Annotated in this window: 59 protein-coding genes and 1 tRNA gene (2 of these 60 only partly in view); 30 read left to right on the plus strand and 30 right to left on the minus strand. The window is 70.1% G+C overall.

The features are described from left to right. Positions 1-119 carry the 5' portion of a hypothetical protein gene (locus P0Y31_RS14970; protein WP_275870757.1) on the minus strand. 100 nt of this gene lie to the left of the window's left edge, so 119 of the gene's 219 nt are visible here — the first part of the coding sequence; it begins with the start codon at positions 117-119; its stop codon lies beyond the left edge, outside the window. A 96-nt stretch (positions 120-215) separates the two neighbouring features. On the opposite strand from P0Y31_RS14970, the gene P0Y31_RS14975 reads away from it, so the two are divergent. Further along, positions 216-695, plus strand: a complete 480-nt coding sequence (locus P0Y31_RS14975) for a hypothetical protein (protein WP_275870759.1) — start codon at positions 216-218, stop codon at positions 693-695. A 30-nt stretch (positions 696-725) separates the two neighbouring features. On the opposite strand, the gene P0Y31_RS14980 is transcribed toward P0Y31_RS14975, so the two are convergent. Further along, positions 726-1,862, minus strand: coding sequence for a HAMP domain-containing sensor histidine kinase (locus tag P0Y31_RS14980; protein ID WP_275870761.1), 1,137 nt, complete (start codon positions 1,860-1,862; stop codon positions 726-728). Then, positions 1,859-2,536: a response regulator transcription factor gene (locus tag P0Y31_RS14985; protein ID WP_345803641.1), complete on the minus strand. Its 678-nt coding sequence runs from the start codon at positions 2,534-2,536 to the stop codon at positions 1,859-1,861. The genes P0Y31_RS14980 and P0Y31_RS14985 overlap by 4 nt, the downstream gene beginning before the upstream one ends. Positions 2,537-2,771: 235 nt before the next feature. On the opposite strand from P0Y31_RS14985, the gene P0Y31_RS14990 reads away from it, so the two are divergent. The 5 genes from P0Y31_RS14990 to P0Y31_RS15010 all read left to right on the plus strand — a co-directional run bounded on the left by P0Y31_RS14990 (position 2,772) and on the right by P0Y31_RS15010 (position 8,801). Then, positions 2,772-3,032 (plus strand): SHOCT domain-containing protein, encoded by a 261-nt coding sequence (locus P0Y31_RS14990; protein ID WP_275870764.1) that lies wholly within the window; start codon positions 2,772-2,774, stop codon positions 3,030-3,032. A gap of 31 nt (positions 3,033-3,063) precedes the next feature. Next, a complete protein-coding gene (locus P0Y31_RS14995; RefSeq protein ID WP_275870766.1) occupies positions 3,064-4,614 on the plus strand; it encodes a multicopper oxidase family protein in 1,551 nt (516 codons plus the stop codon). Positions 4,615-4,698: 84 nt separating this feature from the next. Next, complete coding sequence (locus P0Y31_RS15000; RefSeq protein ID WP_275870768.1) at positions 4,699-7,104, plus strand: heavy metal translocating P-type ATPase; 2,406 nt, start codon at positions 4,699-4,701, stop codon at positions 7,102-7,104. 156 nt (positions 7,105-7,260) lie between these two features. Next, on the plus strand, positions 7,261-7,863 hold the full coding sequence (locus P0Y31_RS15005) for a DUF305 domain-containing protein (RefSeq protein ID WP_275870770.1): 603 nt from the start codon (positions 7,261-7,263) through the stop codon (positions 7,861-7,863). Then, the gene (locus P0Y31_RS15010) at positions 7,860-8,801 is read left to right on the plus strand and encodes a F510_1955 family glycosylhydrolase (protein ID WP_275870772.1); all 942 of its coding nucleotides are present in this window, start codon (positions 7,860-7,862) and stop codon (positions 8,799-8,801) included. Before P0Y31_RS15005 ends, P0Y31_RS15010 begins: the two co-directional genes overlap by 4 nt. Positions 8,802-8,942: 141 nt before the next feature. Here the strand turns inward: P0Y31_RS15010 and P0Y31_RS15015 are convergent, their stop codons facing one another. Then, positions 8,943-9,221, minus strand: coding sequence for a hypothetical protein (locus tag P0Y31_RS15015; RefSeq protein WP_275870774.1), 279 nt, complete (start codon positions 9,219-9,221; stop codon positions 8,943-8,945). 158 nt (positions 9,222-9,379) lie between these two features. On the opposite strand from P0Y31_RS15015, the gene P0Y31_RS15020 reads away from it, so the two are divergent. The 3 genes from P0Y31_RS15020 (at position 9,380) to P0Y31_RS15030 (ending at position 11,914) form a co-directional block, all read left to right on the plus strand. Further along, positions 9,380-9,856: a hypothetical protein gene (locus P0Y31_RS15020; protein ID WP_275870776.1), complete on the plus strand. Its 477-nt coding sequence runs from the start codon at positions 9,380-9,382 to the stop codon at positions 9,854-9,856. After that, positions 9,853-10,539 carry a hypothetical protein gene (locus tag P0Y31_RS15025; RefSeq protein ID WP_275870778.1) on the plus strand — a complete coding sequence of 229 codons (687 nt, stop codon included), beginning with the start codon at positions 9,853-9,855 and terminating at the stop codon, positions 10,537-10,539. Before P0Y31_RS15020 ends, P0Y31_RS15025 begins: the two co-directional genes overlap by 4 nt. 172 nt (positions 10,540-10,711) lie before the next feature. Beyond that, on the plus strand, positions 10,712-11,914 hold the full coding sequence (locus tag P0Y31_RS15030) for a YibE/F family protein (protein ID WP_275870780.1): 1,203 nt from the start codon (positions 10,712-10,714) through the stop codon (positions 11,912-11,914). Positions 11,915-11,928: 14 nt separating this feature from the next. Here P0Y31_RS15030 and P0Y31_RS15035 read toward each other — a convergent pair whose 3' ends face one another. Then, a complete protein-coding gene (locus P0Y31_RS15035; protein WP_275870782.1) occupies positions 11,929-12,192 on the minus strand; it encodes a hypothetical protein in 264 nt (87 codons plus the stop codon). A gap of 151 nt (positions 12,193-12,343) precedes the next feature. On the opposite strand from P0Y31_RS15035, the gene P0Y31_RS15040 reads away from it, so the two are divergent. Continuing rightward, positions 12,344-13,270 carry a cation diffusion facilitator family transporter gene (locus tag P0Y31_RS15040; protein ID WP_275870784.1) on the plus strand — a complete coding sequence of 309 codons (927 nt, stop codon included), beginning with the start codon at positions 12,344-12,346 and terminating at the stop codon, positions 13,268-13,270. Between the two features lie 34 nt (positions 13,271-13,304). Here the strand turns inward: P0Y31_RS15040 and P0Y31_RS15045 are convergent, their stop codons facing one another. From P0Y31_RS15045 to P0Y31_RS15070, 6 genes are all read right to left on the minus strand, one after another. Further along, entirely contained in the window at positions 13,305-13,970 is a 666-nt protein-coding gene (locus P0Y31_RS15045; protein WP_275870786.1) for a metalloregulator ArsR/SmtB family transcription factor, read from the minus strand. Next, positions 13,963-15,270, minus strand: a complete 1,308-nt coding sequence (locus tag P0Y31_RS15050; RefSeq protein ID WP_275870788.1) for an MFS transporter — start codon at positions 15,268-15,270, stop codon at positions 13,963-13,965. The genes P0Y31_RS15045 and P0Y31_RS15050 overlap by 8 nt, the downstream gene beginning before the upstream one ends. A 44-nt stretch (positions 15,271-15,314) precedes the next feature. Continuing rightward, positions 15,315-15,485 carry a hypothetical protein gene (locus P0Y31_RS15055; protein WP_275870790.1) on the minus strand — a complete coding sequence of 57 codons (171 nt, stop codon included), beginning with the start codon at positions 15,483-15,485 and terminating at the stop codon, positions 15,315-15,317. 12 nt (positions 15,486-15,497) lie between these two features. Beyond that, positions 15,498-17,771 carry a heavy metal translocating P-type ATPase gene (locus P0Y31_RS15060; RefSeq protein ID WP_275870792.1) on the minus strand — a complete coding sequence of 758 codons (2,274 nt, stop codon included), beginning with the start codon at positions 17,769-17,771 and terminating at the stop codon, positions 15,498-15,500. 41 nt (positions 17,772-17,812) lie between these two features. Further along, positions 17,813-18,028, minus strand: coding sequence for a heavy-metal-associated domain-containing protein (locus tag P0Y31_RS15065; protein WP_275870794.1), 216 nt, complete (start codon positions 18,026-18,028; stop codon positions 17,813-17,815). A gap of 127 nt (positions 18,029-18,155) precedes the next feature. Further along, the gene (locus P0Y31_RS15070; protein ID WP_275870796.1) at positions 18,156-18,464 is read right to left on the minus strand and encodes a metal-sensitive transcriptional regulator; all 309 of its coding nucleotides are present in this window, start codon (positions 18,462-18,464) and stop codon (positions 18,156-18,158) included. A gap of 337 nt (positions 18,465-18,801) precedes the next feature. Here P0Y31_RS15070 and P0Y31_RS15075 point away from each other — a divergent pair, with 337 nt between their 5' ends. Beyond that, entirely contained in the window at positions 18,802-19,542 is a 741-nt protein-coding gene (locus P0Y31_RS15075; RefSeq protein ID WP_275870798.1) for a hypothetical protein, read from the plus strand. A gap of 77 nt (positions 19,543-19,619) precedes the next feature. Here the strand turns inward: P0Y31_RS15075 and P0Y31_RS15080 are convergent, their stop codons facing one another. Then, on the minus strand, positions 19,620-20,324 hold the full coding sequence (locus tag P0Y31_RS15080; RefSeq protein ID WP_275870800.1) for a hypothetical protein: 705 nt from the start codon (positions 20,322-20,324) through the stop codon (positions 19,620-19,622). Positions 20,325-20,744: 420 nt separating this feature from the next. Next, positions 20,745-22,307, minus strand: coding sequence for a phospholipid carrier-dependent glycosyltransferase (locus P0Y31_RS15085; RefSeq protein WP_275870802.1), 1,563 nt, complete (start codon positions 22,305-22,307; stop codon positions 20,745-20,747). A gap of 44 nt (positions 22,308-22,351) precedes the next feature. Here P0Y31_RS15085 and rsmI point away from each other — a divergent pair, with 44 nt between their 5' ends. Further along, entirely contained in the window at positions 22,352-23,191 is an 840-nt protein-coding gene (rsmI, locus tag P0Y31_RS15090; protein WP_275870804.1) for a 16S rRNA (cytidine(1402)-2'-O)-methyltransferase, read from the plus strand. Between the two features lie 54 nt (positions 23,192-23,245). On the opposite strand, the gene P0Y31_RS15095 is transcribed toward rsmI, so the two are convergent. The 3 genes from P0Y31_RS15095 to P0Y31_RS15105 form a co-directional block, all read right to left on the minus strand. Further along, positions 23,246-24,046: a CPBP family intramembrane glutamic endopeptidase gene (locus P0Y31_RS15095; RefSeq protein WP_275870806.1), complete on the minus strand. Its 801-nt coding sequence runs from the start codon at positions 24,044-24,046 to the stop codon at positions 23,246-23,248. Between the two features lie 67 nt (positions 24,047-24,113). Next, complete coding sequence (locus P0Y31_RS15100; protein WP_275870808.1) at positions 24,114-24,707, minus strand: DUF4126 domain-containing protein; 594 nt, start codon at positions 24,705-24,707, stop codon at positions 24,114-24,116. 36 nt (positions 24,708-24,743) lie between these two features. Further along, positions 24,744-25,913 carry an RtcB family protein gene (locus P0Y31_RS15105; protein WP_275870810.1) on the minus strand — a complete coding sequence of 390 codons (1,170 nt, stop codon included), beginning with the start codon at positions 25,911-25,913 and terminating at the stop codon, positions 24,744-24,746. Between the two features lie 56 nt (positions 25,914-25,969). On the opposite strand from P0Y31_RS15105, the gene metG reads away from it, so the two are divergent. The 6 genes from metG to P0Y31_RS15135 all read left to right on the plus strand — a co-directional run bounded on the left by metG (position 25,970) and on the right by P0Y31_RS15135 (position 33,808). After that, positions 25,970-27,790 carry a methionine--tRNA ligase gene (metG, locus tag P0Y31_RS15110; RefSeq protein WP_275870811.1) on the plus strand — a complete coding sequence of 607 codons (1,821 nt, stop codon included), beginning with the start codon at positions 25,970-25,972 and terminating at the stop codon, positions 27,788-27,790. Beyond that, positions 27,777-28,640: a TatD family hydrolase gene (locus tag P0Y31_RS15115; protein ID WP_275871291.1), complete on the plus strand. Its 864-nt coding sequence runs from the start codon at positions 27,777-27,779 to the stop codon at positions 28,638-28,640. Before metG ends, P0Y31_RS15115 begins: the two co-directional genes overlap by 14 nt. Positions 28,641-28,988: 348 nt before the next feature. Next, positions 28,989-30,083 carry a resuscitation-promoting factor gene (locus tag P0Y31_RS15120; protein ID WP_275870813.1) on the plus strand — a complete coding sequence of 365 codons (1,095 nt, stop codon included), beginning with the start codon at positions 28,989-28,991 and terminating at the stop codon, positions 30,081-30,083. 106 nt (positions 30,084-30,189) lie between these two features. Continuing rightward, entirely contained in the window at positions 30,190-31,050 is an 861-nt protein-coding gene (gene rsmA / locus P0Y31_RS15125) for a 16S rRNA (adenine(1518)-N(6)/adenine(1519)-N(6))-dimethyltransferase RsmA (protein ID WP_275870815.1), read from the plus strand. Between the two features lie 10 nt (positions 31,051-31,060). Continuing rightward, positions 31,061-31,993: a 4-(cytidine 5'-diphospho)-2-C-methyl-D-erythritol kinase gene (locus P0Y31_RS15130; protein WP_275870817.1), complete on the plus strand. Its 933-nt coding sequence runs from the start codon at positions 31,061-31,063 to the stop codon at positions 31,991-31,993. A 3-nt stretch (positions 31,994-31,996) separates the two neighbouring features. Next, positions 31,997-33,808: an ABC-F family ATP-binding cassette domain-containing protein gene (locus P0Y31_RS15135; RefSeq protein ID WP_275870819.1), complete on the plus strand. Its 1,812-nt coding sequence runs from the start codon at positions 31,997-31,999 to the stop codon at positions 33,806-33,808. 15 nt (positions 33,809-33,823) lie between these two features. On the opposite strand, the gene P0Y31_RS15140 is transcribed toward P0Y31_RS15135, so the two are convergent. Continuing rightward, positions 33,824-34,255: a pyridoxamine 5'-phosphate oxidase family protein gene (locus tag P0Y31_RS15140; RefSeq protein ID WP_275870821.1), complete on the minus strand. Its 432-nt coding sequence runs from the start codon at positions 34,253-34,255 to the stop codon at positions 33,824-33,826. 91 nt (positions 34,256-34,346) lie between these two features. Next, complete coding sequence (locus P0Y31_RS15145) at positions 34,347-34,844, minus strand: MarR family transcriptional regulator (RefSeq protein ID WP_275870823.1); 498 nt, start codon at positions 34,842-34,844, stop codon at positions 34,347-34,349. Between the two features lie 61 nt (positions 34,845-34,905). Here P0Y31_RS15145 and P0Y31_RS15150 point away from each other — a divergent pair, with 61 nt between their 5' ends. Beyond that, on the plus strand, positions 34,906-35,715 hold the full coding sequence (locus tag P0Y31_RS15150) for a methyltransferase domain-containing protein (protein WP_275870826.1): 810 nt from the start codon (positions 34,906-34,908) through the stop codon (positions 35,713-35,715). Between the two features lie 206 nt (positions 35,716-35,921). Then, complete coding sequence (locus P0Y31_RS15155; protein WP_275870829.1) at positions 35,922-36,515, plus strand: hypothetical protein; 594 nt, start codon at positions 35,922-35,924, stop codon at positions 36,513-36,515. Between the two features lie 76 nt (positions 36,516-36,591). Here P0Y31_RS15155 and P0Y31_RS15160 read toward each other — a convergent pair whose 3' ends face one another. Next, a complete protein-coding gene (locus P0Y31_RS15160) occupies positions 36,592-37,194 on the minus strand; it encodes a TetR/AcrR family transcriptional regulator (protein WP_275871293.1) in 603 nt (200 codons plus the stop codon). A gap of 171 nt (positions 37,195-37,365) precedes the next feature. Here P0Y31_RS15160 and P0Y31_RS15165 point away from each other — a divergent pair. Continuing rightward, positions 37,366-37,447 (plus strand) — tRNA-Gln (locus P0Y31_RS15165). Between the two features lie 10 nt (positions 37,448-37,457). Here the strand turns inward: P0Y31_RS15165 and P0Y31_RS15170 are convergent. The 5 genes from P0Y31_RS15170 to P0Y31_RS15190 form a co-directional block, all read right to left on the minus strand. Continuing rightward, positions 37,458-38,711 carry a site-specific integrase gene (locus tag P0Y31_RS15170; RefSeq protein WP_275870831.1) on the minus strand — a complete coding sequence of 418 codons (1,254 nt, stop codon included), beginning with the start codon at positions 38,709-38,711 and terminating at the stop codon, positions 37,458-37,460. Then, complete coding sequence (locus P0Y31_RS15175) at positions 38,711-38,890, minus strand: helix-turn-helix domain-containing protein (protein ID WP_275870835.1); 180 nt, start codon at positions 38,888-38,890, stop codon at positions 38,711-38,713. The genes P0Y31_RS15170 and P0Y31_RS15175 overlap by 1 nt, the downstream gene beginning before the upstream one ends. A 14-nt stretch (positions 38,891-38,904) precedes the next feature. Further along, on the minus strand, positions 38,905-40,467 hold the full coding sequence (locus P0Y31_RS15180; protein ID WP_275870838.1) for a replication initiator: 1,563 nt from the start codon (positions 40,465-40,467) through the stop codon (positions 38,905-38,907). A gap of 240 nt (positions 40,468-40,707) precedes the next feature. Next, on the minus strand, positions 40,708-41,055 hold the full coding sequence (locus tag P0Y31_RS15185; RefSeq protein ID WP_275870841.1) for a DUF6221 family protein: 348 nt from the start codon (positions 41,053-41,055) through the stop codon (positions 40,708-40,710). 78 nt (positions 41,056-41,133) lie between these two features. Beyond that, a complete protein-coding gene (locus tag P0Y31_RS15190) occupies positions 41,134-41,601 on the minus strand; it encodes a GNAT family N-acetyltransferase (RefSeq protein WP_275870843.1) in 468 nt (155 codons plus the stop codon). A 110-nt stretch (positions 41,602-41,711) separates the two neighbouring features. On the opposite strand from P0Y31_RS15190, the gene P0Y31_RS15195 reads away from it, so the two are divergent. Together P0Y31_RS15195 and P0Y31_RS15200 are read left to right on the plus strand one after the other, a co-directional pair. Then, positions 41,712-42,062 carry a hypothetical protein gene (locus tag P0Y31_RS15195; RefSeq protein ID WP_275870846.1) on the plus strand — a complete coding sequence of 117 codons (351 nt, stop codon included), beginning with the start codon at positions 41,712-41,714 and terminating at the stop codon, positions 42,060-42,062. A 150-nt stretch (positions 42,063-42,212) separates the two neighbouring features. Further along, entirely contained in the window at positions 42,213-43,061 is an 849-nt protein-coding gene (locus tag P0Y31_RS15200) for a hypothetical protein (RefSeq protein WP_275870849.1), read from the plus strand. 59 nt (positions 43,062-43,120) lie between these two features. Here the strand turns inward: P0Y31_RS15200 and chrA are convergent, their stop codons facing one another. The 3 genes from chrA to P0Y31_RS15215 form a co-directional block, all read right to left on the minus strand. Continuing rightward, positions 43,121-44,503: a chromate efflux transporter gene (chrA, locus tag P0Y31_RS15205; protein ID WP_275870852.1), complete on the minus strand. Its 1,383-nt coding sequence runs from the start codon at positions 44,501-44,503 to the stop codon at positions 43,121-43,123. Positions 44,504-44,653: 150 nt separating this feature from the next. Next, positions 44,654-45,055: a hypothetical protein gene (locus tag P0Y31_RS15210; RefSeq protein WP_275870855.1), complete on the minus strand. Its 402-nt coding sequence runs from the start codon at positions 45,053-45,055 to the stop codon at positions 44,654-44,656. 1,076 nt (positions 45,056-46,131) lie between these two features. Next, on the minus strand, positions 46,132-46,422 hold the full coding sequence (locus P0Y31_RS15215; protein WP_275871306.1) for a hypothetical protein: 291 nt from the start codon (positions 46,420-46,422) through the stop codon (positions 46,132-46,134). On the opposite strand from P0Y31_RS15215, the gene P0Y31_RS15220 reads away from it, so the two are divergent. Continuing rightward, positions 46,310-47,272: an IS30 family transposase gene (locus P0Y31_RS15220; RefSeq protein ID WP_275870857.1), complete on the plus strand. Its 963-nt coding sequence runs from the start codon at positions 46,310-46,312 to the stop codon at positions 47,270-47,272. The genes P0Y31_RS15215 and P0Y31_RS15220 overlap by 113 nt on opposite strands. Before the next feature lie 486 nt (positions 47,273-47,758). Next, entirely contained in the window at positions 47,759-48,313 is a 555-nt protein-coding gene (locus P0Y31_RS15225; RefSeq protein ID WP_275870861.1) for a hypothetical protein, read from the plus strand. 305 nt (positions 48,314-48,618) lie between these two features. On the opposite strand, the gene P0Y31_RS15230 is transcribed toward P0Y31_RS15225, so the two are convergent. Continuing rightward, positions 48,619-48,933 (minus strand): hypothetical protein, encoded by a 315-nt coding sequence (locus tag P0Y31_RS15230; RefSeq protein WP_275870863.1) that lies wholly within the window; start codon positions 48,931-48,933, stop codon positions 48,619-48,621. 584 nt (positions 48,934-49,517) lie between these two features. Then, positions 49,518-49,760, minus strand: a complete 243-nt coding sequence (locus tag P0Y31_RS15235) for a hypothetical protein (protein ID WP_275870865.1) — start codon at positions 49,758-49,760, stop codon at positions 49,518-49,520. A 205-nt stretch (positions 49,761-49,965) separates the two neighbouring features. On the opposite strand from P0Y31_RS15235, the gene P0Y31_RS15240 reads away from it, so the two are divergent. Then, on the plus strand, positions 49,966-50,685 hold the full coding sequence (locus P0Y31_RS15240) for a class I SAM-dependent methyltransferase (RefSeq protein WP_275870868.1): 720 nt from the start codon (positions 49,966-49,968) through the stop codon (positions 50,683-50,685). 328 nt (positions 50,686-51,013) lie between these two features. Here P0Y31_RS15240 and P0Y31_RS15245 read toward each other — a convergent pair whose 3' ends face one another. Beyond that, positions 51,014-51,586, minus strand: a complete 573-nt coding sequence (locus P0Y31_RS15245) for a DinB family protein (protein ID WP_275870871.1) — start codon at positions 51,584-51,586, stop codon at positions 51,014-51,016. A gap of 263 nt (positions 51,587-51,849) precedes the next feature. On the opposite strand from P0Y31_RS15245, the gene P0Y31_RS15250 reads away from it, so the two are divergent. From P0Y31_RS15250 to P0Y31_RS15265, 4 genes are all read left to right on the plus strand, one after another. Continuing rightward, positions 51,850-52,296 (plus strand): hypothetical protein, encoded by a 447-nt coding sequence (locus P0Y31_RS15250; RefSeq protein WP_275870873.1) that lies wholly within the window; start codon positions 51,850-51,852, stop codon positions 52,294-52,296. Positions 52,297-52,599: 303 nt separating this feature from the next. Next, positions 52,600-53,031 carry a hypothetical protein gene (locus P0Y31_RS15255; RefSeq protein WP_275870876.1) on the plus strand — a complete coding sequence of 144 codons (432 nt, stop codon included), beginning with the start codon at positions 52,600-52,602 and terminating at the stop codon, positions 53,029-53,031. Between the two features lie 409 nt (positions 53,032-53,440). Beyond that, positions 53,441-53,920, plus strand: a complete 480-nt coding sequence (locus P0Y31_RS15260; protein WP_275870879.1) for an SRPBCC family protein — start codon at positions 53,441-53,443, stop codon at positions 53,918-53,920. A 138-nt stretch (positions 53,921-54,058) separates the two neighbouring features. Then, on the plus strand, positions 54,059-54,307 hold the 5' portion of the coding sequence (locus P0Y31_RS15265; protein WP_275870881.1) for a hypothetical protein. It continues 186 nt past the right edge of the window; 249 of the gene's 435 nt are visible here — the first part of the coding sequence; its start codon is at positions 54,059-54,061; its stop codon lies beyond the right edge, outside the window.

The following is a 54,307-nucleotide window of genomic DNA, read 5'->3' on the forward strand; positions in this document are numbered from 1 at the left end:
TCGGAAACCGCTCCTGTGGACGCCACCTCGATGCGCTCACGGGAGGCCTGCACCACGTCCCGCGGCGTACGCTTTGCCGCCCTCGGCGGCGAGACGTTCAGGCAGGTCAGCGATCGCACCGGGGTGCCCCTCGAGCTCTTGACGAGCGTCCGGAAGCGACCGGCTCTGCGCCACCGGCGCCGGATGACCGCCTTCGTGAGGACGAGATGGCGGTCGTGCCGTTCCTCCAGCTGCAGGTCGATGCCGGCTTCAGGTCCACCGCCATCGAGCAGCTGCTCCGCGTCTATGGCGACAGCACGCACCGCATCGCCCAGGCCGAGGCCGGGTGGTGGAACTCCGAGGTGATCGAGCCGGCCCTGGCAGCAGGGAAGGGCTGGGAGGATCTCTCCAACGTCGAGCTGGCCGATCGCAGCACCCCGCTCGCGGAGCACGCCGTCCTCGCCCTTTACCACGCGCAGCAGGCGCGGGCCTGGACCGCCAACCTCATTGAGGGCTTCGAGGCCCTGATGGCCAAGGCCGGCATCCGCAGCAGGCTCGAGAGACCTCCTGCGATCTGCTTCCTCGATCTCACCGGGTACACGCGGCTGACCCAGGAGCGGGGCGACGAGGCGCCGCGGACCTGGCCGCGACAGTCGCCCGGCTGGTGCAACGGGGGTCGGTGCGGTACGGCGGCAAGCCCAATCAAGTGCGCCTGAAGCGGTGTGGGCGACCCCGCGCCGTGAACGTCATTGCTCGACGGCGACAGGCAGCCGCACGGTGAAGGCGGCTCCCCGGCCCGGCCCCGGACTGGCGGCAGAGATACCACCGCCGTGTGCCTCGACGAGGGCTCGACTGATGGTGAGACCGATGCCGCTCCCGCCGCGGGACCGAGCCCGGGCTGGGTCGGCGCGGTAGAAGCGCTCGAACACGTGAGGCAAGTGCTCCGGGTCGATGCCCTCACCGGTGTCGAGCACCTCCAGCTCGACCCACCGCCTGTCCGCTTGGTGCACGGTGAGCGTGACGGTACCGTCGGGTGGGGTGTGACGCAGGGCGTTGTCCAGAAGGTTGCCCAGCACTTGTGCCATCCGCTGCGGGTCGACCAGGACCTGACCTCCGGTGGTGTCGCGACCGACGACGAGGGCGACTCCCTTGGCGTCGTAGGAGTCTCTTGCGGCAGCGGCGGCTGCCTCCAGGAGCGCCTGGGGCCGCGTCCGCACCGGGCGGGACTCGAGCCGTCCCTCCTCCGCGTGCGAGACGGCGCTGACGTCCTCAGCCAGGCGGTGCAGTCGCTGGGTGCCATCCCGCAGCACCGCCAGCGTGGCGGCGTCGAGCTCGCGTACACCATCTTCCACGGCTTCCAGGTGCGCCTCGATGCTCGCCAGCGGGGTGCGCATCTCGTGGGCCAGGTCTGCCAGGATCCGGCGCCGGGTGGTCTCCACGTCGCCGAGCCGTGCGGCGAGCTCGTTGATGGTCGTGGCCAGCACGTCGAACTCGGACCCGAGCCCGGGACGGGGGACTCGTGCGCCGTACTGGCCGGCGGCGATGTCAGCTGCCGAGGCGGCGACTGCTGCGGTGGAACGCTGCACCCGCCGGGTGAAGTATGCCGTGACGCCGAAGGCCATCAGGACCGACGTCACGAGGGCGACGCCGAGGGCGATGAGGAGCGAGTCGGTGAAGGCGCGCTCGACGTGGAGGGTCTCCGAGGCCGTGTGCGACACACCGGCCCGCTCGAGATGGGTGTGGAAGATGCCGGGGGCGACCACGGACGCGACGACCCACGACGTGACTGCACTGCCGAGGAGGACCAGCGTCTGCGCGCCGAGCAGCCTCGCCGCCAGGCTGCCGCGCTTTCTGGTCGGTGTCGGCAGGTGCTGGGTTGTCACTCGCCGGTCCCCATCCGGTAGCCCACGCCGCGTACCGTCCTGATGAACCGGGGCTCGGTGGCGTCGTCGCCGAGCTTGCGGCGCAGGTGCCCGATGTGAACGTCGACGAGATGTTCGTCGCCCACCCACGTCTCACCCCAGACGGCGTCGACGAGCTGGCGCCGGGAGAAGGCCATTCTCGGCCGATCGGAGAGGGCCGCGAGCACGTCGAACTCGGTGCGCGTCAGTGCGACCGGCTCCTGCCCCAACCAGACGTCCCGTCCGACCGGGTCGATGGCCAGCGCGCCAAATCGACGGAGGCCGGCAGTCTCCGGCGCCCCGCCGCCCAGAGGCCGGGGGCGGCGCAACATCGCCCGCAGGCGTGCCACGAGCTCGCGGGGGCTGAAGGGCTTGGTCATGTAGTCGTCGGCGCCGACCGAGAGACCGACCAGCGTGTCGACCTCGTCGGTGCGGGCGGTGAGCATCACGACGTAGGCCTCGGAGAAGGTGCGAAGCCGGCGGCAGACCTCGATCCCGTCCAGGCGGGGCAGCCCGAGGTCGAGCACCACGATGTCCGGGTCCACCTCGCGTGCCTGCTGCACCGCGTCCACCCCGTCGTGGCTCAGCGCGACCTCGAACCCCTCCCGCTCGAGGTAGGTGCCGACCAGGGAGGCCAGGTGGACATCGTCTTCCACCACCAGCGCCCTCAGACCGTTGCGAGGCGCGGCGCCGGAGCGATCTGACCTCGGTGTCGGGTCGTCGGAGCGGGAAGTCGCGGCCACGACCCACATGGTGTCAGGCGCCCGCGCAGACCACGAGCATCCCAGGCCGCGGCCAGCGGCATCTACAGCGAACCTTCATGGAACCTCCACGGCCGTGCCGGTGGTCACGGTGCAGCGTTGAAGACAACGACCAAGAGAGGTGAGAAAGATGATGTGGAACAACGGTATGGGCTGGGGCGGATGGCTCCTGATGTCGGTGACGACGGTGGCCTTCTGGGCGGTCGTGGTCTTCGGGATCGTCGCCCTCTTCCGCGGCACCCGGGACGGCGGGTCCCGCGATGGCGGGTCCCGGTCGGGTCAGCGGGACGAGGACAGCGCCCAGCGCATCCTCGAGGAGCGTTTCGCGCGAGGAGAGATCGACGCCGACGAGTACCGCCAGCGCAGCCAGGTCCTGCACTCCGTCCATTGAGGCGCCCACGCGCCGACACCGAGGAGGCCTCGTGTCTTCGATCAGCCACCAGTCCTCGATCAGCCGTCGCTCGCTCCTGCTCGGCTCCGCTGCCGGGGCGCTGGCCCTGGCGGGGCTCTCAGGGTGCAGCACTCCCAGGAATGCGGTCGCCGCCACGTCGGAGAGCGTGCGACGGGCGGAGGCAGCGCGTCGCATCGCAGGCCAGCGCACGGTCAGCGCGGTGCTCTCCCCGAAGGAGACCACGGTCGACCTCGGCGGAGTCGTGGTGGGCACCTGGGCCTACGGCGAGTCCGTGCCCGGCCCGCTCATCCGCGCCACGGCCGGTGACCTGCTGCGGGTGAGCGTGGACAACCGCCTACCGGCGGACACCAGCATCCACTGGCACGGTGTCGCGCTGCGCAACGACATGGACGGCGTGCCTGGCATGACGCAGAGGCCCATCGGTGCCGGTGCGCGGTTCCTGTACGAGTTCACTGCTCCCGACCCGGGCACGTACTTCTACCACCCCCACAGCGGTGTCCAGCTCGACCGGGGCCTGCACGGCGTGCTCGTCGTCGACGACCCCGCGGAGCCGGGCGACTACGACCTCGAGTGGGTCGTCGTGCTCGACGACTGGGTCGACGGAACCGGTCGCACCCCCGACGACGTCCTCGCGGGCCTCCAGGCCGGCGGGGCCTCGAACGGGATGGGGCACGGAGGCATGGGTGGGATGGGAGGGATGGGCCACGGGTCCATGGGCATGGGGGGCATGGGGGGCATGGGGGGCATGGGGGAGTCCCTGACCTCCCCCCTGCTGGGCGGAGCCGGCGACGTGGTGTACCCGCACTACCTCGTGAACGGCAGGGTCCCCACCTCGCCGGCCAGCCTGTCGGGCAAGGCGGGCCAACGGGTGCGTCTGCGCATCGTCAACGCCGGCAGCGACACCGCCTTCCGGGTCGCCCTGGGTGGGCACCGGCTGACCGTGACCCACACGGACGGCTTCCCGGTGCAGCCTTTCGAGGGCGACGCGCTGCTGGTGGGGATGGGCGAGCGCTACGACGTCCGCTTCATCCTGCAAGACGGCGTCTTCCCGCTGGTCGCTGCTGCCGAGGGCAAGCAGGGGCAGGGTCTCGCCGTGGTGCGCACTTCAGCCGGCACGCCACCGCCGGCTTCGGCCCGACCTGCGGAGCTCGACGGGCGGGTCGTCACGGTCACCGACCTCCAGGTCGCCCCGGAGGCGCGGCTTGCCGACCGACGGGTCGAGCGCACGCACGACCTGCTGCTGAGCGGGTCGATGGCGTCCTACCGGTGGACGCTCAATGGCAAGACCTTTCCAGATGCCGACCCCCTCGACGTCAGCCAGGGCGAACGACTGCGGCTGCGGTTCCGCAACATGTCGATGATGTTCCACCCGATGCACGTCCACGGCCACACCTTCGCCCTCAACGGGACGGGTGTCCGCAAGGACACCGTCATCGTCCGGCCCATGCAGGCCATCACCGTCGACCTCGACGCTGACAACCCGGGCCAGTGGGCGACCCACTGCCACAACATCTACCACGCGGAGGCGGGCATGATGACGACGCTCTCCTACCAGGCCTGACGCCAGGTCGCCGACCGCTCGGAATACCGGGTGGGGGTATGCTGTTGACGTGGTCATGCACCCCGACGAGGAAATGAGGGCGTCATGAGCCAGACCACCGTCCTGCACGTGGGCGGCCTGCACTGGGCGAGCAGCGAGCGGGCGATCGAGAAGACCCTGCTCCGCCGCCCGGGTGTGGAAGCCGTGGAAGCGAACGCGGCCAACCAGACGGCGTCGGTCACGTTCGACGCCGACGTCACGTCGGTCACCGATCTCGCCTCGTGGGTGCGTGACTGCGGTTACCACTGCGCGGGTCGGTCGGTGCCGAACCACGTCTGCGAGCCGATGGAGGAGCCGGCCACGCACCAGGGTCACACAGCGCTCGAAGCCGCCCCGCGGCATACCCATGGAGCTCCTGTATCGGGGCACGGAGAGCACACGGCGCACGAGGTGATGGGCCACGGCGGTCACGCGGGGATGTCGATGGACGACATGGTCCGCGACATGCGCAACCGGTTCGTCGTCGCCGCCGTCATGACGCTGGGGATCACGCTCTGGTCGCCCATGGGTCGGGACATGCTCGGGTTCACCGTGCCGGCGCCGTTCGGCCTGCGCGACGACGTCTTCGGGCTGCTGCTCAGCCTGCCCGTGGTGTTCTACTCCGCCTGGATCTTCTTCGACGGAGCGTTCCGTGCTCTGCGCAACCGCACGCTCGACATGATGGTGCTCGTCGCCGTGGCGGTCGCAGCGGGCTGGTTGTACAGCGTGGGCGTGACCCTCACGGGAGGCGGTGAGGTCTTCTACGAGGCCGCGGCCATGCTGACCACCTTCGTGCTCCTGGGCCACTGGTTCGAGATGCGGGCCCGGGGTGGCGCGAACGACGCCATCCGGGCACTGATGGACCTCGCCCCACCCATGGCCACTGTGCTCCGCGAGGGCCAGCCGGTGGAGGTGCCCACCGCCGAGGTGCGGGCCGGCGACCTGCTGCTGGTCAGGCCCGGCGGCAAGGTGCCGGTCGACGGCGTCGTCGAGGAGGGCGTCTCGGAGATCGACGAGTCGATGGTCACCGGGGAGAGCCTTCCCGTCGCCAAGTCGCCGGGGTCGGAGGTCATCGGCGCGTCGATCAACACCACCGGCACCCTGCGCGTCCGCGCGACGAAGGTCGGCTCGGACACCGCCCTGGCCCAGATCGTCGCCCTCGTCCAGGAGGCGCAGAACTCGAAGGCGCCCGGGCAACGGCTCGCCGACCGGGCCGCCTTCTGGCTCGTGCTGGTCGCCCTGGTCGGAGGCCTTGGAACGTTCCTCGTGTGGCTCTGGTCGGGGGCCAGCGTGGAGACCGCGCTGCTGTTCGCCATCACGGTCGTCGTGATCACCTGCCCCGACGCGCTGGGCCTGGCCACGCCGACGGCGATCATGGTCGGCACCGGTCTCGGCGCGAAGCGGGGCGTCCTGGTCAAGAACGCTGCTGCGCTCGAGGCGTCGGCTCGCATCGACACCGTCGTGATGGACAAGACGGGGACGCTGACCAAGGGCGAGCCCGAGGTGACCGACGTCATCGTCGACGGGATCGACGAGGCGCAGCTGCTGTCACTGGTCGCCTCCGTCGAGCACGAGTCCGAGCACCCGCTCGCCGGTGCGATCGTCCGGTATGCCGCGGAGCGGGGTGTCGCGGTCACCGCGCCGTCGCGCTTCCGCAACGTCCCAGGGCATGGGGCAGTCGGTGAGGTGGGCGGCCGGACGGTCGTGGTCGGCAACCGCAAGCTCATGGCGCAGGAGGGCGTCGAGATGGGCACCCTGTTGGCCCGTCGCGACGAGCTTGCCGACTCGGGCCGCACCGCCGTGCTGGTAGCCGTGGACGGTCGCGGTGTCGGGGTCATCGGCCTGGCCGATGCCGCGCGAGAGACCTCCGCGCAGGCCGTGGAGGCGCTGCACGAGCTCGGCGTCGAGGTGGTCATGCTCAGTGGGGACAACGAGGCCACCGCACGCCGCATCGCGGGCCAGCTGGGCATCGACACCGTCATCGCCGAGGTCCTTCCCGGCGAGAAGGCCGCCAAGGTCGCCGAGCTGCAGCAGGCCGGCAGGCGGGTCGCCATGGTCGGTGACGGCGTCAACGACGCCCCTGCCCTTGCGCAGGCAGACCTCGGCATCGCCATCGGCGCGGGGACGGATGTCGCCATCGAGACCGCTGACGTGGTGCTGATGCGCTCGGACCCCCTCGATGTCCCCACGGCGCTGAGGATCGGGCGCGGCACGCTGCGGAAGATGCGCCAGAACCTCGGCTGGGCGGTGGGTTACAACGCCGTCGCCCTGCCGATCGCCGCTGGTGTCTTCGAGCCGTCACTAGGCCTGGTGCTGCGGCCGGAGATGGCGGCGCTGGCGATGTCGGGCTCGAGCGTCATCGTGGCTGTCAACGCTCTCCTCCTGAAGCGGCTCAGCCTCCCCGAACCGCCGGCTCCGGCGAGCCAGGGGGCGGAGCAACGCGCACCGGTGCCGGCCGGCCACCTGGGTTAGCCGTTCACCGAAGTCACTGACCGAGCGCCGGCGACCCAACCGCACCGCCATCTTCATCGAATCTTCAGCAAACACCTACGAATCGGCCCAGGCGTCACGTCCAGAGTGGGGCCCACCGCGCCGATCCTCCACGCCCTCCAAAGGAGTGAACCACCTGTGTTCAACACCAAGCGATCCCTCACCTTGGCCGGTGCCGGCCTCGTCACCGTCCTCGCCCTCGGCGCCTGCGGCTCCGACGCGGACGACTCGCAGTCCATGGGTGGGATGAACGGTCACGGAAGTTCCAGCGCGACCTCGGCGCAGTCGAGCTCTGGTGGCCGGGCGGGCGACGTGATGTTCGCGCAGATGATGATCCCCCACCACCAGCAGGCCGTCGAGATGGCCGACCTCGCGTTGGCGAACCCCTCGACGTCCCCGGAGGTCGAGGGCCTGGCCCAGCAGATCAAGGCCGCCCAGGACCCGGAGATCGAGACGATGAACGGCTGGCTGAGCGCGTGGGGGGCCCCGACCTCGGCTCCGATGGACCACGGGGCCAGCGGCATGATGTCCGAGAAGGACATGGCATCGCTGGAGTCGGCACAGGGCGCCGAGTTCAACCGCCTGTGGCTGGAGATGATGATCGAGCACCACCAGGGCGCCATCACCATGGCCGAGGACGTCCTGGCCTCGACCGAGGATCCCGAGGTCAAGGCCTTGGCGCAGGCGGTCGTGGAGGGGCAGGAGAAGGAGATCACCACCATGCAGGGCCTGCTCAGGTGAGCGCCGTCAGGCCACGTCGCCCGGTCGCTCTGGCCCTGACCGCGCTGGCCGCCGGTGCGGCCTCGTTGGGGCTCTCGGCGTGCGCGAGCCAGGGGACAGCGGCGACCGGCGCCACTGCGGTGCCGTCCCCGCGCGTGACCGCGCCCCTGGCCCCGAGCTCCGCCCCAGCCACCACCACCGCAAAGCCCCCAGCCACACCGACGGCGCGGGCACTGTCGTCGGCCCACGTCCACGCCGTGGCCCGCGAGCCCGTCACCGGAGACGTCCTCGTCGCGACGCACGAGGGGCTCTACGTCTACGGGAAGGGCGAGCCACGCAAGGTCGGCCCCACCATCGACCTCATGGGGTTCACGGTGGCAGGGCCCGGCCACTACTACGCCTCTGGCCACCCCGGACCCGGCGTGGACCTGCCGCAGCCAGCGGGTCTGCTCGAGAGCCGTGACGGCGGTCGGTCCTGGACGGTGCTCTCCCGCGGGGGTTCATCGGACTTCCACGCCCTCGCCGCGACCCCGGAACGCGTCCTCGGGTTCGACGGGACCGTGCGCACCACCACGGACGGCCGTACCTGGGAGACCGGCGACCTCGCCTCACCGCCGAGGAGCCTCGCCATCTCACCCGATGCTCGACGAGTCCTTGCCACCACCGCCGACGGGCTTATGGGCTCCGACGACGGCGGCCGGCGTTGGGCGCCGGTGAAGGGTGCTCCGCTCCTGTTGTTCGTCGACTGGGCCGACGGCCAGACGGTTGCGGGACTGTCCCCGGAAGGTCGGCTCCACCTGAGCACGGACACCGGCAGGACGTGGCAGACCACGAAGGCGGGAGCCTCCGACATCCAGGCGCTCGACGCGACGGGCAGCGGGAAGACCCTCGAGGTCGTCGCCGCCACCGGTCAGCGGCTGGTCACGTCGAGAGCTGGAGGTTCGTTCGGTACCGGCTGAGATCCGGCGGGTGACCCTCCCGACGTCAGCCTGGCGCGGCACTTCCCTTCGAATGAGACGAATACGCCGCGTTGAATCGGCACAAGCGCAGTGGCGCCCGGGGAACCCCGGGCGCCACTGCGACACCTGGACTGGCTCGGGTCAGAGCCCCAGGCCGGTCAGCAGGCGGTTGAGCAGGGCGGAGATGCCGGTCAGTGCACCGTTCCCGTCGAGCAGGCCCGCGACAGCGCACACGAGGTTGCCGAGCAGGTTGCCTGCCCCCTGCGCCGTCGTGATGTCCAGAACCACTGGCGCGAGGTCGATCTGGAGCCCGAGAAGGTTCAGGTCCAGAGGGCCCAGGTCGAGGTTGAGGATGTCGCAGGTGCCGTTGGCGTCGAGGCTCTGGATCGGCGCGGTGAAGGTGGTGCCGCCATCCGCCATCCCGACCCCTGATCGACAACGCAAACTGACGTACCCGCAGGTACCGCAAACGCTCGGGGTCCGTGCGGCCCCGGGGCCCTCCCGCATCGAGCGCGGTGACAGGTCTGTTGTCACCGGGGGGTTGACACATCGCGGCTCGCGCCGTCACCGTGGAGCACATGGAGCGTCAACCCGGGGGTGACACTTCGCCCGCCTCGACAGCCGCGGAGCCCGCCGGGCACCTGCCGGGGTGGGACGCGCTTCCTGCCTACCGCGACCCAGCCGACCCCGGCACGGCGGGCGTGCTCGCCCGGCTGCAGGGTGCCGGGCTGACCCCGAAGGACGTCCTGACCGCGCTGCGCGACGCCGGCGACGCCCTCCACGAACAGGCGACCTCTGACGAAGCCGAGTGGGCCCAGCAGGTCGGCGGCCCGCTCACCGTCGCACTGCTCGCGGCGGAGGTGGGCGCCCTTGCGGCCCACCTGGGCACGCGGGCCGCCGCCGTCAGGTCGCGGGCCGTGAGGGAGCTGCTCGACGAGTACAGCGCGGTGGCCGTCGCCGAGGCCCTGGGAGTGTCCCGGCAGAAGGTCTACGACATCGCCCGCGAGGTCGACCGCCCACCGTTCATCCGGACCAGCCCCTGGAGGCAGCCATGATGCAGGAGACCGTTCCGCTTCCGGACCCGGCCGTTCAGCCCCTGGTCCACCCCGATGACGTCCCGCAGGCACGAGACCTGTGGCGGCGGGCCTGGCTGTTCTCCCTGGCCGGCAGCGGCTGCGCCCTGTTCCTCCTGGGGTCCGTCATGTGGGCCGCCACCGGAACGTGGCTGGCGCCCACCCTCGCCGTGCTGACCACCGGCGCCGTTGCCTGGTTCAGCCAGCACCGCCTTGCCCAGGCCGCTTGGGACCACATCCCGCAGCGCCGGCAAGACCGCGACCGGCCTGAGGCGCCACGCCGCCGTGCCCTGTCGCACCTCGTGGATGCCCTTGCCCTGGGCTGTGGCGCGATGACCTTGGTCCTGTGGGCGGCGCAGGCCCAGCAACCTCGCGGCGTGCAGGACTACCTCGTCGGGGCTGGCACCGCGCTCGTCGTGCTGGTCGCTGGCAGCAGCGTGCGGCTGGTTCGGACGCGGCACGGCCGCCACCAGGCCTGGGTGCCTTCACTGCTGGTCCTCGTGGTGGCCGCCCTGAGCCTCCTCGCTGCAGCTGCCTGGCTCACCAGGGGCGGCACGCCAGACACGGTGGCGCTGCTCTGTGGGGCACTGACGCCGCTGGTGGTGGCAGGTGCACCGTGGGCGAGGCCGCGACGCGCCAGAGCCGCCTCGATCCACTCGTCCTGACCAGCCCGGCCACCCGGAGCTGTCAGGGGCTGCGGGTGCGAGAGCGCTGCCTGCACCACCACCCACCGATGAGGGTCTCGAGGGGTGCCGAAGGCCCGGGCCGCTTTGCGGGTGCCCTCGGCGGCAGGGGAGGATGACTCACCCGGAAACCCCGCCGAGAGGACTCATCGACGTGGCAGGACGGCACGCCCACAGACATCGCGGTGACGGCCCGACCCCTCCGAAGGTCCTGGCCGGCGTCGGTGCGCTGCTCATCCTCGTCGCGCTCGCCATGGTGTGGCTCTGGCCGGACGGCTCGGTGGAGGCGCCCGGCGGCAGTGCCCAGCAGGTCGAGGGCGTGGTGGCCAGCATCGCGCAACAGCCCTGCCCGCAGCGACCGACCGGGAGTCCCGGAGGGGCACCAGCCCCGCAGGGTCCCTGCGGCACGACCCAGGTGCGCCTGACCACCGGCGACGGCGAGGGCAGCACGGTCACGGTGCCCCTCCCGACCGGCACCGGCGCGCCGAGCGTCGCGGTGGGCGACGAGGTCGCGCTGTCCTACTCGGCGGGCAACCCGCCGGGCACCCAGTACGCCATCGTCGACCACCTGCGGGGCACCCAGCTGTGGGTGCTCGCCGGTGCGTTCGTGCTGGCCGTGGTGGCGTTCGGGCGGTGGCGCGGGGTCTCCGCGCTGCTGGGGCTGGCCTTCACGTTCGCCGTCATCCTGGGGTTCGTGATCCCGGCCATCCTCGACGGCAAGCCGCCGCTGGCCGTCGCGATCGTCGGGTGCGCCGCCATCGTGCTGGTCGTGCTGTACCTCACCCACGGCATCGGTCGAACCACCACCGTCGCCGTGGCGGGCACCATCGTCAGCCTGCTCATCACCGGGGTCCTGTCCGTGGTTGCCGTGCAGACGATGCAGCTCGCCGGAGCTGCCGATGACAGCTCGTTCGCTGTCGGCCAGCTGCACGGCGTCAACCTGCGTGGCCTGCTGTTGGCGGGCATCCTCATCGGCTCCCTCGGCGTCCTCGACGACGTGACGGTCACCCAGGCCGCCACCGTCCAGGAACTGGCCGAGGCCAACCCTGACTACAGCACGGGAACCCTCTACCGAGCCGCCATCCGCGTCGGACGAGCACACATCGCCTCGGTCATCAACACCATCGTGCTCGCCTACGCCGGAGCCTCGCTGCCACTGCTCGTCCTCGTGGTGGCGCTTGACGACCCGATCGGGCAGGTGCTGTCCGACCAGCTCGTGGCCACCGAGCTGGTGCGAAGCATGGTGGGGACGATCGGCCTCATCTCCGCCGTGCCGGTCACGACGGCTGCCGCAGCGTTCGTCACTCGCCGAACCAGCCGGGGGGCCGGGGAGGCGAGAGTGCGGGTCCGGACCTAGCCTCCGACGAGTCGTCAGTCGCCTCCGTTGACGGCCTTGATGATCGTGAACGGAATGCCGAAGACCATGGCCGCCGTGAACTGCTCCACCCGGTCGCGCGTCGTGACCGTCGGCTGACACTCGGGTGAGAGCCGACGGTGGTGCAGGATCTCGCCGTGCGGCTCCTGGGGGGCCGGGCACGCCCACAGCTGCTGCGGCTGCGCACCGGCCGCGAACCAGGCTCCGAGCAGGAGGTACAGCACCAAGGCGGTCGCCAAGACCTTCAGCGTGGTCGTCACGCCCCCCTACAACGCCGGAGGTGTCGCGGGGTTACACCGCGCAACCGGTCGCGGTTCGCACGGCTCACGTGGGCCCCCACCCCTACGGGTCGGTGCTCGGACTCGCCCGCACCTTGCTGCTCCTGGTTGCCCAGCGACGTAGCGTCTGATCATGCGATCCGATGACACCGTGTCGTCTCTCGGCCACGGCCACGGCCACGGCCACGCCGGGGCGACGCACCGCTGGCGCCTGCGCCTCGCGTTCGGACTGGTGGCCGGCTTCTTCGTCGTGGAGCTCGTCGCAGGCCTGCTCTCGGGGTCGCTGGCCCTGCTCAGTGATGCCGGCCACATGGCCGCTGACGTCGTCGCGCTGGGCGCAGCCCTGGTGGCGACCCGCATCGCCACGCGTGAGGACACGACGGGCCGGCGCACCTTCGGCTCCTACCGCGCCGAGGTCTTCGCCTCGGGCCTGGCCGTCCTCCTCATGCTCGGCGTCTCGGTCTACATCGCGCTCGAAGCCGTCGGGCGGATCGGTGCGAGCTCGGAGGTCGCGGCGGGGCCGATGCTGCTCGTGGGCGCCCTCGGCCTGGTCGTCAACATCGTGGCGCTTCTGCTGCTGCGCGGTGGCGCGCAGGAGAGCCTCAACGTCAAGGGCGCCTACCTCGAGGTGGTGGCCGACGCGCTCGGCTCGGTGGGTGTGATCGTGGCCGGCACGCTCGTCGCGGCCACCGGCGAGGTGTGGTGGGACACCGGCATTGCCCTGGCCATCGCGGTCTTCGTCGCGGTGCGCGCGGTGATGCTCGGCCGTGAGGTGCTCGCGGTGCTCGGTCAGCACGCGCCCAGTGGGATGCACCCCGACGAGGTGGCTGCCGAGCTGGAGCGCATCCCCGGCGTGGTCGACGTCCACGACCTGCACGTGTGGACCCTGACCTCGGGCATGAACGTCGCCACCGCGCACCTGATGACCGACCGGGATGCCGACGCGCACGCCGTGCTCGACCAGGCCAGCCAGACGATGAAGGCGAGGTTCGGCGTCGAGCACGCCACCTTGCAGGTCGAGCCCGACACCCACACCGGGTGCAAGGAGGTGGCCTGGTGACCGTCGGGACGGGGCAGCTGCTGGCGGGCGTGCCTCAGGCGGCGCCTCCCTGCACCGGTATGCCGGCCAGGCGCCACTCGAGGATGCCCTCGTCTGCCCGCTTCGCGTGCAGGCCGTGGGCGGCGAGGAGTCGCACCGCGTCGTGGGCCAGGACGCAGTAGCGGCCGCGGCAGTAGGCGACGATCTCGGCGTCACGCGGCAGCTCCGCGATCCTGTCGGCGAGCTCCTCCAAGGGGATGCTCACGGCACCGGGCAGGTGGGCCGACTCGAACTCGGTGGCCGGGCGCACGTCCAGGATCACGGTGTCGCCGTCGCCGAGCCGTCGCCACAGCTCCGCGGTGTCGACGGCCTCGGTGTCGTCGGGGCCGAGGTAGGCGCGGCGGGCGAGCTCGGTGTGCGGACGGCGCTGCTGGGCGACCTGGCGCAGGTGGGCCCACAGGCCGGCCACGTCGTCACCGGCGAGGGAGTAGTAGATGCGCTTGCCCCGGCGGCGGGTGGCGACCAGGCCCGCCTCGCGCAGCGACTGCAGGTGCGCTGAGCAGGTGCTCATGCCGAGCTCCGCCGCGGCGGCCAGCTCCTCGACGCTGCGGGGCCCCTGGGCGAGCAGGTCCAGCAGCTCGAGCCGCTTGGGGTTGCCCAGGACCTTCCCGACCGCGGCGAACTCCGCGTACAGCGCGTCCTTGGCCTGTCGCTCACCCATGGAGGGCCACCTTCCTGTCGGCCGCGGGCCCACCGGTTGGCGCCGGGCGGTGGTGCGTCTCGTACATGCGCACCGCGACGACCAGCCCCGAGACGGCGGTCAGGGCCGCCACGGCCCACACGGCGGCACGGACCCCGAGCAGGTCGGCGACGATGCCTGCCAGGAGCGCGCCGACCGCGAACCCGCCGTCGCGCCAGAGCCGGTAGATCCCGACCGCGCGGGCCCGCCAGGCTGGGTGGGCGACGTCACCGATCGAGGCCAGCAGGGTGGGGTAGACCAGGGCGGTGCCCGCGCCGAGCAGGGCGGCGGCGACGGCCCAGGCGGCGAACGCGTCGGCCAGGGCGACCAGGCCGAGCGCGACCGTCTGGAGCCACATGCCGGAGGCGATGAGCCACTTGCGGCCCCACCGGTCGGACAGGGCGCCGGTGGCCAGCTGCCCGGCGCCCCACACGGCCGGGTAGAGGGCGGCGAGGATGCCGATCCTGGCCACGGAGAGGCCGGCGCCGGCGAAGAGGATCGGGAAGAGTCCCCACGCGAGGCCGTCGTTGAGGTTGTTGACCAGGCCGGCCTGGCTCGCCGAGGACAGGGCCGGCTCGCGGAAGCTGGTCTGGGTGAAGACCTGCCGGTCGGTGAGCTCACCGTGGAGGTGGTCGTGCCTGCCGTCGGCACGCGCGACGTGGTTGGCCGCCTCGAGCCGGGCGTGCTCGCGGGTCTCCCGCACCGCGAGCGTCGACAGGCCCAGGCCAAGGGCCGCGAAGGCGACCCCCAGCAGGAACGGTGCCGGCCGCAGGCCGTAGGTCTGCGCGAGGTATCCGGTGGCCAGCGCGGTGACCGCCACCGCGGCATACCCGGCGGCCTCGTTGAGGCCCATCGCGAGGCCGCGCCGAGCCGGGCCGACCAGGTCGATCTTCATCACCACGGTGGTCGACCAGGTCAGCCCCTGGCTGATGCCCAGGAGCACGTTGGCGAAGATGACCCAGCCCCAGGTCGGCGCCCAGATCAGCAGCAGCGGCACCGGCACGGCCACGAGCCAGCCGGCCACCAGGACGGGCTTGCGCCCCCAGCGGTCGGACCAGGCGCCCGCGACGTAGTTGGTGCCGGCCTTGGCCAGGCCGAACACGAGGATGAACGTCAGGCCGGCCGTGTGGGCGCGCAGGCCGAACTCCTGCTCGCCGAGCAGGGGGAGCACGGTGCGCTCCTGGCCGAGCATCCCGCCGACGAGCGCGTTGACCGCGACCAGGAGGCTGAACTGGGCCGCGTTCTGACGAAGGCCCAGCTGCAGGGAGCTCGCCGTCTTCATTCCATCATTCTACATATGTTTGGAATGAAGACGGCCAGCGCCGGTCACGGCTTGCGGCGGCGGGAGGGCCGGGTGGCCCACCACGCGATGGCCCCCAGCACCACCACCACCAGGAGGGCTGCGACCCACCCGCTCAGGCTGCCGACGCCGGTGTCGACGGCGGCCCGGGGAAGAGCGGTGGCCGGGGAGATGGAGAGGTGTGCGGTCGTCGGCACGGCTCCTCCTTGTCAGCGGGTCGGGGTGAAGCGGCGCAGTCGCAGGCTGTTGCTCACGACGAACACCGAGCTGAACGCCATCGCGGCCCCCGCGATCAACGGGTTGAGCAGGCCGAGCGCCGCCAGCGGCAGGGCCGCCACGTTGTAGGCGAACGCCCAGAACAAGTTGCCCTTGATGGTCCCCAGCGTGGCACGGGCCAGCCTGATCGCGTCAGGCGCCGCCCGCAGGTCGCCGCTGACCAGGGTCAGGTCGGAGGCCTCGATCGCGACGTCGGTGCCGGTGCCCATGGCCAGGCCGAGGTCGGCCTGCGCCAGCGCTGCGGCGTCGTTCACGCCGTCGCCCACCATGGCCACCACGGCGCCTTCGTCCTGCAGGCGCTTGACCACGTCGACCTTGTCGGCCGGCAGCACCTCGGCGACGACGTCGTCGGGGGAGATGCCGACCTGTTCGGCCACGGCCCTGGCCGCCCGGGCGTTGTCGCCCGTCAGCAGCACCGGCCGCAGACCCAGCTCGCGCAGCTCGGCGACGGCCTGCGCCGACGACTCCTTGACGGTGTCGGAGACGACGACGACCGCCCGGACGGCTCCGTCCCAGGCCACCCACACGGGCGTGCGGCCCTGCGCCTCGGCCGACTCTGCGAGCCGGATGAGGGTGTCGGGCGCGGCCAGCGACCACTGCTCGGCCAGCCACGACCGGCGTCCGGCCATCGCCGCGCGGCCGTCGACCACGCCGGAGACGCCGTTGCCGCCGTGGCCCTCGAAGCCCTCGACCGGGGCCAGCGTGTGTCCGGCCTCCCGGGCGTACCCGGCGACCGCGCGCCCGATGGGGTGTTCGGAGGCGTCCTCCAGGGCGCCGGCGACCGCCAGCACCTCCTCGGCAGACTCGCCCTCGGCGGCGTGCACGTCGGTCACGCTCATCTGCCCGGTGGTGACGGTGCCGGTCTTGTCGAGCACGACCGTGTCGACCCGGCGGGTGGACTCGAGGATCTGCGGGCCCTTGATGAGGATGCCGAGCTGCGCGCCCCGACCCGTGCCGACGAGCAGCGCGGTGGGCGTGGCCAGCCCGAGGGCGCAGGGGCAGGCGATGATCAGCACCGCGACGGCGGCGGTGAACGACGCCGTGGCCGAGTGCCCCGTCAGCAGCCAAGCCGCCAGCGTCGCCAGGGACAGGCCGATGACGATGGGGACGAAGACGGCGGAGACCCGGTCGGCGAGGCGCTGCACCTCGGCCTTGCCGTTCTGCGCCTCCTCGACCAGCCGCGCCATCTGGGCCAGCTGGGTGTCGGACCCGACCCGGGTGGCCTCCACGACCAGCCGTCCGCCGGCGTTCACGGTGGCGCCGACGACCGCGTCGCCGGGGCCGACCTCGACCGGCACCGACTCGCCGGTCAGCATCGAGGCGTCGACCGCCGAGGTGCCGCTGACGACCACGCCGTCCGTGGCGATCTTCTCTCCGGGGCGCACCACGAACTGATCGCCGGTGGAGAGCCGGCCCACCGGCATGCGGACCTCGGTGCCGTCACGCAGCACGGCGACGTCCTTGGCGCCCATGTCGAGCAGGGCCCGCAGGGCGGCGCCGGAGGTGCGCTTGGCGCGGGCCTCGAAGTAGCGGCCCGCGACGATGAACGTCGTGACGGCCGCGGCCACCTCGAGGTAGATGTGGGCGTCGCCGCCGGCGCGGCTGGGCAGCAGGTCGAACGGCATCCGCATGCCGGTGGTGCCGGCGTGCGTGAAGAACAGTGCCCAGAGCGACCAGAGGTATGCCGCGCCGACGCCGACCGAGATCAGCGTGTCCATCGTGGCGGCGCCGTGGCGCAGGTTGGTCCAGGCGGCGCGGTGGAAGGGCAGGGCGCCCCAGACGACGACGGGCGAGGCGAGGGTCAGCGACAGCCACTGCCAGTTGTCGAACTGCAGGGCCGGCACCATCGACATGAGCAGCACCGGGACCGTCAGGACGGCAGAGACGACCAGCCGCTGGCGCCAGGCCGCAGCCTCCTCGTCCTTGGCGCGCTGGCCGGCGTCCTCGGTGGGCTGGTCCTGCGAAGGTGGGGCGGGAAGGGCGGCGGTGTAGCCGGTGGCCTCGACGGTGGCGACGAGGTCCTCGGGGGCGACGTCTGCGGAGAAGTGCACCCGGGCCTTCTCGGTGGCGTAGTTCACGCTGGCCGAGACGCCCGGCATCCTGTTGAGCTTCTTCTCGATGCGGGCGGCGCACGAGGCGCAGGTCATGCCCCCGATCACGAGCTCGACATCGCGGCTCTGCTGCGCGTCGTCCACGTGGGTGGTCATGGGTGCCGTCCTTCCCGCCCCTGTCGGGGCGCGCTGCTGGTTCAGGCGAGCTGGTAGTCGCCGGCCTCGTCGAGGGCCGCCGCGACGTCCGACTCGCTCACGGGGGAGTCGCTGGCCACGGTCACCGCAGAGGTGCCGCCGGCGACGAGGTCGACCGTGACGTCGGTGACGCCCGGGATCTCCTTGAGCTCGCTGCTGACGGCGCTCACGCAGTGGCCGCAGGTCATGCCGGTGACGCTGAAGGTCTGGGTGCTCACAGGGCTCTCCTTGGCTTCGGTGGTGCGGTTGGTGGTGGTGGCGGTGGAGCAGCAGGCGCAGCCTCCGCCGGTGTCTGCCATGGGCAGCTGGTTCATCTCGTGTCCTTCCCTCTCCCGTGGTGGTGGTTCATGACCGGACCAGCCGCGCGATCGCCGCAGAGGCCTCGGTGACCTTCTCGTCGAGCTCCACCGGGTCGCTTGCGGCGTGCGCCATGCAGTGGCGCAGGTGGTCGTCGAGCAGGCCGAGGGCCACGGCCTCGAGGGCCTTGGTGGCGGCGGAGACCTGCGTGAGGATGTCGATGCAGTAGGTGTCGGCGTCGACCATCCGCTGCAGCCCGCGGACCTGGCCCTCGATGCGGCGCAGGCGCTTGAGCTGGGCGTCCTTGTTGTCGATGTAGCCCGGGATGACGGCGGGGTGCGGCTCGTGCTCGGTCATGGTCGTGCCTCCTTCAGACGCCGCAACCATACCCCTATGGGGTTTATTCCGCGGCGGGTGGGTAGGTCATCAGTCTGCGGAGGCGAGTCGGGCGCGGCGAGGCCTCACCCGTCACGGATGAGGCCACTCGGCGTCGGACTGCCTAGCCTCGAGGCGCACGCTGATCATGGCCGGCCACCCGACGGCGCGGGGCAGCAGCGGTCTCGGGCCGAGTCGACCCATCCGTCGGGCCGCCGGACCCTCACAGCCGGTGGCGCCCGGGTGCCCTCGTGCGAGCAGGAGGCCGCTGCCGGACAACGACAAGCGCAGGCCGACGGAACCGAGAGGACTGGTTCCCATGAGCTCGAACACCATTGAACGAAACACGGAGTCGGTCGGCACGGGTCGGCGCGACGTGGGGCTCGCCGGCGGGCTCCTGGTCGCGGGCTTCCTGGTCAACGCCGTCTCGACGCTCTTCCACCCGGCGGGGGACGAGGACAACCACCCGGTGATCTTCACCGAGTACGCGACGAGCGACAGCTGGGTCACGGTGCACCTGGGCCAGTTCGTGGGCGTCCTGCTGGCCCTGGCTGGGCTGCTCGTCCTCGCCCTCGCCACACGCACGGCCGGGCGGCCGAACCTGCTCTCACATTTCGCAGCCGCGCTGACCGTGGCCACGGCCGCGACCTGGGCGCTGCTGCAGGGCCTCGACGGCGTCGGTCTCAAGCAGGCGGTCGACGCCTGGTACAGCGCGACCGGGATGGAGAAACCCATCCGGCTGGCCAGTGCAGAGACGGTCCGCTGGCTCGAATGGGGCTTCCAGAGCTACTTCCGCCTCCTGATGGGCGGGGCGTTGCTGCTCCTCGGCGCGGCGGTGCTCGCCGGCCGGCGGGTGCCCGGCTGGCTGGGCTGGACCGCCCTGCTCGCCGGCGTGGTCTCCACGGCCATGGGGGTGGACGTGGGCTACAGCGGACTCGCGAGCGAGCTGCAGGACCTGCTCAGCCTCGCGTTCCTGGTGGTCGTCCTCGTCTTCGCCGTCGGTGTCCTCGTGACGGGAGCTCGGGAACGGGGCGGGGCGGTCTCCGCGGTCGGGCGCTGACCCGCCGCATCACGGAAGGGGCCGGGCGATCTCGCCCGGCCCCTGCCGTGATGTCCTGCGCTGTCGCGGCGTCGACGTCAGTGGCGGCGCTCCACGGTGAGGCTGCGACGGCCGAGGAGCAGCAGCAGGCCGGCCAGCAGCAGTCCGGCGCCGAGGCCCACGGGCTCCCAGGCGCTCGAGCCGGTGTAGGCAAGGCTCTTCGACGGCCCGTCCTCGGTGGCCGCGACGCCCGCGCCGGTGCCGGTGGTGGAGGCCGCGGAGGCGGTGACCGTGACGGTGCTGACCGGTCCCGCCACGGTCTTCGTGACCGTGCTGGTCTTCCCGGCCAGGGTCACCGTCTCGCCGGGCAGGGTCACGGTCTGCGCGGGCAGGGTGACGGTCTGACCGGCGACCGTGACGGTCTCCCGCGGCAGCGTCACCGTCTGGCCGGGCAGGGTCACGGTCTGCCCCGGCTCCGTGACCGTCGGCCCGGGGACCGTCACGGTGCTGGTGACCGTCTCGGTCACCGTCGACGTCGCGGTGGACGTGCTCGTGGTTGTCGTGGTGCTCGTGGTCGGGGTGGGGGAGCCTCCGCACGCCGCACGGATCTGCTCTGCGGTGCCGTCGCGGCCCTCGATCAGGTCGCCCGGGTGGTTCTCATGGCCGTTGCTGTTGCCGGACGGGACGAGGCTGCCGTTGTGGCAGACCACCAGGTCACCGGGTGCGGCCGCGGCGGTCGCCAGGGGGAACAGTGCGACGACGAGACCCAGGGTCCCGGCGGCGGCCATGACGCGTGTCTTCATCGAGGTGCCTCTCGCTCTGGCGATTCCGAGGTGGTGCCGATGAGTTCCCCCACGGTCACGCGCACGGCGTGCGCCGACCGGACGATCCCCCTGCTTGCTGTCCCCGATATCGCTGAATCGTGTGGCATCGGGCGTTTCCGAAGCCAGTGCACGAGAGTCTGGAAGTGGCCCTTGGAAACGTCAAGAGATAGTAAAGAGCATGCCAAGGATCGGTCATCGAGAGGCAAACGATGGCAAAGTGGCCCGACTCGACGTGTTGGGCACCAGTGCCGCGGATCGGTCTGCCCGCCTATGTCTGAATGCTCCCGAAGGACGGCTCCCGCAGGCGGAGGGGTGCCGGGGAGACCGCCCTCGCCATGTGTGGACGAATGCCCTAGCGGGGCCTCGTCCCTTTGTATGAGGCGCAGCCGCGGGGCTGGCTCAGATCCAGCTGGGGAACCACATGCGGTCCGACCACTGCAGCTGCGGGATCACCTGCGCGGTGTAGATGGGCCAGAACCACGCGAACAGGGCGAGGGTCAGCAGCAGGTAGCCGCCGACGGCATACAGGCCCCACTGGCGCCGCCGCCACGACGCGCCACGCCTCCCGAGCACCAGGCCGAGCACGAACACCACGCCCAGCACCACCCAGGGCTCGAAGGCGATCGAGTAGAACGAGTAGATCGTGCGGTGCTGGTAGTTGAACCAGGGCAGGTAGCCGCCGGCCAGGCCCGCGAGCACGGCGCCGGCGCGCCAGTCCCGGCGCAGCAGCCAGTGGTAGAGGAGCACGAAGACCGCGATCGCGCCCAGCCACCAGATGGAGACCGTGCCGATGGAGGTGATCGCCTTGGAGCACTGCTCGACCGCGCAGCCGTCCTGGCCCTTCTTCGGGCCCTCGTAGAAGAAGGAGGTCGGACGCCCCTGGACCATCCACGACCACGGGTTGGTCTTGTAGGGGTGGTCGGAGGTCAGCCCGACGTGGAAGGTGTAGATCTCCTGGTGGTACTTCCACAGGGACAGCAGCGGGTCAGGCACCCAGCTCCACCCCCAACGCGGGTTCTCCGCCGCCCACTGGCGGTCGTAGCCCGCGGTCGAGCGGAACCAGCCGACCCAGGAGACCAGGTAGGTGGCCAGCGTCGCACCCACCAGGGCGAGCGCGGCGAACAGGCCGTCCTTGACGATGGTCGCCCAGAACCAGTGCCGCACCCCGGCCGCACGGCGGGCACCCATGTCCCACCAGACGGTCATGAGCCCGAAGGCCACGAGGAAGAACAGCCCCGACCACTTCGTGCCGGCGGCGAGCCCGAGGCAGACGCCCGCCACCCAGCGCCACGGGCGCGCACCGAGCCACGGGCCCCAGCCCAGGCGTGACGGCAGGCCGGCGGGGGAGCGGGCCGCCACGCGCTCGGCGAGCAGGGACCGCGACCGGTCGCGGTCGATGAGCAGCGCGCAGAACGCCGCCAGCGCCCAGAACATCACGATGATGTCGAGCAGCCCGGTGCGCGAGTGCACGAAGTGGTGCCCCTCGAAGGCGAGCAGGAAGGCCGCGACGGTGCCGAGCAGGGTCGAGCCGAACATCCGCCGCGCCGCCCGCCCGATCATGAGGATCGACAGGGTGCCCAGCAGGGCCACGGAGAAGCGCCAGCCGAAGGACGAGGTCTGCCCGAAGAGCCACTCGCCGCCCGCGATGACCCACTTGCCCACGGGAGGGTGCACCACCAGGTCACCCTCGGTGCCGAACACGTCGGGCGTCCCGTTGGTGAAGAGCTCGTCGGGCTTCTTCAGCGAGTCGGGCACCCGCATCTCGACGCCGTGGCGCAGCATCGAGACGCCCTGCTTGACGTAGTAGGTCTCGTCGAACACGAGCTGGTCGGGGCGGCCGAGCGACCAGAAGCGCATGAGGCCGCCGACCAGCGCCAGGGCGAGCGGGCCCGCCCAGCCCCAGAACACGTCGGTCGGCCGGTATCCGAGCAGGCGGGATCGCAGCTGCTCGGTGCGCGTCATGGGCGCCATCGTAGAGGGGCGCCCGCACCTGAGAGGATCAGCCGGTGACCGCCAGCACCGGTGTCCTCGTCCTCGCCGCCACCCCGATCGGTGACCCGCGTGACGCGGCGCCCCGGCTGGGGCAGGAGATCGCCACCGCTGACGTGGTCGCGGCCGAGGACACCCGCCGCCTCAAGCGCCTGTGTTCCGACCTCGGCGTCGCGCCCGGGGGTTCGGTCGTCAGCTACCACGAGCACAACGAGGCGAGCCGCACCCCGGAGCTGGTCGAGCGCCTGCGTGCCGGCGCGCGGGTGGTCGTCGTGACCGACGCCGGTATGCCGTCGGTGTCGGACCCGGGGTACCGCCTGGTCGCTGCGGCCGTCGACGCCGGCGTCCACGTCACCTGCGTTCCCGGCCCGAGCGCGGTGCTCATGGCGCTCGCGGTCTCCGGCCTGCCGGTCGACCGGTTCTGCTTCGAGGGCTTCCTCTCCCGCAAGGGCGGCGAGCGGGCCCGCGCGCTCGAGGCGCTCGCGGACGAGCGCCGCACCATGGTCTTCTTCGAGGCCCCGCACCGGATCGAGGCGTCGTTGCGCGCCATGGCGGAGGCCTTCGGGCCGGAACGGCCGGCAGCGGTGTGCCGCGAGCTGACCAAGACCTACGAGGAGGTCCGGCGCGGAGGCCTCGCCGAGCTGGCCGACTGGGCGGCCGAAGGCGTCAAGGGCGAGATCACGGTCGTGGTCGCCGGGGCGCCCGCGCGCGCGGCGTCCGTCGAGGAGGTGCTGCCCGGCATACAGGAGCGGGTCGCGGCGGGTGAGCGCCTCAAGGACGTGTGCGCCGACGCGGCCGCGCGGACCGGCCTGTCGAAGAAGGCGCTCTACGACGCGGCCGTCCGCGAGTCGAGGTAAAACCGCCGGGGACCACCGGCGTTTCCACGTCGACCCGGGAGCGGGAAAGGCCGCTCAGAGCCAGGAGAGGCGGTCGCGCAGCAGCGTGTAGCCGACGAAGGCGACCACGTCGAGCATGGTGTGCGCCACCACGAGGGGGCCGACCCGGCGGGTGCGCGTGTAGACCCAGCCGAACAGCAGCCCCATCGCGATGTTGCCCACGAAGGCGCCGAAGCCCTGGTAGAGGTGGTAAGTCCCGCGGATCAGCGCCGAGAGCCCCACGACCAGCGGCACCGACCAGCCGACCTGTCGCCAGCGCGTGAAGAGGTAGCCGACCATGACGACCTCCTCCAGCACCGCGTTCTGGGCGGCGGCCAGCACGAGGACCGGCAGGGTCCACCAGTGCTCGCCCAGGTTGGCGGCAGCGACGGTGGTGTTCAGCCCGAGCGACCGGGCGCCGGCGTAGAGGGCCAGGCCGGGCAGTCCCACGGCTGCGGTGAGCAGCAGGCCCCGCAGCAGGTCCTGGCCGGGCCGGCGCAGGTCGGCCCCGATGGCGTGGTGGGCGTCGGGGTCGGACCGGCGCAGCAGGTGCAGGGCCAGGAGAACGGGCACGAGGGCCAGGCCGATCCCGGCCAGCTGGTAGGCCAGGTCGAGCCACGGCCGGTCGGGGGTGACCGACGAGTTCATCGCCGTGGTCTGCTGGTTGAGCGCAGCCTCGGCGGTCACCTTGCGGATGATGCTGAGCACCGACCACACGGCCGAGGCGCCCAGGCTGACGCCCAGCACGAGCCAGGTCTCCGTGAGCACCTGGCGGCGGCTCAGCGACTCCGCCGGCACTGACGCGGCCGCGCTGGCGGTGACCTCCCCGGAGCTCATGGGCGCCAGCGTATGCCGCGGGGCCGCGTGCCGGCGCCGCCCACCGCGGTGCCGGGTCGGTGTCCGGTCAGGCCGGCACCCCGCCGCGACGCCTGCGCCATCGGCGCACCCTGAGGCTGCCGGCGATGAGGGCCCAGGCCAGCAGGACCAGGCCGATGAGGCACAGGATCGGGGCGAACAGCGCGGCCAGGCTCAGGCCCACCGAGGCGCCGTCCTCGGCGGTGGAGACCACCGGCGCGCCGAGGCCGCCGGTGCCCATGTTGACCACGGGACGGGCCGCGACCTTGCCGGTGTGCACGAGCCCGGAGACCACGACGCCGAGCACGATGCCGACCCAGGGGTGCTCGGCCATCCAGGTCGAGCTGTCGATCTCGGCCGCCGCCGAGGTGGCGGCGAACATCAGGCCGCCCATGGCCGGGCGGATGAACGTCTGCACGGCGTCGTTGACCGTGTCGACGGCGGGGATCTTGTCGAGGACGACCTCGCTGAGCAGCAGCACGGCGCCGATGCCGATCGCCCACCCGCTCTCGATCCACGCGTAGGACGCCGGCAGGGTGATGAGGTCGGTGAACCGCGCCACCAGCGCGACGATGAGGAAGGGGATGTAGGCGTTCAGGCCCGCGGCTGCGGACAGCCCCATTCCCGTGAGGGCTTCGATCACAGGACGAGTCTGGCGCACGAGGACCCGGACGTCGCCTCAGTCGCCCTTCACGTTGATCGCCTGGCGCAGCGTGTGCCGCACGCGGACGAGGTCGGCGGAGTCGGCCATGACCTGGTCGATGTCCTTGTACGCCTGCGGGTGCTCGTCGAGGAAGGCGTCGGTGTCGCGGTACTCGATGCCGGCCATGGCCCGGCGCAGCTGCTCCCGGCTGAAGCGACGGCGGGCCGCGGTGCGGGAGAACTGCCGGCCGGCGCCGTGCGGGGCGGAGCACAGCGACAGCTCGTTGCCGAGTCCCTCGACCACGTAGGAGCGGGTGCCCATGGAGCCCGGGATGAGGCCGAGCTGTCCCTTGCGTGCCTCGATGGCGCCCTTTCGGGAGACCCAGACGGAGCGGCCCGAGTGCGTCTCGCGCTGGGTGAAGTTGTGGTGGCAGTTGACCCGCTCGGCCTCGGCGACCGGCTCACGCAGGAACTCGCCGAGCTGGCGGATGACCCGGTCCATCATCTCCTCGCGGTTGAGCAGGGCGTAGTGCTGGGCCCAGTGCAGGTCGTGGATGTAGGCGTCGAACTCGGCGGTGCCCTCGGTGAGGTAGGCCAGGTCGCGGTCGGGCAGGTCGACCCGGTCGCGCTTCATGATCCGCCGGGCGATGTCGATGTGGTGCTGGGCGAGCTTGTTGCCCACCCCTCGCGAGCCGGAGTGCAGGAAGGCCCAGACGCGGTCCTGCTCGTCGAGGCTCACCTCGATGAAGTGGTTGCCCGAGCCGAGCGAGCCGAGCTGCTCGCGCCAGCGGTCGGAGTAGCGGTGGGGGTCGAGGCCGATCGCCTCGGCCTCCTTCTCCAGCAGGGCGACCCGCGGCGCGGCGGTCTCCACGATGCGCCGGTTGGCCGCGCCGGCGGACAACGGAACGGCCCGCTCGATCGCACCGCGGAGGGCGCGCAGGGGCTTGCCCGCCAGGTCAGGGGCCCGGAACTGCGTCAGCACGGCGATCATCCCGCAGCCGATGTCGACCCCCACGGCGGCGGGGATGATCGCCCCGTCGGTCGGGATGACCGACCCGACCGTGGCGCCGAGGCCCGGGTGGGCGTCTGCCATCAGGGCGACGTGCGGGTGGACGAACGGGAGCTCGGCCGTGCGGCGAGCCTGCTCCAGCGCCTGGGCGTCGACCACCGAGGCCCAGCTGACGAGCCTGGGGCTGATCCGCTCCATGCCCACCATCGTGCACCCCGAGGGCGGGTGTGACGCGCCCCCTAGGATTGCGTCCCATGAAGGTCCTCTCCGCTGTCGCCTGGCCGTACGCCAACGGGCCGCGGCACCTCGGCCACGTGGCCGGGTTCGCCGTCCCCTCTGACGTCTTCAGCCGGTACATGCGCATGGCGGGCCACGACGTGCTCATGGTCAGCGGCACCGACGAGCACGGCACCCCGATCCTGGTGCAGGCCGACAAGGAGGGCACCACCGCCCGCGAGCTGGCCGACAAGAACAACCGGGTCATCGCCGAGGAGCTCGCCGACCTCGGCTGCTCCTACGACCTGTTCACCCGAACCACGACGGCCAACCACTACGCCGTGGCTCAGGAGCTGTTCACCCAGGTCTGGAAGAACGGCTACATGATCGAGCGCACCACCAAGGGCGCCATCTCCCCGTCGACCGGACGCACCCTGCCCGACCGCTACATCGAGGGCACCTGCCCCATCTGCGGCTACCCCGAGGCGCGCGGCGACCAGTGCGACAACTGCGGCAACCAGCTCGACCCCACCGAGCTGAAGGACCCCAGGTCCAAGATCAACGGTGAGACACCGGAGTTCATCGAGACCCAGCACTTCTTCCTCGACCTGCCCGCGCTCGCCGACGCGCTGCGCGAGTGGCTCGAGGAGCGCGAGGCGTCGGGCACCTGGCGGCCCAACGTCATCAAGTTCAGCCTCAACATCCTCGACGACATCAAGCCCCGCGCGATGACCCGCGACATCGACTGGGGCATCCCGGTGCCGCTCGACGGCTGGCGCGAGCAGCCCACCAAGCGGCTCTACGTGTGGTTCGACGCCGTCATCGGCTACCTCTCGGCGTCCATCGAGTGGGCCCGCCGGCTCGGCGAGCCCGAGCGCTGGCGCGAGTGGTGGAACGACCCCGAGGCGCTCACCTACTACTTCATGGGCAAGGACAACATCACGTTCCACTCCCAGATCTGGCCGGCCGAGCTCATCGGGTATGCCGGCAAGGGGGCTCGCGGGGGAGAGCCCGGTCCCTACGGGGTGCTCAACCTGCCCACAGAGGTCGTCTCGAGCGAGTACCTCACGATGGAGAGCAAGCAGTTCTCCTCCTCCCGCGGGCACGTCATCTACGTGCGCGACGTGCTCTCGCGCTACCAGCCCGACGCGCTGCGCTACTTCCTCTGCGCTGCGGGCCCGGAGAACCAGGACGCCGACTTCTCCTGGCGCGAGTTCGTCACCCGCACCAACAGCGAGCTCGTCGCCGGCTGGGGCAACCTGGTCAACCGCACGGCGTCGATGATCGCCAAGAGCTTCGGTGAGATCCCGCCCGCTGCCGAGCTCACCGCCGACGACGAGGCGCTGCTGGCCAAGGTGAGCGAGGGCTTCGACACCGTCGGCGGCCTCATCGGCCGGCACCGGCTGCGCCAGGCGATCGGCGAGGCCATGCGCGTGGTGGGCGAGGTGAACAAGTACGTCACCGACCAGGCGCCGTTCAAGCTCAAGGGCGAGGACGAGCGCGAGCGGCTCGGCACGATCCTGCACGTCACGGCGCAGGCGGTCGTCGACCTCAACACCATGCTCAGCCCCTTCCTGCCGCACTCGTCCAACGCGGTGCACGCGACCTTCGGCGGCGAGGGGCAGTTCATGCCGATGCCCCGCGTCGTCGAGGTCACCGACCTCGACGACGGCCACCCCTACCCGGTCATCACCGGTGAGTACTCCTCGACCCCGTCGTGGGAGTCCCGTCCGGTGCGTGTTGGGGCCCCTGTGAGCAAGCCCACTCCGGTGTTCCAGAAGCTCGACGAGTCCGTGGTCGAGGAGGAGCTGAAGCGGCTGCAGGGTGACGCCGATGACGAGGCCGATGGCGACGCCTGACCCGTCCCGTAAGGCGGGCGGTCGTCGTGTGCCCACGGCCCCCGACCCGCTGCCCATCCCGGTGGTCGACAACCACACCCACCTCGACATCGCGCGGGACGGCGAGGAGCCGTCCGACGTGGCCGAGGTGGTCGCGGCCGCCGCCGCCGTCGGGGTCGACCGGCTCGTGCAGATCGGGTGCGACCTGCCCGGTGCACGCTTCACGGTGGAGCTCGTCGACAAGCACCCTGTGATCCTCGGCGGGGTGGCCCTCCACCCCAACGAGGCGCCCCGTCTCGCCGCGGCCGGGACGCTCGACGCGGCATACGAGGAGATCGAGGCGCTCGCCGCCCACCCCAGGATCCGCGTGGTCGGCGAGACCGGTCTCGACTACCTCCGCACCGGTCCGGATGGTGTTGGCGTGCAACAGGATTCGTTCCGTTGGCACATCGACCTGGCCAAGCGCCTCGGCAAGGCTCTGCAGATCCATGACCGCGACGCCCACGACGACGTGCTGCGCATCCTCGACGAGGAGGGAGCGCCCGAGCGCACCGTGATGCACTGCTTCAGTGGCGACGTCGCGGTCGCCCGCGCCTGCGTCGACCGGGGCTTCCTGCTGTCGTTCGCGGGCACGGTCACGTTCAAGAACGCCCGTCCCCTCCGCGACGCCCTGGCGGTCACCCCGGTGGAGCAGGTGCTCGTCGAGACCGACGCTCCCTACCTGGCCCCGACGCCGTGGCGCGGAGCGGCCAACGCGCCCTACCTGGTGCCGCTGACGGTGCGCGTCATGGCCGACGTCATGGGGGTCGCCGTACCCACCCTGTGCGCGGCGCTGAGCGCCAACTCGGAGCGCGTGTACGGCCCCTGGTGACCCGGACGGCGGGCCGCGGCCAGATCGGCGTAGTCAGTAATGGCACCGATGTAGTTCCCGCAGGCTATTGACTTCGGCGTTACCAAAATTTGACCTCCGCCCCAATCGCGGTCATGGTGGATGACTGTTAGCCGGGTTCGGTTTGTCCCCTGGCGGCACGCCCCCGGGGTGTTGGAAGGCCGATGACGGTGGACCGACACCCCCTTTTCACCGTTGGACGGTGCCCCTGTCTCACACGCAGGGTGTGCGCTGTCACCCCCGCGTGCGCCTGTTCCGATGCCCGGGAAGTTCGAGCACTGGAGCATCGTGATCTCTCGTTCGGTCAGACGCGTCGCGCAAGGCGCCGTGGTGACGACCCTCGTCGCAGGCGCAGTGGGCGTTTCCTACTTCGACAAGTCCGTGAACCTCTCCGTGGATGGCAAGACCTCGTCCGTGCGCTCCTTCGGAGGCACCGTGGCAGACGTCCTGGAGAAGCAGAACATCCGCGTCGGCGAGCACGACGTGGTCGTTCCCTCGGCCGACAGCAAGATCCAGGACGGCCAGAAGATCGTCGTCCGCTACGGCCGCAAGCTCACCGTCACCGTCGACGGCAAGACGCGTGAGTACTGGACCACCGCCACCACGGTCGCGTCCGCGCTGCAGGAGCTCGGTATCCGTGCCGACTCCGCGAAGCTGTCGGCCTCCCGCTCGCAGACCCTCGGCCGCGAGGGCCTGAGCCTGACCGTCTCGACGCCGAAGTCCGTGGCGGTCCGCGTCGACGGCAAGAACCTGGCGACCGCCTCCACCGGCCTGACGGTCAAGGAGGCGCTCGCCGACCTGCGCATCACGGTCGACCGCGACGACCGGGTCAAGCCCGGCCTCAACGCCCCCATCAGCGACGGGCTCAAGATCGCCGTCCAGCGCGTGAGCACCAAGACCGTCACGGCGACGCAGGCCATCGGGTTCGGCACGGTGGAGAAGAGCGACTCCTCGCTGTTCAAGGGCCAGAGCAAGACCGTGAAGGCCGGCCGTGAGGGCGCCAAGGTCGTGACCTACCGCCTGGTGACCGTGGACGGCAAGACCGAGAGCAAGAAGGCGCTCAAGTCGGTCGTCACCCAGCAGCCGGTCGCCCGTGTCGTGGCGGTGGGCACCAAGCCCCGCCCTGTGGCCGACAGCGGCTCCACCGGCGGCTCGAGCACCGGCTCGGGCGGCGCCATCAACCTGGCCCGCGCCGACATGTGGGACCGCATCGCTGAGTGCGAGTCCAGCGGCAACTGGTCGATCAACACCGGCAACGGCTACTACGGCGGCCTGCAGTTCGACATCCAGACCTGGCTGGGCGCCGGCGGCGGCGACTTCGCCTCGCGGGCCGACCTGGCCTCGCGGGAGGAGCAGATCACCGTGGCGAACCGGGTCTACGAGGACCGCGGCCTGCAGCCGTGGGGCTGCGCCCACGCGGCCTGACCTCGCCAACGAGCAGCGGCAGCGCCCCGGACCCCCGCGGTCCGGGGCGCTGCCGCTGCTCTGGTCGCTGTCCTGACGGTTTCCGCGGTCCCCTAGGCTCGCCCCCATGACCGAGCAGGAGACCAGCGGGTACCTCGGGGCTGCCCAGATCCGCGAGCTCGCCGCAGGTCTGGGGCTCAGACCCACCAAGCAGTGGGGCCAGAACTTCGTCGTCGACGCCAACACGGTCAAACGGATCGTCCGGCTGGCGGGTGTGGGCGCCGCCGACAGCGTGGTCGAGGTCGGTCCCGGCCTCGGCTCCCTCACCCTCGCCCTGCTGCCCGAGGCCGGGCACGTCACCGCGGTGGAGGTGGACCCGGCCCTGGCCGGCGCCCTGCCCTCGACGGTGCGCCGCCTCGCCCCTGCCTACGCGGACCGGCTCACCCTGGTGCACGCCGATGCGCTGAAGGTCCGAGAGCTCCCCGACCCGCAGCCCACCGCGCTCGTGGCGAACCTGCCCTACAACGTCTCCGTGCCGGTCGTGCTCGGCTTCCTCGAGGCCTTCCCGACCCTCGAGCGCGTCCTCGTGATGGTGCAGCTCGAGGTGGCCGAGCGGCTGGCCGCGGCCCCGGGCTCGAAGGTCTACGGGGTGCCGAGCCTGAAGGCCGCGTGGTACACCGACGTCAGGCTGGCCGGCACCGTCTCGCGCAACGTGTTCTGGCCGGTGCCGAACGTCGACTCCGGCCTGGTGGCGATGACGCGCCGTGAGCCCCCCTCGACCGCCGCGCCGCGTGAGGACGTGTTCGCCTGCATCGACGCCGCGTTCGCACAGCGCCGCAAGACGCTGCGAGCCGCCCTGGCCGGCTGGGCCGGGTCGCCTGCCCGGGCAGAGGAGCTGCTGCGGGCAGCCGGCATCGACCCGCGCACCAGGGGTGAGCAGCTGGGCATCGAGGAGTTCGCTTCGATAGCAGCGGCCCGGCTGGCCTAGGGTGGGGCGCATGACGTCTGCGACCGTGCCGTCCTCGTCGGCGACGGTGCGTGTCCCGGCGAAGGTCAACCTCGAGCTGCTCGTCGGCCCGCGGCGCGAGGACGGCTTCCACAGCCTCTCGACCGTCTACCACGCCGTCAGCCTCTTCGACGAGGTGACCGTCTCGTACGCCGACGAGTGGGGGCTGGAGGTCTGCGGGCCACGGGCCGAGGGCGTGCCCACCGACGGCAGCAACCTCGCCGCCCGGGCGGCTCAGCTCCTGGCCCGCGCCGGCGGCGTCGACGAGCCGGTGCACATCCGCATCCGCAAGGACATCCCCGTCGCGGGCGGCATGGCCGGCGGTTCCGCCGACGCGGCCGCTGCTCTCGTGGCGTGCGACCACCTGTGGGGGCTCGCGATGACGCGTGAGGAGCTCGAGGAGCTCGCGGCCGAGCTCGGCAGCGACGTCCCGTTCCTCCTGGCAGGGGGTACCGCGATGGGGTCGGGCCGGGGTGAGGTCCTCGCCCCGGTGCTCGCCCGCGGCACCTACCACTGGGTCTTCGCCCTCAGCGACGGCGGGCTCTCCACCCCTGCGGTGTATGCCGAGTGCGACCGGCTCCGCGAGGGCCGGCACGTTCCCGAGCCGGCGCCCAGCCCGGCCATGATGACGGCCCTGCGCTCGGGCGACGCCCACGCGCTGGGCCGGGCCCTGACCAACGACCTGCAGGCCGCGTCGATCCACCTCAGGCCCGAGCTCGGGGACGTCCTCGACGCCGGGCTGGAGTTCGGCGCTCTCGGCGGCGTCGTCTCGGGCTCGGGCCCCACGGTGGCCTTCCTGGTCGAGGACACCGAGGCCGCCCTTGACCTGGCAGTGTCGCTGACCGCCTCCGGCACGGTCCAGGACGTGCGGCGGGCCACCGGCCCAGCCCATGGCGCCCACCTCGTGGCAGGGCCACGGCCGTAGCTGATGGTGAACCTGATCTCGGTCGAGCGGGCCTCGCTCGCCCTCGGGACTGCCCATGTCCTCGACGAGGTGTCCCTCGGCGTCAACGGTGGCGCGCGCATCGGCGTCGTCGGCCGCAACGGGGGTGGCAAGTCCACCCTGATGCGGGTGCTCGCCGGCCTCCAGCCGGTCGACTCCGGCCGCGTGACGCGCGCCGGGGACGCCTCGTTCGGGATGCTGGCCCAGGCCGACGACCTCGACCCGGAGGCGACGGTGCGCCAGGCCGTGCTCGGCGACCTCGCGGAGCACGTGTGGGCCGGTGACGCCCGGGTCCGCGACGTGATGACGGGCCTGCTCGGTGGTGTCGGTGCCGAGGCCGTGGGCGGGCTGGAGGCCCGCGTCGGCCCGCTGTCGGGTGGCGAGCGCCGACGCCTCGCGCTGGCCCGGCTGCTGGTCGCGAACCCGGACGTGCTGCTGCTCGACGAGCCGACCAACCACCTCGACGTGGAGGGGGTCGCCTGGCTGGCCGAGCACCTGGTGCGCCACCGGGCCAGGCCCGACAACGCGCTGGTCGCGATCACCCACGACCGGTGGTTCCTCGACGCGGTGGCCACCATGACGTGGGAGGTCGTCGGCGGGCAGGTCCAGGACTACGAAGGCGGCTACGCGGCATACGTGCTCGCAAAGGCCGAGCGCGAGCGGATGGCGGCCGTCACGGCGGAGCGCCGCGACAACCTCCTGCGCAAGGAGCTCGCGTGGCTGCGGCGAGGCGCCCCGGCGCGCACCAGCAAGCCGAAGTTCCGGATCGAGGCGGCGAACCAGCTGATCGCCGATGAGCCACCGCCGCGCGACGACGTGGAGCTGCTGAGGTTCGCGACCACGCGCCTGGGCAAGGACGTCATCGACCTGCTCGACGCCAGCGTCGAGCTCGGCGGTCGGGTGCTGCTCGACCGCATCACGTGGAGGCTCGCGCCGGGGGAGCGGGTCGGCATCGTGGGGGTCAACGGGGCGGGCAAGTCGACGCTGCTGCGGGTGGTCGCCGGCGAGGTGCCCCTGTCCTCGGGCAAGCGCAAGGTGGGGGCGACGGTGCAGGTCGCCTACCTCTCGCAGGAGGTGCGCGAGCTCGAGCGGTATGCCGGGTGGCGCGTCATCGAGGCCATCGAGGACGTGCGCAAGTACATCCGCCTGGGGAAGAAGGAGATCAGCGCCTCGCAGCTGGCCCAGCGCCTCGGCTTCACCGGCGGACGGCAGCAGACCCGCGTCAGCGACCTGTCGGGCGGCGAGCGACGGCGGCTCCAGCTGACCCGGCTGCTGATGTCGGAGCCGAACGTGCTGCTGCTCGACGAGCCGACGAACGACCTCGACATCGAGACCCTCACCTCGCTGGAGGACGTGCTCGACGGCTGGGCGGGCACCCTCCTGGTCGTCTCGCACGACCGTTACCTGCTCGAGCGGCTCTGCGACCGGCAGGTGGCCCTCATGGGTGACGGTCGGGTGCGGGACCTGCCGGGAGGGGTCGAGCAGTACCTCGATCTCCGCCACGAGCAGGAGGAGGCTGCCGCCGTGTCAGGGGCGGCGCAGCCCGCGACGCCCACGGCACCTCAGGCAGCGGGTCCGTCGGCCGCCGAGCTGCGGGAGGCCCGCAAGGACATGGCCCGCATCGAGAAGCAGCTGGCCCGGCTCGCCGAGCGCGAGGAGCGGCTGCACACCGCAATGGTCGAGGCGGCCACCGACCACGCCAAGGTGCTCGAGCTCAACCGCCAGCTGCGCGAGATCGTCGACGAGCGGGAGGCGCTCGAGCTCGAGTGGCTCGCCGCTGCCGACGTCGTGGGTTGACGAGGGGCGCCGACCTCAGCCGGCGGGCCGCATGTGGGACCACGGGCGGTCGAGGCGGAAGAGCCTGCCCGTGACCTCGACCGGCTTGATCTCGACGATGCTGAACTTTGCCGTGGGTACCCAGGGGCGCAGTGGGAGGTTCTCGGCCTGGTCCGCCTCCTCGCCCTGGAGCTCGCGAGCCGTGCCTCGCACGACGACGCTGGTGGCTTGTTCCTCGTCGTAGTGGTCGATCTCGAACGCCACGTCGTGGTTCATCGTGATGCCGAGGAGCTTGCTGCCCTCCGCGGTCCGGAAGACGATCCGTCCCCGGTGCACGACGTAGTTGATCGGGACGATGTGCACCTCGTTGACGAGGTGGAACGCGAGCCGGCCGAACTCCTGCTGCCGGAGGAGCTCCCAGCAGTCGAGCTCGGGCAGCTCGGTGACGACCTCGTGGTTGTTGTCCATGAGCCCTCCTCGGCCGCTGTTGGTGGTGCGCCAAAAGTAGGACGAACCGCGCGGGCTGCGGATGGGCCGAAAGACTCAGCCGTTGCGGCTGTCAGCTCTCGAACGGGCTGAGCAGCCGACGGAGCAGGTCGGCCAGCTGGGTCCGCTGCCGTTCGGGGAGCTCGGCCAGGAGCTCGCGCTCACGGGCGAGCAGGTCGGCCATCGCGGCGTCGACGGTGCGCTTCCCGCTCTCGGTGAGCTGGACGATGACGCCGCGCCGGTCGTGCGGGTCAGGGCTGCGCTCGACGAGGCCGCGCCGCTCGAGGCGGTCGACCCGGTTGGTCATGGTCCCGCTGGTGACCAGGGTCTGCTGGACGAGCTGCCCGGGGGAGAGGCGGTAGGGGTCGCCCGCGCGGCGCAGGGCCGACAGGACGTCGAACTCCCACCCCTCGAGCGAGTGGCGGGCGAAGGCCTGGGCACGGTCGAGGTCGAGGCGTCGAGCGAGCCGGGAGACGCGTGAGAGCACGTGCAGCGGTGCGACGTCGAGGTCGGGCCGCTCTCGACTCCAGGCTTCGACGATCCGGTCGACGTCGTCGGCGGGCGCGCTCATGCTTGGCATCGTACTCGCCATCAAGTATCTTGACATCAAGATACTTGATGGAGGAGCTGTGATGTCGAACCGTTGGGACCCCGCCCAGTACGCCCGCTTCGCCGACCACCGGGGTCGTCCGTTCAGGGACCTGCTGACCCAGGTGGGTGCCGAGGACCCGCGCCTGGTCGTCGACCTCGGGTGCGGGAACGGGCCCCTCACGCTGACGCTCGCCGACCGCTGGCCGCGGGCGCGTGTCGTGGGCGTCGACTCCTCGCCCCAGATGCTGGAGTCGGCCCGTGAGCTCGACTCGGACGCCCGGGTCGAGTGGGTGGAGGCCGACCTCGCCACCTGGGACATCGCCTCCCTCGGTGCGCGGCCGGACGTGGTCGTCACCAATGCGACCCTGCAGTGGGTGCGCGGCCATCGCGACCTGCTGCCCGGGTGGATCGGTGCCATCACGACCGGCGGCTGGTTCGCCATGCAGGTGCCGGCGAACCTCGCGGCGCCGTCGCACCAGCTGATGCGCGACGTCGCAGCCGACCATCCGGCCGCGGAGCACCTGCGCGCCGACCTCGCGCGGATCGGGGCCGCCGAGCCGGCCGACTACGTCGAGGACCTCAGTGCCCTCGGCTGTGTGGTGGACGCCTGGGAGACCACGTACCAGCACATCCTGGATCCTGAGGGGCGACAGGAGAACCCGGTGCTCGAGTGGGTGCGCGGCACGGGTCTGCGCCCGGTGCTCGACGCCCTCATCGACGAGGGCGAGCGGGCGGCCTTCCTGGCCGACTACGACGCGCGTCTCCGCGCGGCATACCCCCGGAGGGCCTATGGGGTCCTGCTGCCGTTCCGACGTGTCTTCGCCGTGGCCCACAAGGTCGAAAATCGCTGACCTGCAACGAGTTTGCGATCGGCGGCGTGCTCCTGAGGCGCGGCGGGCCGCCGCTGATGGTCCTCCCGAAGTGGGGTCCGTGGTCCGCCCAAACCGGGACGTTCGGCCCTGAGGTCCCCTGTCGGCGGATCGAGAGACTGCTCATGCATCAAGAGATCGCAGTTTCAACCACCGCCGGAGATCCCGGCAGAGCGAAGGACAGAGCAATGCGCAAGACCATGGACAAGCTCGTCTCCTGGACCGGCCTCATCGTGGCCGCCGTCCTCCTCGTCGCAGGCGGACTGCTCACCTGGGCCAGCAACTTCGTCGCCCAGAACGTCAAGGAGCAGCTGACCGCGCAGCACATCACGATGCCGGTCGAGGAGAGGTTCCCCGAGGGGCACGAGGACGCCCTCGCCCCCTTCGCCGGCCAGCCGATGGAGAACGGCCAGCAGGCCAAGGCCTACGCCGACCACTACATCCTGGTCCACATGAACGAGTCGAGCGGCGGCAAGACCTACTCCGAGGTCAGCTCCGCGTTCAACAAGATGAAGGCCGACCCCAACGCCGACCAGGCTGAGGTGACCAAGCTCGGCGAGCTGCGTCAGTCGCTCTTCATGGGCAGCACGCTCCGCGGCCTCCTGCTCTACGGCTACGCGTTCGACACCATCGGTCGGATCGCCGGCTACGCCGCCATCGGCGCCTTCGTCGGAGCGGGCCTCATGCTCGTCCTCGGCCTGATGGGTCTGCGCCACGCGGCTCGCGAGCCCGAGGTCCAGTACATCGAGACCCCGACCCGCGGCCAGGCCGTCACCGCCTGACACGCCACCGCTTCCCCCGCGACACGGGCCCTGGGACCACCTCCCGGGGCCCCTGTCGTATGCCGTGGGGCGGCGCTCAGTCCCGGGTCGACCGCAGGTCAGGCTTCTTCTCCAGGTTGGCCAGGCCGTTCCAGGCCAGGTTCACCAGGTGGGCGGCGACGTCGGTCTTCTTCATCTTGGGGGAGTCGAGCCACCACTGGCCGGTCAGGGCCACCATGCCCACCAGCATCTGGGCGTAGAGCGGAGCGGCCTTCGGGTCGAGCTTCCGGTTCTTGAACTCCGCGGCGAGGATGTGCTCGACCTGGGAGGCGACGTCGGAGATCAGGGTCGCGAACGACCCGGTGGACTGCCCTGCCGGGCTGTCGCGCACGAGGATGCGGAAGCCGTCCTTGGAGCTCTCGATGTAGTCGAGCAGGGCGAGCGCGGCACGCTCGAGGGTCGTGCGGCTGCCCTCGTCGGCCGTGAGGGCGCCGGTGATGCCGCCGAGCAGGGCCGCGATCTCACGGTCGACCACGACGGCATACAGGCCCTCCTTGCCGCCGAAGTGCTCGTAGACAACCGGTTTGGAGACGCTCGCCTTGGAGGCGATCTCCTCGACGGTCGTGCCCTCGAAGCCCTTGGCGGCGAACAGCCTCCGGCCCACGTCGATCAGCTGCTCGCGCCGCTGCTTGCCCGTCATGCGGGCGCGCACGGTGGCGATGGCCTCTTTCTCGCGCTGGTCAGTCACACGCGCCATCATGCCTGTCGTGTGGTCGCGGACTGTGGAGCGGGCAGGGAGCGGGCCGGGAGCGCCGTTCCGTGGTGCGGGTCCGCGTTGGCTACCCTGTGCGCAGTCCTGCTCTCAGGACGTTCCCCGGTTGGTCTGCTGGCAGGGCCCGCCTGACTTTGAATCAGGACAAGCGACGTAGGTTCGATTCCTACCCGGGGAGCCAAACCCACAGGTCAGCGGCTTGCGGCATCGGCGTCGGGCTTCTCATCGGGCCGATTTGCTAACGGGTTTGCTAACACGAGCTGGTCGGAATCGACGGGCTCGTCGACCACGGCGGCGAAGATCTGGGCCACCTCGACGGCCTGGTCGCGCAGCACGTGGGCGTAGACCCGCAGGGTGATGGCCGGGTCGGCGTGGCCCAGCCGTGCGGCCACCACATGCACCGGGATGCCGGCCTTGAGCAGCAGGGTGGCGTGCACGTGGCGCAGGTCGTGCAGCCGCATCGGGGGCAGGACGGGCTTGTCGTGCCCGGTGTTGATCGCCTGGATGGTGCGGCGCATGAGCGAGCCGGCGACGTCGGGGAAGAGCGGTGAGCCGATCTCCATGCGGAACACGTGGCCGCCCTCGACCCACGACCCGCAGGCCCGCTCCCGCTCCTTGGCCTGGCGTTCGGCGTGCTCGCGCAGGACGGCGACGGTGCCGGCGTCGATGCCCACGGTCCTGACTCGGCCGGTCTTCGTGGTTCCCTCCACCCGCCGGCCCCCGACCATGGTCACCGAGCCGCGGACGACGATGTGCGGGTGGTCGCCGTCGAGCTCGACGTCGTCCCAGCGCAGGTGCAACAGCTCGCCCCGACGGGCGCCGGTGTAGGCGGCCAGCCGGAAGAAGGCGTAGAGCCGGTGGGTCGAGACGGCGTCGAGGAACGTGCGCAGCTGCGCTGCGTCCCAGACGTCGTGGACCTGGACGACGGCGTCTGTCTTCGGGCGTTTGGCCCGCTCAGCCGGGTTGGAGGTGAGGATCTGGTCCGTGCGCACCGCGTCGTTGAAGGCCTTGCGCAGCACGGCATGCACGTAGCCGACCGTCCGTGGTGAGAGCGGCTGGCCGTTGCGCCCGCCCTCGGTGAGGAGCGTCCGGTAGAGACTGCTCAGTGTGGTGGGACGGACGCTCTGCAGCTGCATGCGGCCGATCCGCGGCACGACGTAGCTGCGGATCAGCGACTGGTAGTCGTGATGGGTCTTGGGCTTGACCTCGAGGGCGTGCGCCTCGAGCCACTGAGCCAGGTACTGCTCGACGCTGATCCGATTCCGGTCGACGTACTCACCACGACGGGCCGAGACCCGTGCAGCGTCACGGGCGGCCTTGGCGTCGGCTTCGGTCCGGAAGCCACCGACCCACCGGGGCTTGCTCACCCCGGCGGCGTCGGTGACCCGGATGACGTACGACCAGGAGCCGCCTCGGCGGATGACCCCGTCACGGAGCACCGGCATCAGGCCACGTTGCGCAGCGACTCGACGAACGCGATGACGTCGGCGCCGCGGACGCGTCGAACCCGGTCGATCCGTACCGAGGGCAGCACGCCTGCCCGGACCAGCTCGTAGACCTTCGACCGGCTCAGGCTGAGGTGCTGGGCGACCTCGGGGATCCGGTACAGCAGCTTCTCGTCCATCAGTTCTCCTTGTGTCATGCCGCACTGTGCACGGCTGGGGGTGGGGTTGCCGAACGGTTGTCCACAGGGGGCGGGTCCGCGCCGGCCAGAAGGGCCTTGGCCTGCTCGTACTGGGCCTTGCGTCGGCGGCGGTCGAGCATCGACTGCATGACGACGTGGGCCCAGTCGGCCTGGGTGACGGGGACTTCTTCCCAGACGAAGCGGGGCTGGCCGTCGTTGGTGAGGACGTCGGCAGCCATGCGGCCGGCAGCTTGGGGCTCGATGCCGGCGGCCTCGAGGACTTGCTCGACGACGGCGCGTCGGTCGGCCCGGTGGGTGCTGAGGGTCTTGCCGGACCAACCGCGGGAGACGAGCACCCGTCGGCCGCCGAGGCCGAGGTGCTCCCGGTCGTGGGCCTTGGAGGCGCAGTGGCCGGGGACCAGTCCGGGCCCGGGGTTCTTCGGCTGGACGCCGTACCGGAGCCAGTTGGCGCACTCGGGGGAGCAGGGCAGCCAGCGGATCTCGTCGTGGAGCCGGTCGATGTGGGCGTCGTAGTCCGGGTCGGGGGCGTCCTCATCGGTGTAGGTGTCGGCGACCGACTTGGTCAGGTACTTCGTCAGGTAGCGCACGGCGCGGTCGGAGTCCTTGCTGCCGCCGAGGACGCCCTTGACGTCGACCTGGCGGCCGAAGGTGACCACGTGCGCCGGCTGGGCGTCCGGGTCGTCGTCGATGTCGTCGAGGGCCTGCTCCCACGTGGTGAGCGGGTAGCCGGTGTCGGGGTCGCGGTAGTGACCGTCGTCCCACACCGGGGTGCGGTGCCCGTAGACGACGGTGTCCATCTGGGGCCACCACAACGCCACGTAGGTGGCGGCAGTGACGGCCTTGAGCGTGGCCCGGGGGATGGCGCCGCGCAGGGCGACGTGGAAGTGCGGGGCGAGGCGCATCTGGGCCTCGATGGCGCCGAAGTACTGCACCCGGTAGCCGGCCGAGCGGCGCAGGTTCTGGAACCAGCGGTCCATCAGCTTCGCGAAGTGCAGTGCGTCCAAAGCGGCGCGGCGGTAGTCGTAGCGGTCGGGACGTGCCGGCACGCCGCGGCCGGGGCGCACCTTGCCGTAGCTGTCGAGGGTGAGGGTGACGAACATGGAGGGCCGGTAGGCCGTGCCGTCCGGGGCGGTGAAGACGGTGCCGACGGTGCGGTCCTCGCGTGGACGCTGCGGCAGGTCCGGCATCCCCTCGGGGCGACGGGTGGATCGGGTGCGCCGCTGGCCCGTGCCGTTTTCTCCGTCCTCGGTGGTGGGGGAGTCGTCGATTTCCGCTGCTGAGTCTTCGCCGAGCTCATCCTCCTGTGTGAATCGTTCGCTGCGCTCGGGCTCCTCGGACAGGTGCCAGCCCTCGGTGCACTGCGTCATCCGCAGCCGGCGAGCCCGGGCGGCGCAGGGAGGACACTTCGAGTCCAACGTCGACCCGCAGTCGAGGGCCTTGACCACCGAGTCGCCAGTGCTGCGGTCGGTGACCCGGCGCAGGACGGGACGCACGCACACGCCCTCGCGAACCGCCACGTGGCGGACGAGCTCGTCGCTGATCGGAAGGAGGCCCACCCCTCCATTGAGGGTCGCGGAGGGCGTCTAGTCCCATGTATGTCCGATTTTCCGGCACTTCTTTACCGAAACTTGAATATCGCTGTGGGGCAACAACTTTCAGTCCACACGGTTGGGCCAAATACGTCTGGTTCGTGCCGGTAGCCGTAGCGCGGCAACCGGGATCTTGGTCCGCTGCGAATCGGCGTTACGACGGAGGCTGCATGCCAGATGCGTGACGATCAGACGCTCCACTGCGGTTCAGTCAGCTCGCGTATCCGGGTCGTCCGGCCGCCACTCGGGTCGGTAGCGGGGGTGATCGCTGTAGACGGCTGCTGCGATCCTGAGCGACTGGCAGGGGTAGGGCTCCTCGCATGTCACGCAGACGATGCGCGGCGTGCCGGGAATCGGGGACGGGGCATCGTCGTGGCAGAACAACATCTCGCGCTTCAGCGCGGTCTCGGAAAGGATCCTCCAGCCGGTCGCGCTGACGCGGCCATCGTCCGTCAGAGCGAGACGCGAGTCCTCCAGGGCGGTCCTCGCCACGCTCTCGTGGGCCAGACGCTCATCATCTTCGATCCGTGATTGAAGGAACTCCTGGATGCTCATGACGGCATGCTTTCGCACCAAATCCGAGGGCGCCCATCGCGGCATTTCCTGACGTTCTTCGTGTCGTGAGCGGCAACGTCAGCCGTGCAGTTCCATTCGGTGCTCGAGAGGCTCGTCCGCGGGCCAGTCCTCTGGCAATCCCATCTCGACGAAGCCAGCCCGTTCATAAGACCTCTTCGCCCAGGTGTTGTCGCTGCGCACCATCAGGTAAGTGGACCGGCCTTGCCCGGCAGCCCAGCCGACCACCGCGTTGATGAGTTGCCGCGCAACGCCATGGCCGCGGGCCTCCGGCGCCACCCACATCGAGATCAGCTCGACCCACTTCTCGTTCGTCGGGTTTCCGCTAACGACGCCGAGCACGCTCGTTCCTTCCTGCGCCACGAGTGTCAGCGGCACCTGTTTGAGCCGTGACTGCCACTGCGCGGCCGGAGCATCGACCCAGTCGGCGTAGCGCGAGCCGAAGGCGGTCGGCGACTCGGACAACGACGCAAGCCGCACTTCCCGGAACTTTTCCCAGTCGGCGGGCCCGATACGTGTGATCTCCATCGGGGGAACCTAGCAACGCTCGCGAGGACCATCGTGCAGTCCCTGCACGATCCGCCACGGAACGCGGCAAGAGCGTGCGTCGCTCGCGGCGCGAAGGGCAGGATTGCGGCATGGCCGACAAGCAGTGGTTCGCAGTGCGCACGATCGTCGCCAACAACGAGAACCGCCCGTGGGGACCGACGAATCTCGATCCCGGCCAGATCGATTACGAAGAGCGCATCACCCTTTGGCGCGCCCAGAGCGCTGAGGCAGCCATCGCCTTGGCCGAGGACGAGTGTCAGCGTTACGTGGAGGACCTGGGCGGTGACGTGCTCGAGCTAAGCCAGTGCTACGCCTTGGCCATGAAACCCGGACATGGAGTCGAGGTCTTCTCACTCATCCGCCGCAGCGAACTCCTACCCGATCAGTACCTTGATCGCCATTTCGACACCGGCACCGAGCATCAGTCCGCCGCAGGTTGAGCGCACTGACAGCGGCATGTGAGTGCGATCTGGTGTCTGGCGGCTGCGTTGGGTATGTCTGGGCATGTGACCGCACAAGATGATAGCTCCGTTCGGTGGCTGGCCGAGGTCGGCGACCCCGCTGTCCGTGCGATGGCGCGAGCGGAGTTCATGGATGAGCCGTCATCGGTCGAGCAGACCCTGTCGAGTCCGGTGGTTGCTGCGCTTCTGTCCGATCATTGGGAGCGTGATCACGGGCTGGACCCGTACGCGAAGTGGGCCGGAGCCCACTGGCGGCTGGTGTCTGCCGCCGAGCTGGGAGTACCCGCCGGTGAGGCACGAGCGTTGCGAATCTGCGACACGGTGCTCGCACACTGGACAGACCGCAGGCGCCTGACCGAGGTGAGGCTCGTTCGAGGCCTGGCCAGACGGTGTGCCTCCCAGGAGGGCAACGCTGTCGCGGCGGCCACGCGCTTCGGAATGGCGAAGGACCCTCGTGTCGGCAGACTCGTCGAGCGTCTCCTTTCATGCCAATGGCCCGATGGCGGATGGAACTGCGACCTCCGTCCGGACGCCACGCACTCTTCGTTCCACGAGACGCTGCCGGCCTTGTGGGGCCTGCACGAGTACGCCAGTGCGACGGGCGACCGTGCATGCCAGGCAGCCGTTCTGGCGGCTTGTGAGCTGCTGCTCCAACACGAGCTCGTGTTCTCCCGGCGCACCGGACAACCGATCCACCCGTCCTTCACCCGCCCGCACTATCCGCCGTACTGGCATTACGACCTCCTGCAGGCGCTGCTCGTCGTCCACCGGGCCGGACTAGGGAACGACCCGCGCACTGAACGAGCCCGGCAAATTCTCGTGGCGCGGCGCAACAGGGACGGGACGTGGCGGGCGGTCGATCGCTGGTGGCGCCCACCAGATGGTGGAAGAAGCGGTGTCGAGGCGGTCGACTGGGGGCAGGTGGCCCACCAGATGGTCACGCTCAACGCCCTTCGGGTCGGGGCCGGCCGCGGTTAGCCTGACGCACGGATCTGGGCATGACCGCGGGGACAGCGGCATGAGGGGACGCTCGGCAGTCAGGTAAGGGCGCCGGCGACCTGCCACGCGACCCCTGCGAGTGCGCATATGCCGAGCGTTCGCAGGACGCTCCACTTGAGGCGGAAGGTCGTCAGGAAACCGAGGATCGTGATGGCCACTGCGGACCAGGCGACGGTTCCGGGGACGGGCAGGCTCGTTTTGACCGGTCCCCACGTGTGCTGCTGGGTGTCGGAGAACAGGGTGTGAAGTGCGAAGTAGAGAGCGAGGTTGGCGATGACGCCGACGACGGCGGCGGTGATGCCCGACAGTGCCGCGGAGAGGCTGTGGTTGGCACGGAGGCGCTCAACGTAGGGGGCTCCGAGGACCACGAAGAGGATCGAGGGAACGAACGTCACCCACGTCGTCAGGAGCGAGGCGATGACTGCTGCCACCCACGGGTTCAGCGAGCCGGGGTCGTGATAGGCCCCGAGGAACGCGACGAACTGGACGACCATGATGAGAGGCCCGGGGGTCGTTTCGGCGAGGGCGAGGCCGTGGACCATCTGGCTGCCGGTCAGCCAGTGGTAGGTGTTGACGGCCTGCTGGGCGACGTAGGCCAGGACGGCGTAGGCGCCGCCGAAGGTGACCACGGCGGCACCGGAGAAGAACTTGCCCTGTTCGACGAAGACGCTGTTGGTGCCGAAGGCGGCCGCTGCGGCGGCGACGGGGGCTAACCAGAGCACCAGCCCGGTGACCAGCACGAGCAGGCTGTGTCGTTGTGATGGCCGCTCGTGGTGGAGTGCGGCGTCGCTGATGAGGGGTTGCGGCCCTGTGGTTCTCTCGGCGGTCGGTGCCTGCGGGGTGGTCTTGGTGGCGCGGCCGATCAGCCACCCGATCAGGGCTGCGGCGGCGATCACGACCGGGAAGGGGACGGCGAAGAAGGCCAGGGCGATGAGGGAACAGGCGGCGACGACGACCTTCCATCGTGCGGTTAGGACCCGGCCGCCGACCCGGACGAGGGCTTGGACAACGATCGCGATGACGGCGGGCCCCAAGCCGAGGAAAACGGCCTCCACCGCAGTGGTGTCCCCGTAGCCGACGTAGATGGCGGAGAGCGCGAGTAGGACCACGACTCCGGGGAGCACAAACAGCACACCGGCGATGAGGGCTCCTCGGATCCCGTTGAGGAGCCATCCGACGTAGGTCGCCAGCTGTTGCGCCTCAGGGCCGGGCAGCAGTGTGCAGAAACTGAGGGCGAACAGGAACCGCTGCTGACCGATCCAGCGGCGTTCTTCGACCAGCATCCGCTGCATGACGGCGATCTGCCCGGCCGGGCCACCGAAGGTCTGCAAGGACACCAGGAACCAAGCACGCGTGGCCTCGCGCAGGGGGACAACGTCCGAGCCGTTCGGGCTCCTGTGGCCGGGCTTCCAGTTCTGCACGGGGACACACTCCCACCGAGGCCGACCCAGCACGCCGCTGTTCGCTCATCGGCACGGTCGAAACGTCCTCAACTCGGCACGAGCGGATCGCGGCATGACCGGACGTTCGGGTGCCACCCACGAAAGCCCCGCTCTCTGCTCGGCTGATGCCTACCTCGACGGTTGCACGACGCCCTGGCTGCTACCCGCCTTGGGGGACACGATCAGGAACTCCGCCACGACGTCGTCCAACTGGCAGAGGAACACAGAGCCGTCACGGTCCGCATCTCCAGGCGTGCAACCGGAGTGATCGGTGAATTCGGTGAGGGCACTGTCGACGGACCGGATGCGGAACGTGACGTACTGCTGGCCACCGCTGTCGCAGTCATCGAGGACTTCCGGCTGACTCACGCTGTGGAAGTCCGTGCTGAGGATTGTGGCAAGCCGCTCTGCGTCGTGGGACCCCTTGGTACTGCAGCTGTACGGCTGCGCCGAGCAGGCACCCGTAAGCCCTGCCGCCGCCAATATTGCTACCGCGGCCAACGCGGCAGCTCGCATGGCACCGAAACGCATGCGCGCACCGTACATGGGGGTCAGCCGTCAGCCGGTGATCCTCCTTCAACACCCGCACGAGGCATTTCGAGCGGTCCGCGTCGTGCCCTCGCCTGCGTGTCCGCTCACGGGCACGCCCGCACGGACGGCGGCAGATGAGTGAAAGTCAACCGACGTCTCCATCAAAGTTCTGGATTGGTTCGATGGCGGTTGTGCAGCAGACCTCCGACCGCGTACCCACCGAACATGAGGAATAGCCCAACAACCAAGCTGAGGTAGGCCCACCGGATCGTGGCGTCCGTCTGTTCCCCCCATATCCGACAGTCGTAAAAGCGCGCCCCCATCCCCTGCCCGTGGTCCTGCGCCGCGCTCCAAACCGAGGGGCACCCGGGGCCACCTGGAGGCGTGATCGCGAACAAGACAACCACCGTGGCCAGGGCCAACAGCGGCGGCCATGCCCAGCGCCAGGGGCTTGCTGCGTGACGCAGTGATCTCATCCGGCGACGGTACAGCGTTCGTTCGCAATAGCTGACCGAGTTGTCGCAGCCCCGACACGCCGAACCAAAATCCTCAACTCGGCATGACCGGCGTTGTCTCGGCCGTGTCGGCGATTTGAGTTCCGTCCGACTCGCGGCATGTGCGTGCGTCAATGCAGATGTCCGGCTCTCACGGAACGTGGGCTCTAGCCCTTTGCTGCCAGTCGGAGACGTGCAACTTCATACGCCATCACGAGCGCCGATACCCGGACGTACTCGATCGACGGGGACCGCGAGTACGACTCGGGACCCGCCAGCCAACCGAAAAGGTCCTCGTCATTCGTCTCCTGAATGGCGTGGACCAAGCCGCGAAGCTGCTGGACGTCTGCCGCATCTATGGCCTCTGCCCGAGCGCCGTCATCTGTGATGCCAAACAGATGCACCCATGGCAGCAAGTGCTGCAACGCGGGCGGTAGGCGCAGTGCCACATCGTCGCTCGTCACACAGGCACACTCTCATGGCGTGACCACAAGGCATCCGCACATCGGGGCGGCCTCAAGGGGTCGACGCAACACTTCCTTGATTCGACTGCGTCGAGGAGGTTGCGGTGGGGCATGGCGACTATGAGCGGTTGACGCCGGAGGCGATCGACCAGGTGTGGGTTCGGTTGCGGGCCGGGCAGGCGGCGAAGCCGACAGCGCGGGAGCTCGGGTTATGCACGGGCACGGTGCGGGGGTATCTGTTGCGGTGCGGCGGGATCAGACCGGAGCCGCGGCGGCGGGCGACGGGCCGGCTGAGCTTGGCGGAACGCGAGGAGATCTCCCGCGGGCTCGCGGCAGGCGAGTCGATCCGGGCGATCGCGGGCGCGTTGGGCAGGTCGCCGTCGACGGTCAGCCGGGAGGTCTCTCGCAATGGCGGTGTTCGGTTGTACCGGGCGGCGCGGGCGGACCAGCAGGCCTGGGCTCGAGCCGCCCGACCGAAGGCGTGCAAGCTCGCCGGCCATCCGGTGCTGCGTGCCATCGTGGAGGACAAGCTCCAGCGCCGCTGGTCCCCGCAGCAGATCGCCGGCTGGCTGAAGCTGGCCTATCCCAGACTCCCGGAGATGCAGGTGTCCCACGAGGGCATCTACCGCACCCTCTACGTGCAGTCCCGCGGCGCGCTGCGCAAGGAGCTGACCCGCTACCTGCGCACCGGCCGGGCAATCCGACGACCCAAGGGTGTCCGACTGCCCGATGGCCGTGGGGGTCGCCCGAACACGCTGCACATCTCCGAGCGGCCGCCCGAGGTCGAGGATCGGGCGGTGCCCGGGCACTGGGAAGGCGATCTGGTGTTCGGCAAGGGCATGAGCCCGGTGGCCACTCTGGTGGAACGGTCCACGAGGTATCTAATGCTCGTCGCGCTGCCCGCCGGGAACCACCAGGCCGACGCCGTCGCCGACGCTCTCGCTGCAGCGATCACCACGCTGCCGCAGCAGCTGGCCAAGTCCTTGACCTGGGACCTGGGCCACGAGATGGCCCAGCACCAACGGTTCACCGTCGCCACCGGTGTCCAGGTCTACTTCTGCGACCCCAAGTCGCCCTGGCAGCGCGGCAGCAACGAGAACACCAACGGGCTGCTGCGTCAGTACCTGCCTAGAAGGCTGGACTTCCGCACCTTGACCCAGGCCGACCTCGACGCCATCGCCCAAGAGCTCAACGAACGACCTCGACAGACCCTGAAGTTCAAGACACCATCACAAGCACTGGCAGAGGTGTTGCGATGACCGCCTGAACCCGCAGGCAGATCCGTGCGTTTCAGCTCCGATGACATCGCCCGGCAACTTGCCCGGTGCACTTGCGGCGATGTGGCATTGACGAATTGACCTCTGAGAAAGATCAAGGCGCGGCTCCGCCGCGCTGGCCGAGGCCTGCGGCCCCGGCCGTGCCGGGCATGCGGCCTGGCGGCCGTTCCGGGCGCGGCCGGTTCCGCGAGCCGCCGGCCATCAGCACCGCGAGCACCAGGCCACGAGGAAGGTCACCCTCGAGCCGCCGACCCGACGCGGCAGCATCCGGCAGTCCTCCGAGCCGGTCAAGCCCTCGCTTACGTCGGGTCGAGGTGCACACTCCGTGTGCCGGCGCCCCACCTTTGCGTCCAACGGAGAGGCCTTGACAGTCTCTCCGGCCTGCCTACTTGCTCCGCCATCGGGTCCGCGCCTCTTTCTGCCCTGGCGTTCGTCGAACGAGGGCGCCGGGAGCGATACCTTGCCTGCGTGGCAGCCCCGCCGACCGTACGCGAGTTTCGCCTCGTCCCCGCTACAACCAGCAGGGCATGGGAAGACGGCAGGTATCAGCGAACCTTCGAGCATCACTTCCTGGACTTCCTGATCAACGGGCGCAGTCTGCGTGACATCACTCATGAGCCCGACATGGTCACGCCACTGTCCCGTCCCTGGCTCGAGGACGTACTCACCGAGGTAGAGCGGTTACTGGGTCGACGGGAGACGGATGGGTTGTCCGCAGGGCGGGCGGCCCTGCTCGTCTGCCGCGTCGACGGTGATATCGCTTGTGGAGCCCTGACGGCACGGGTGCACATCACGGATGCTCACGTCGGCTGGACGGATTGGCTTTGGGAGACCCACCGGGGCGGTTCAGCAGTCGAGAACGATCCCGGCGATCTTCTGTTCGACCGCGCAGCCTACGAAGCCGAACTAGCCGGGGCACTCGCCGGCGTCCAGGCGCTGCCCTACGACGAGCTCGCTCACCGCGGAAAGCGATTCCTCTGGCCTTGGGAGTGGGGTTGGCGAATGGTGGCCCGAGAAGAGTGATGGTCCGTCGCGCGCAGTTCGGATGGCCGGGCTTGCTAACAAATTGCTAACCAGAGGGTCCAACGGTGTGGACTTCGGCGGAATCGCGGACCGAAGTCTGAGCACGAAACCGGGCCAACCGTAGGAGCGGAACTAACCCGGAACGAGCTTTGAATCAGGACAAGCGACGTAGGTTCGATTCCTACCCGGGGAGCCAAACCCACATGGGCGTCCAACCGCTCGAAGAGTGATGCAAGAACGGCGCCCTCTCCGCTCGCGGACGTGGCAGGCATCGTGCCGTAGGGGCGGCCCCAACCACCTGCCTGTCAGCGGAGCGCGCGCAGTCGGGCTTCGACTTCGACCCGTCGGGCGTGTTCGGCGATCCCGAGCACGTCAGCCTGTGGGTCGTCGAGGGCCGACCACGGTGGCGGCCCCTCGTTCTCCCCGGGGTACTGCCACAGGACGCTGCCGTCCGGTTCGAAGGTCCGCTCCGCCGGCGCTCGAAGGTGTTGTCGGGCGTGGTCGGCGACGATCGGGTCGAGGTCGTCGATGAAGGCGGCGACAACCTGAGGGTTGTGCGGGTGCGTCGAGGCAGCCACCCACCGGACGTCGGCGGAGCGGTCGGTGGCGAAGGTGGTCATCAGCTCATCCGGCGCGTATGGGTTGCCGGCGACCGCGGCTCGGACCTGGCGCTGCGGGTCCTTGGCCAGGGTTGTCCACAGTTCTCCAGCGAACCGGTTCCGTGCCACGCCGGCCCTGACCTTGGGATCGGCATCACCGGCCAGCTGCACGAGCAGGGCCCGGTGGGCGGTGTGAGAGGCCAGCGGCTCACGCACCCGGCGTCGCCGGTCGCGGCCGCAGCGGCAGCCAGGTCCAGGTCCAGCCACGGGACGGCGACCAAGTCGATCAGGACGCGGCCGCCGCGCGCGAATGCTGCCTCCCAAACGCTGCGGTCGGCCGCAGGGTGCGAGGCAGCCAGCCCAGCCACCCAGTTCGAGGGGTCCTGGACCAAGGTCAGCAGCAGGTCGGTGGGCGCGGCTGGGTTGAGCGCGACGGCCGCACGCACCCGCTCGCTGTGGTGGCCGGCAAGCTGGCGTAGCGCGGCTTCCGGGGTGGCCCCATCGCAGGCGCTGATCTCCAGGTCGCGGCGGGACGTCGTCACGGAGCTGATAATGCTGGTCGGTGAGACAAATGCACCTTCCCTGTCTGCGGCTTGTGCGGGCTTTCAGGCCACGGCCTGGCGGCCAGTGATGGCTCCTGGCGTATGCCTGTGTACGAACAGGTTCACGACGAGAAGGGGTAGCAGGATCCAGGGCACGAGGAACCACCACACGGGCTTGAGACTGATCCAAGACCGCATCCAGCCTCCGGACACGTGCGTCGCATACAGCGCGACCGCGATCGCCAGGAGCAGAAAAATCGGCACGCTGACCCAGGTGAGGTGAAAACTCAAACCTGCATGCTGCACGTGACGAGGCTACATAGTCGTGCCGCGGCTGGTGCCCTACCGGCCATGCGGCGCCTTCGTCCTACCGGAGCGAGCGGAACTGGGCCGGTCAGGCTTCGCACTCTCAGCAGCATGGTCGAACGCGCCGACAGCGGCAGATGAGTGCGTCGCCGACTGGACCGCGCGCCTGGTTGGCGCGCACATGCGACCCGGGTAGAAACCTGTCATGCCCGATTCGGTGAGCAAGTCCGCTGCCCCCGTCGCTGACTACGACAGTTTCGCGGCCGCGTACTCGGCTAGCAACGAGAACAACCTCTTCAATGCTTACTACGCGCGTCCGGAGATGATTCGTCTCGCCGGTGACGTCGCGGGCCTGGAGATTCTCGACGCCGGATGCGGGTCTGGCCCTTTGATGGAAGCTCTGGGCGGCAAGGATGCGGTCGTGTCCGGCTTCGACCTGAGTCCCGCCATGGTCGAACTCGCCCGCCAAAGGCTCGGCGAGGACGCGGACGTGAGAGTCGCAGACCTTGCGGCCCCCCTGCCCTATCCCAACGACGCGTTCGACCTCGTCGTCGCATCACTGTCTTTGCACTACGTCAAGGACTGGGCCTCGGTACTGGTCGAGCTGCGGCGTGTGCTCAAGCCCGGCGGTCGGCTCATCGTCTCGATCATCCACCCCACGGTCTACGCGATCGTGTACCCCGAGGCCGACTACTTCGCCCTCACTCAGTACTCCGAGGACTACGACTTCGGCGAAGGGACAGTGTGGATGACCTACTGGCACCGCCCCCTGCAGGACGTCATCAACACGTTCATCGACGCGGGGTTCGGCATAAAGAGGGTCACTGAGCCGCCGCCCGCCGCCAACACTCCAGCGGAGCTGCTGCCCAACGCGGACGGTCGCTCATTCATCTGCTTCCTGTTCTTCGAGCTGGAAGCGCGCTGAACGGGAGTTGCACTGCATCTGACCGTGCGTCGATCCTGATTCCAGGAACTGAAGGAACGTCTTGGTTTCCGAACGCTGCTGGACGTGACGAGGTTCGTCGTCGCCGGCCCAACCGAGCCAATCCACCACCGCCTGTGGCCCGGGACGATTCATGCTCCGCGGCATGCCGGACCAAGAGGGTGTCTCACGTGGGAAGTTCGCGAGCTTCTTGTAGCAGGTAAGGGCGGCGGCCAGCTCCCAGAGTTCATCAGGAACCAGACGCTTCGATGAGGTCAGCACCCACGACCGGCCACATGCCGCACGAACATCAAGTCACGTGAGACAACCTCTAAGCCTTGATTGGTGCGGCCGACCTGGCGGCCTGCTCAATCTTCGCGCAGTAGGCTGCTCGGGCTTCCGCGTCGATCTGCTTCTCGTTTTCGGCGCGCACCCCGGTCCGGCCGTCGAGGCCCTCGCGGAGGATATCGGCGTGCCCGGCATGCCGGATGGACTCGCCGAGGACATGGACCATGATGGCGAACAGGTTCGTGTTGGGATGAGGCTCCGGCCACCACGGCACGTGGCCGGGGGCGTCGAGGGGAAGCTCGTTGATCGTCGCGTCCGAGTGCTCCCACGTGCGCCGGTAGAACCCGATGATCTCGTCCTCGGTCGCCCATAGATCACTGCCGTCGTAGTCCTGCCACCGGGGCAGCGGTTCCGGGGAAGGGCGGTCGAAGACCTCGCCGAAGTACTTGGCCTCGACGGTGGCCACGTGTTTGACCAGGCCGAGGAGGTTGGTCCCGGTCGCTGTCAAAGGTCGGCGGGCGTCGTATTCGGACAAGCCGTCGAGTTTCCAGAGCAGCGCCTTGCGGTCCCGCCGCAGTCTCCCGTGTAGGTTGTCTTTCGCGAATTCGTCGATCATGCGGCATGAGCCTGCCATGGGCTGCTCGTGGCCTGAAGGTCCCGTACGTGGTCCCGCAACGCCCGGCAGAGCCGAGGCCTGGCCATGGCCGTCGCCCTGACCTGCTACAAGAAGCTCGTGAAACTTGCCACGTGAGACAACCTCTGAGCGTGCGATACGCGGGCCCGGCGGCAGAGGAGGGCCATCGACGCTCGGGCGCGACCGTCAGGTCGCGCGGTGCCAACGCCATGGACGCGTCTGTCTCCACGTGCTCCCATGGTCAGGTGCGGTTCGACCTGGAGACGAAGGCTTCGCCCGGGCAGGTGCGTCGCGCTTTGACGGACTTCACCGACCGCCGGTTGCAGATCTGGAAGCACACGCTGGACCCGCGGACCTACGAACTGCTCGACCATGGCGACGACTGGGCCCTGGCGCGGGAAAGTACTCCTGGGTCTCCGTTCTGGGTGGTCGCCCGCTATGACTGGTCCGATCCCGACGTCGTCAGCTGGACGGTGATGGAGAGCAGCTACGGCGGCGGTGGCGAAGGCTTCGCGCGGATATCGCCCCTCGGTGACGGCGGCAGTCGGGTTCATGCCGCGTGGAGCAGCACCAACGCCTCCTGGCTGCAGAAGCCGCTCTTGTTTCTCGTGCATCACGGCCCCATGGGCCGGCTGGTCTCGCGGATGTGGGCCTCCGCGCTCGATCGGTACGCATTCGAAGAGCAACGCTGAGGGCTGCCGCCCTTCTCGGTCCCCGGGCGCGGCTCTGCCTGGACGATGGCGACCAGGGCGAGGGCCCCTCCAAGCCGTCTGTCAGCGGTCAGGGGCGGACTTGGTCGCCTCGGCGAGTCTTTGGGCACGGTGGCCGAAGATGCGGATGGCTCCGGTCCGAGTTCCGCTCCCAATTCACCACGCCACCTTGTTGACAGCAGATCGCCTCACATGGTCGATAGTGGGTACGTGGGAAGCGAACAACTCGCTTGGTCAGGCCGCGACTGGCGTATGCCGGTGTGGCTCTGGGTTGGCTTGGCGACGATGTTCTTCAGTGCGCTGCACATCATCATCGACTTCGGTGTCGGCCTGTTCGACCTGCACGGGACACTGTCTCTGACCGAGACGACGACGCTTGTCGGCGTTGCGCTCATCCAGCTCTGGTGGGCGGTTTCCTTCATGGCGGGCGCTCGGGGCAGCGGCAGCGGCGTCGCCAGCGCCGGGATCCTCGGCGCCGGCTGGGCGGCGATGACCAACGGCTATCCGATCGTCTACTGCCCACCCGTGTGCGAAGAGGCGTGGCCGTTGAGCGACCTCGGCCACGTCGGCAGCATCGTGTTCGGCATCCTGCTCGCGTTGGTCGCCATCTGGTCGCTGTGGCGCGCCCGGGTGCGCCCGGGTTGGTTCATGCCGCTCGTGGCGGCAGCCTTGGTGGTCGGAACTGTCGTGTCGCTGGCGAACACCCCGATCACCTAGGCGCGCCGACAGCGGCACGAGCGCGAAACGCCTGGTGATCCTCAGATGGGTCGCTGCTCAAACCTCGCAGACGCCGACCGCCACCGTTGCTGACGCGCAGTTCTGAAACTCAAGTACGGGGACGGCTGTGTCTGGCTCCCCAAAGCCGGTCGACGACTATGACCAAGGCAATGCCGAGGACCATCGGAGTCGCTACGCAGGCCATGCGCCACCAAAGCGGGACGCTTGGCAGGAAGACGAAGCGTTGTACCAGCCACGCCACGGCGAGCACTCCGCACATGACGAGTGCGGCCCTGAGCCCGGTGTGCGCGACGTGCTTCACCCGGACATGGTAGAGCCGGTGTGCGGAGGGCTGGCCAGGTGCTGCTGGAGCCTTGTTGCGCAACCGCCGCGCGAGGATGCTGGTCGCATGAAGCCCATCGAGTTCGAGCTCGAGCGCACGATCCGGGCACCGATCGACCAGGTATTCGCGCGGCTCGCCGACATCGAGGGGCACAACGACTGGATGGCCAACACGGGAAGCATGCTCAAGCACACCCGGCAGACTTCCCCCGGAGAACCCGCCGTCGGCACGACCTTCGTCGACGAGACGACCCAGGGTTCAATGCCCGGGGAGATTGCCGAGATGGAGGCCCCGCACACGATCGTCTACCACTGGTGGGAGAAGTCGAAGTCGGGCAGGCTCAAGTTCGAGGGTTGGCCGAGCTACCACCTGCAGCCCTCCGGTGACAGAGAGACGCTGGTCCGCCATCGCGGCAAGTTGGTGTCGTACGGCGTGTGGCGCCTGGGTGCACCGATCTGGCGCCGGATGGCTGTCAAGGAGCGCACCATCACCGTCGACGCGCTCAAGGCGTCCTTCGAGCAGAAGCCGGGTTCTGCCGACGAGTGAGCGCCTCCTCGGGTCAGTAGCGACACCGGCATGCGCTCGGCGGCACATCAGCGCGTTCGGTCCTCGGTCGGATCACCTGGTGGGCGGAACCAGTTCACCGCTGGGGCGGGTCCGGCGGATTCGCCGTAGCCTCGTGCTGTGGGCAGGGTCGATGTGGGGGACGACAGCATCCGCCGGTTCGTGGTGTCCCACTACCGCTACGACCCCGAGCGGCACGAGCGGCGCCACGTCGTTGTAGCTGCCTTCGACAACGAGCGGGAGTTCGAGGCGTGCGTGCGGTCGATCCAAGCCGACATCGACCGACGTCAGGCCGCTGGTGAGCCCGTCGACCGCAACGAGCACGCCACCGGACGCATCTTCGAGCCGGGACACCTGCGCCGTGCAGCC

Source organism: Knoellia sp. 3-2P3, assembly GCF_029223115.1.
Taxonomy (GTDB): domain Bacteria; phylum Actinomycetota; class Actinomycetes; order Actinomycetales; family Dermatophilaceae; genus Pedococcus_A.

Excerpts from the sequence above, each read along its gene's own strand:
- P0Y31_RS15245 (WP_275870871.1), bottom strand. The coding sequence starts at position 51,586 with ATGATCGACGAATTCGCGAAAGACAACCTACACGGGAGACTGCGGCGG.
- P0Y31_RS15240 (WP_275870868.1), top strand. The coding sequence starts at position 49,966 with ATGCCCGATTCGGTGAGCAAGTCCGCTGCCCCCGTCGCTGACTACGAC.
- P0Y31_RS15195 (WP_275870846.1), top strand. The coding sequence starts at position 41,712 with ATGGCCGACAAGCAGTGGTTCGCAGTGCGCACGATCGTCGCCAACAAC.
- P0Y31_RS15060 (WP_275870792.1), bottom strand. The coding sequence starts at position 17,771 with ATGACCACCCACGTGGACGACGCGCAGCAGAGCCGCGATGTCGAGCTC.
- P0Y31_RS15130 (WP_275870817.1), top strand. The coding sequence starts at position 31,061 with ATGACGTCTGCGACCGTGCCGTCCTCGTCGGCGACGGTGCGTGTCCCG.
- P0Y31_RS15115 (WP_275871291.1), top strand. The coding sequence starts at position 27,777 with ATGGCGACGCCTGACCCGTCCCGTAAGGCGGGCGGTCGTCGTGTGCCC.
- P0Y31_RS15255 (WP_275870876.1), top strand. The coding sequence starts at position 52,600 with ATGTTCTTCAGTGCGCTGCACATCATCATCGACTTCGGTGTCGGCCTG.
- P0Y31_RS15045 (WP_275870786.1), bottom strand. The coding sequence starts at position 13,970 with ATGGGTGAGCGACAGGCCAAGGACGCGCTGTACGCGGAGTTCGCCGCG.
- P0Y31_RS15080 (WP_275870800.1), bottom strand. The coding sequence starts at position 20,324 with ATGAAGACACGCGTCATGGCCGCCGCCGGGACCCTGGGTCTCGTCGTC.
- P0Y31_RS15260 (WP_275870879.1), top strand. The coding sequence starts at position 53,441 with ATGAAGCCCATCGAGTTCGAGCTCGAGCGCACGATCCGGGCACCGATC.
- P0Y31_RS15040 (WP_275870784.1), top strand. The coding sequence starts at position 12,344 with ATGCGATCCGATGACACCGTGTCGTCTCTCGGCCACGGCCACGGCCAC.
- P0Y31_RS15140 (WP_275870821.1), bottom strand. The coding sequence starts at position 34,255 with ATGGACAACAACCACGAGGTCGTCACCGAGCTGCCCGAGCTCGACTGC.
- P0Y31_RS15085 (WP_275870802.1), bottom strand. The coding sequence starts at position 22,307 with ATGACGCGCACCGAGCAGCTGCGATCCCGCCTGCTCGGATACCGGCCG.
- P0Y31_RS15160 (WP_275871293.1), bottom strand. The coding sequence starts at position 37,194 with ATGACGGGCAAGCAGCGGCGCGAGCAGCTGATCGACGTGGGCCGGAGG.
- P0Y31_RS15070 (WP_275870796.1), bottom strand. The coding sequence starts at position 18,464 with ATGACCGAGCACGAGCCGCACCCCGCCGTCATCCCGGGCTACATCGAC.
- P0Y31_RS15150 (WP_275870826.1), top strand. The coding sequence starts at position 34,906 with ATGTCGAACCGTTGGGACCCCGCCCAGTACGCCCGCTTCGCCGACCAC.
- metG (WP_275870811.1), top strand. The coding sequence starts at position 25,970 with ATGAAGGTCCTCTCCGCTGTCGCCTGGCCGTACGCCAACGGGCCGCGG.
- P0Y31_RS15075 (WP_275870798.1), top strand. The coding sequence starts at position 18,802 with ATGAGCTCGAACACCATTGAACGAAACACGGAGTCGGTCGGCACGGGT.
- P0Y31_RS15095 (WP_275870806.1), bottom strand. The coding sequence starts at position 24,046 with ATGAGCTCCGGGGAGGTCACCGCCAGCGCGGCCGCGTCAGTGCCGGCG.
- P0Y31_RS15000 (WP_275870768.1), top strand. The coding sequence starts at position 4,699 with ATGAGCCAGACCACCGTCCTGCACGTGGGCGGCCTGCACTGGGCGAGC.
- P0Y31_RS15145 (WP_275870823.1), bottom strand. The coding sequence starts at position 34,844 with ATGAGCGCGCCCGCCGACGACGTCGACCGGATCGTCGAAGCCTGGAGT.
- P0Y31_RS14990 (WP_275870764.1), top strand. The coding sequence starts at position 2,772 with ATGATGTGGAACAACGGTATGGGCTGGGGCGGATGGCTCCTGATGTCG.
- P0Y31_RS15050 (WP_275870788.1), bottom strand. The coding sequence starts at position 15,270 with ATGAAGACGGCGAGCTCCCTGCAGCTGGGCCTTCGTCAGAACGCGGCC.
- P0Y31_RS15135 (WP_275870819.1), top strand. The coding sequence starts at position 31,997 with ATGGTGAACCTGATCTCGGTCGAGCGGGCCTCGCTCGCCCTCGGGACT.
- rsmA (WP_275870815.1), top strand. The coding sequence starts at position 30,190 with ATGACCGAGCAGGAGACCAGCGGGTACCTCGGGGCTGCCCAGATCCGC.
- P0Y31_RS15105 (WP_275870810.1), bottom strand. The coding sequence starts at position 25,913 with ATGGAGCGGATCAGCCCCAGGCTCGTCAGCTGGGCCTCGGTGGTCGAC.
- P0Y31_RS15210 (WP_275870855.1), bottom strand. The coding sequence starts at position 45,055 with ATGCGTTTCGGTGCCATGCGAGCTGCCGCGTTGGCCGCGGTAGCAATA.
- P0Y31_RS15200 (WP_275870849.1), top strand. The coding sequence starts at position 42,213 with ATGGATGAGCCGTCATCGGTCGAGCAGACCCTGTCGAGTCCGGTGGTT.
- P0Y31_RS15230 (WP_275870863.1), bottom strand. The coding sequence starts at position 48,933 with ATGACCACCTTCGCCACCGACCGCTCCGCCGACGTCCGGTGGGTGGCT.
- P0Y31_RS15170 (WP_275870831.1), bottom strand. The coding sequence starts at position 38,711 with ATGCCGGTGCTCCGTGACGGGGTCATCCGCCGAGGCGGCTCCTGGTCG.
- P0Y31_RS15025 (WP_275870778.1), top strand. The coding sequence starts at position 9,853 with ATGATGCAGGAGACCGTTCCGCTTCCGGACCCGGCCGTTCAGCCCCTG.
- P0Y31_RS15155 (WP_275870829.1), top strand. The coding sequence starts at position 35,922 with ATGCGCAAGACCATGGACAAGCTCGTCTCCTGGACCGGCCTCATCGTG.
- P0Y31_RS15190 (WP_275870843.1), bottom strand. The coding sequence starts at position 41,601 with ATGGAGATCACACGTATCGGGCCCGCCGACTGGGAAAAGTTCCGGGAA.
- P0Y31_RS15020 (WP_275870776.1), top strand. The coding sequence starts at position 9,380 with ATGGAGCGTCAACCCGGGGGTGACACTTCGCCCGCCTCGACAGCCGCG.
- P0Y31_RS15015 (WP_275870774.1), bottom strand. The coding sequence starts at position 9,221 with ATGGCGGATGGCGGCACCACCTTCACCGCGCCGATCCAGAGCCTCGAC.
- P0Y31_RS15185 (WP_275870841.1), bottom strand. The coding sequence starts at position 41,055 with ATGAGCATCCAGGAGTTCCTTCAATCACGGATCGAAGATGATGAGCGT.
- P0Y31_RS15175 (WP_275870835.1), bottom strand. The coding sequence starts at position 38,890 with ATGGACGAGAAGCTGCTGTACCGGATCCCCGAGGTCGCCCAGCACCTC.